Annotated in this window: 42 protein-coding genes, 2 tRNA genes and 1 pseudogene; 21 read left to right on the top strand and 24 right to left on the bottom strand. The window is 41.3% G+C overall.

Features of this window, described 5'->3' with window-relative positions; translation table 11 throughout:
• Window positions 1-285: 285 nt before the first annotated feature.
• Window positions 286-444 (bottom strand): annotated as a pseudogene (locus ABJL82_RS11885) (23S rRNA (pseudouridine(1915)-N(3))-methyltransferase RlmH); the annotation flags it as partial.
• Between the two features lie 638 nt (window positions 445-1,082).
• On the opposite strand from ABJL82_RS11885, the gene priA reads away from it, so the two are divergent.
• Window positions 1,083-3,371: a primosomal protein N' gene (gene priA / locus ABJL82_RS11880; RefSeq protein WP_347274903.1), complete on the top strand. Its 2,289-nt coding sequence runs from the start codon at window positions 1,083-1,085 to the stop codon at window positions 3,369-3,371.
• 221 nt (window positions 3,372-3,592) lie between these two features.
• On the opposite strand, the gene ABJL82_RS11875 is transcribed toward priA, so the two are convergent.
• The 4 genes from ABJL82_RS11875 to ABJL82_RS11860 form a co-directional block, all read right to left on the bottom strand.
• Complete coding sequence (locus tag ABJL82_RS11875) at window positions 3,593-4,156, bottom strand: LemA family protein (RefSeq protein ID WP_347274902.1); 564 nt, start codon at window positions 4,154-4,156, stop codon at window positions 3,593-3,595.
• A 171-nt stretch (window positions 4,157-4,327) separates the two neighbouring features.
• Window positions 4,328-5,116 carry a TPM domain-containing protein gene (locus ABJL82_RS11870; RefSeq protein ID WP_347274901.1) on the bottom strand — a complete coding sequence of 263 codons (789 nt, stop codon included), beginning with the start codon at window positions 5,114-5,116 and terminating at the stop codon, window positions 4,328-4,330.
• Complete coding sequence (locus ABJL82_RS11865; RefSeq protein ID WP_347274900.1) at window positions 5,091-5,846, bottom strand: hypothetical protein; 756 nt, start codon at window positions 5,844-5,846, stop codon at window positions 5,091-5,093. The genes ABJL82_RS11870 and ABJL82_RS11865 overlap by 26 nt, the downstream gene beginning before the upstream one ends.
• 42 nt (window positions 5,847-5,888) lie before the next feature.
• The gene (locus tag ABJL82_RS11860; protein ID WP_347274899.1) at window positions 5,889-6,140 is read right to left on the bottom strand and encodes a hypothetical protein; all 252 of its coding nucleotides are present in this window, start codon (window positions 6,138-6,140) and stop codon (window positions 5,889-5,891) included.
• Between the two features lie 371 nt (window positions 6,141-6,511).
• On the opposite strand from ABJL82_RS11860, the gene ABJL82_RS11855 reads away from it, so the two are divergent.
• The 3 genes from ABJL82_RS11855 to ahbB are packed head-to-tail and all read left to right on the top strand — an operon-like array spanning window position 6,512 to window position 8,327.
• Window positions 6,512-7,387, top strand: coding sequence for a 4Fe-4S binding protein (locus tag ABJL82_RS11855; RefSeq protein WP_347274898.1), 876 nt, complete (start codon window positions 6,512-6,514; stop codon window positions 7,385-7,387).
• Window positions 7,384-7,851 (top strand): AsnC family transcriptional regulator, encoded by a 468-nt coding sequence (locus ABJL82_RS11850; RefSeq protein ID WP_347274897.1) that lies wholly within the window; start codon window positions 7,384-7,386, stop codon window positions 7,849-7,851. The genes ABJL82_RS11855 and ABJL82_RS11850 overlap by 4 nt, the downstream gene beginning before the upstream one ends.
• Window positions 7,852-7,856: 5 nt before the next feature.
• Entirely contained in the window at window positions 7,857-8,327 is a 471-nt protein-coding gene (ahbB, locus tag ABJL82_RS11845) for a siroheme decarboxylase subunit beta (RefSeq protein WP_347274896.1), read from the top strand.
• 179 nt (window positions 8,328-8,506) lie between these two features.
• Here the strand turns inward: ahbB and ABJL82_RS11840 are convergent, their stop codons facing one another.
• From ABJL82_RS11840 to ABJL82_RS11800, 9 genes are all read right to left on the bottom strand, one after another.
• Window positions 8,507-9,544: a phospholipase D-like domain-containing protein gene (locus ABJL82_RS11840; RefSeq protein ID WP_347274895.1), complete on the bottom strand. Its 1,038-nt coding sequence runs from the start codon at window positions 9,542-9,544 to the stop codon at window positions 8,507-8,509.
• A complete protein-coding gene (locus ABJL82_RS11835) occupies window positions 9,541-10,413 on the bottom strand; it encodes an NAD(P)H-hydrate dehydratase (RefSeq protein WP_347274905.1) in 873 nt (290 codons plus the stop codon). The genes ABJL82_RS11840 and ABJL82_RS11835 overlap by 4 nt, the downstream gene beginning before the upstream one ends.
• A 267-nt stretch (window positions 10,414-10,680) precedes the next feature.
• Window positions 10,681-11,436 (bottom strand): nickel pincer cofactor biosynthesis protein LarB, encoded by a 756-nt coding sequence (gene larB, locus ABJL82_RS11830; protein WP_347274894.1) that lies wholly within the window; start codon window positions 11,434-11,436, stop codon window positions 10,681-10,683.
• Between the two features lie 130 nt (window positions 11,437-11,566).
• The gene (tsaD, locus tag ABJL82_RS11825) at window positions 11,567-12,577 is read right to left on the bottom strand and encodes a tRNA (adenosine(37)-N6)-threonylcarbamoyltransferase complex transferase subunit TsaD (protein ID WP_347274893.1); all 1,011 of its coding nucleotides are present in this window, start codon (window positions 12,575-12,577) and stop codon (window positions 11,567-11,569) included.
• Between the two features lie 355 nt (window positions 12,578-12,932).
• A complete protein-coding gene (locus ABJL82_RS11820; protein WP_347274892.1) occupies window positions 12,933-13,385 on the bottom strand; it encodes a PEGA domain-containing protein in 453 nt (150 codons plus the stop codon).
• Window positions 13,386-13,401: 16 nt separating this feature from the next.
• A complete protein-coding gene (locus ABJL82_RS11815) occupies window positions 13,402-13,887 on the bottom strand; it encodes a metallophosphoesterase (protein WP_347274891.1) in 486 nt (161 codons plus the stop codon).
• 261 nt (window positions 13,888-14,148) lie between these two features.
• Window positions 14,149-14,241: transfer RNA gene (locus tag ABJL82_RS11810), tRNA-Ser, on the bottom strand.
• A gap of 123 nt (window positions 14,242-14,364) precedes the next feature.
• Window positions 14,365-14,454 (bottom strand) — tRNA-Ser (locus ABJL82_RS11805).
• Window positions 14,455-14,457: 3 nt separating this feature from the next.
• Complete coding sequence (locus ABJL82_RS11800; protein ID WP_347274890.1) at window positions 14,458-14,865, bottom strand: bifunctional nuclease family protein; 408 nt, start codon at window positions 14,863-14,865, stop codon at window positions 14,458-14,460.
• Window positions 14,866-15,306: 441 nt separating this feature from the next.
• On the opposite strand from ABJL82_RS11800, the gene ABJL82_RS11795 reads away from it, so the two are divergent.
• The 8 genes from ABJL82_RS11795 (at window position 15,307) to ABJL82_RS11760 (ending at window position 22,945) form a co-directional block, all read left to right on the top strand.
• The gene (locus ABJL82_RS11795; protein WP_347274889.1) at window positions 15,307-16,146 is read left to right on the top strand and encodes an undecaprenyl-diphosphate phosphatase; all 840 of its coding nucleotides are present in this window, start codon (window positions 15,307-15,309) and stop codon (window positions 16,144-16,146) included.
• Entirely contained in the window at window positions 16,143-16,853 is a 711-nt protein-coding gene (locus tag ABJL82_RS11790; protein WP_347274888.1) for a CPBP family glutamic-type intramembrane protease, read from the top strand. The genes ABJL82_RS11795 and ABJL82_RS11790 overlap by 4 nt, the downstream gene beginning before the upstream one ends.
• 10 nt (window positions 16,854-16,863) lie before the next feature.
• On the top strand, window positions 16,864-17,469 hold the full coding sequence (locus tag ABJL82_RS11785; RefSeq protein ID WP_347274886.1) for a flavin prenyltransferase UbiX: 606 nt from the start codon (window positions 16,864-16,866) through the stop codon (window positions 17,467-17,469).
• A 39-nt stretch (window positions 17,470-17,508) separates the two neighbouring features.
• A complete protein-coding gene (locus ABJL82_RS11780) occupies window positions 17,509-17,799 on the top strand; it encodes a MazG nucleotide pyrophosphohydrolase domain-containing protein (protein ID WP_347274884.1) in 291 nt (96 codons plus the stop codon).
• Between the two features lie 6 nt (window positions 17,800-17,805).
• Window positions 17,806-18,894, top strand: coding sequence for a signal peptide peptidase SppA (sppA, locus tag ABJL82_RS11775; protein WP_347274883.1), 1,089 nt, complete (start codon window positions 17,806-17,808; stop codon window positions 18,892-18,894).
• 231 nt (window positions 18,895-19,125) lie between these two features.
• Window positions 19,126-20,619 carry a cysteine--tRNA ligase gene (cysS, locus tag ABJL82_RS11770; protein ID WP_347274882.1) on the top strand — a complete coding sequence of 498 codons (1,494 nt, stop codon included), beginning with the start codon at window positions 19,126-19,128 and terminating at the stop codon, window positions 20,617-20,619.
• 20 nt (window positions 20,620-20,639) lie between these two features.
• On the top strand, window positions 20,640-22,634 hold the full coding sequence (locus tag ABJL82_RS11765) for a bacteriohemerythrin (RefSeq protein ID WP_347274881.1): 1,995 nt from the start codon (window positions 20,640-20,642) through the stop codon (window positions 22,632-22,634).
• A gap of 56 nt (window positions 22,635-22,690) precedes the next feature.
• On the top strand, window positions 22,691-22,945 hold the full coding sequence (locus tag ABJL82_RS11760; protein ID WP_347274880.1) for a Smr/MutS family protein: 255 nt from the start codon (window positions 22,691-22,693) through the stop codon (window positions 22,943-22,945).
• 34 nt (window positions 22,946-22,979) lie between these two features.
• Here the strand turns inward: ABJL82_RS11760 and ABJL82_RS11755 are convergent, their stop codons facing one another.
• Window positions 22,980-23,606, bottom strand: coding sequence for a hypothetical protein (locus ABJL82_RS11755; RefSeq protein ID WP_347274879.1), 627 nt, complete (start codon window positions 23,604-23,606; stop codon window positions 22,980-22,982).
• Between the two features lie 525 nt (window positions 23,607-24,131).
• On the opposite strand from ABJL82_RS11755, the gene ABJL82_RS11750 reads away from it, so the two are divergent.
• The 4 genes from ABJL82_RS11750 to ABJL82_RS11735 all read left to right on the top strand — a co-directional run bounded on the left by ABJL82_RS11750 (window position 24,132) and on the right by ABJL82_RS11735 (window position 26,996).
• On the top strand, window positions 24,132-24,485 hold the full coding sequence (locus ABJL82_RS11750; protein ID WP_347274878.1) for a DMT family protein: 354 nt from the start codon (window positions 24,132-24,134) through the stop codon (window positions 24,483-24,485).
• 82 nt (window positions 24,486-24,567) lie between these two features.
• Complete coding sequence (locus ABJL82_RS11745) at window positions 24,568-25,830, top strand: glycosyl transferase (RefSeq protein ID WP_347274877.1); 1,263 nt, start codon at window positions 24,568-24,570, stop codon at window positions 25,828-25,830.
• A gap of 35 nt (window positions 25,831-25,865) precedes the next feature.
• A complete protein-coding gene (gene mobB / locus ABJL82_RS11740; protein WP_347274876.1) occupies window positions 25,866-26,417 on the top strand; it encodes a molybdopterin-guanine dinucleotide biosynthesis protein B in 552 nt (183 codons plus the stop codon).
• A gap of 69 nt (window positions 26,418-26,486) precedes the next feature.
• Complete coding sequence (locus ABJL82_RS11735; RefSeq protein ID WP_347274875.1) at window positions 26,487-26,996, top strand: cytochrome P460 family protein; 510 nt, start codon at window positions 26,487-26,489, stop codon at window positions 26,994-26,996.
• A gap of 295 nt (window positions 26,997-27,291) precedes the next feature.
• Here ABJL82_RS11735 and bshB1 read toward each other — a convergent pair whose 3' ends face one another.
• From bshB1 to ABJL82_RS11710, 5 genes are all read right to left on the bottom strand, one after another.
• Complete coding sequence (gene bshB1 / locus ABJL82_RS11730) at window positions 27,292-27,978, bottom strand: bacillithiol biosynthesis deacetylase BshB1 (protein ID WP_347274874.1); 687 nt, start codon at window positions 27,976-27,978, stop codon at window positions 27,292-27,294.
• 473 nt (window positions 27,979-28,451) lie between these two features.
• Complete coding sequence (locus ABJL82_RS11725; RefSeq protein ID WP_347274904.1) at window positions 28,452-29,765, bottom strand: 4Fe-4S binding protein; 1,314 nt, start codon at window positions 29,763-29,765, stop codon at window positions 28,452-28,454.
• Between the two features lie 202 nt (window positions 29,766-29,967).
• Window positions 29,968-30,405, bottom strand: a complete 438-nt coding sequence (locus ABJL82_RS11720) for a DUF296 domain-containing protein (RefSeq protein WP_347274873.1) — start codon at window positions 30,403-30,405, stop codon at window positions 29,968-29,970.
• Between the two features lie 450 nt (window positions 30,406-30,855).
• Entirely contained in the window at window positions 30,856-32,055 is a 1,200-nt protein-coding gene (locus tag ABJL82_RS11715) for a PatB family C-S lyase (RefSeq protein ID WP_347274872.1), read from the bottom strand.
• A gap of 117 nt (window positions 32,056-32,172) precedes the next feature.
• Window positions 32,173-33,222, bottom strand: a complete 1,050-nt coding sequence (locus tag ABJL82_RS11710) for a Glu/Leu/Phe/Val dehydrogenase dimerization domain-containing protein (RefSeq protein ID WP_347274871.1) — start codon at window positions 33,220-33,222, stop codon at window positions 32,173-32,175.
• A 371-nt stretch (window positions 33,223-33,593) separates the two neighbouring features.
• Here ABJL82_RS11710 and ABJL82_RS11705 point away from each other — a divergent pair, with 371 nt between their 5' ends.
• Complete coding sequence (locus ABJL82_RS11705; protein ID WP_347274870.1) at window positions 33,594-37,745, top strand: DEAD/DEAH box helicase; 4,152 nt, start codon at window positions 33,594-33,596, stop codon at window positions 37,743-37,745.
• A gap of 39 nt (window positions 37,746-37,784) precedes the next feature.
• On the opposite strand, the gene recQ is transcribed toward ABJL82_RS11705, so the two are convergent.
• A complete protein-coding gene (gene recQ / locus ABJL82_RS11700; protein ID WP_347274869.1) occupies window positions 37,785-39,950 on the bottom strand; it encodes a DNA helicase RecQ in 2,166 nt (721 codons plus the stop codon).
• A 317-nt stretch (window positions 39,951-40,267) separates the two neighbouring features.
• Complete coding sequence (locus ABJL82_RS11695) at window positions 40,268-42,268, bottom strand: tetratricopeptide repeat protein (RefSeq protein ID WP_347274868.1); 2,001 nt, start codon at window positions 42,266-42,268, stop codon at window positions 40,268-40,270.
• A gap of 334 nt (window positions 42,269-42,602) precedes the next feature.
• Between ABJL82_RS11695 and ABJL82_RS11690 the strand changes: the two genes are divergently transcribed.
• Window positions 42,603-43,709 carry a trypsin-like peptidase domain-containing protein gene (locus ABJL82_RS11690; protein ID WP_347274867.1) on the top strand — a complete coding sequence of 369 codons (1,107 nt, stop codon included), beginning with the start codon at window positions 42,603-42,605 and terminating at the stop codon, window positions 43,707-43,709.
• 15 nt (window positions 43,710-43,724) lie between these two features.
• On the opposite strand, the gene ABJL82_RS11685 is transcribed toward ABJL82_RS11690, so the two are convergent.
• Both ABJL82_RS11685 and ABJL82_RS11680 read right to left on the bottom strand, forming a co-directional pair.
• A complete protein-coding gene (locus tag ABJL82_RS11685; RefSeq protein WP_347274866.1) occupies window positions 43,725-45,002 on the bottom strand; it encodes an HD domain-containing phosphohydrolase in 1,278 nt (425 codons plus the stop codon).
• Window positions 45,003-45,025: 23 nt separating this feature from the next.
• Entirely contained in the window at window positions 45,026-46,768 is a 1,743-nt protein-coding gene (locus tag ABJL82_RS11680; protein WP_347274865.1) for a DUF1858 domain-containing protein, read from the bottom strand.
• Between the two features lie 648 nt (window positions 46,769-47,416).
• Here ABJL82_RS11680 and ABJL82_RS11675 point away from each other — a divergent pair.
• The 3 genes from ABJL82_RS11675 to ABJL82_RS11665 all read left to right on the top strand — a co-directional run.
• A complete protein-coding gene (locus ABJL82_RS11675) occupies window positions 47,417-47,791 on the top strand; it encodes a response regulator (RefSeq protein WP_347274864.1) in 375 nt (124 codons plus the stop codon).
• A 77-nt stretch (window positions 47,792-47,868) separates the two neighbouring features.
• Window positions 47,869-48,393, top strand: a complete 525-nt coding sequence (locus ABJL82_RS11670) for a chemotaxis protein CheX (RefSeq protein ID WP_347274863.1) — start codon at window positions 47,869-47,871, stop codon at window positions 48,391-48,393.
• A 30-nt stretch (window positions 48,394-48,423) separates the two neighbouring features.
• Window positions 48,424-48,977, top strand: a 554-nt coding sequence (locus tag ABJL82_RS11665) for a hypothetical protein (RefSeq protein ID WP_347274862.1), incomplete at its 3' end; no start/stop codon positions are given.

The raw sequence follows: 48,977 nt of genomic DNA, 5'->3' as shown, positions 1-48,977 counted from the left end.
AACCAATTTTCATGCCACTTTCTGATGTGTTTGATAATTTTTCTGACATTTATTTCTCCTCCTAAGAAATGTTATAATGCTGGTAAATTACGTTTAACTCGGCATTGATTATACCACCTAACTTATTCTTAATCAAGATGATATATAGTTTTTTTGCGATGCTTTTCTTAACTTAATGACATTGGGTTGCAAACCTGAACCCGCCAGGCGTCGTGTAATGGTTTACGCTGAATAGTTACTTAATTTATCTATGAGCTAACTTAATAACCATCTAATTATAGACGGTCATTCGTGGTGATATTTTTCATTCCTGATAATAGTCATTGCCCTGTAGAGTTGCTCTATGAAGAACAGGCGCACCATCTGGTGGGAAAACGTCATCCGTGATAATGATAATGTAAAATTCGTCCTTTTTCTTATTTACGCCGCAATGCCATATGGCCCCGCCGGAGGTAACTATTCAGCGTACTTTCAATATGAGGCCTGAAAGGCTGAAAGAATATAGCAGGGGGCATGAGCCCCTGTCATAAATAACAATAACAACAAGCCCCGGAGGGGCGAAAGGACTTTTTAGGGAAACAATTCCTTTCGCCCTTTCAGGGCTAATAACGGTATTCTCCATTTTCATGGGGCTTCACCCCCTGCTATACGCTTTTGCCCCTGTTATGTGGATGAAAGGCTAAATCTGATACATGAGCCTTCACCCCCTGCTATACGCTTTTGCCCCTTTGGGGCTATGTTCGGTAATATTCACCATTAGCTCGCTGAATAGTTACTATGATAGGCTTCATAAACAGTTTCCTTTTCTTGAAGCCTTTTATATCACAAAGGACAAACAGACGTCAGCTTTTCCCCCCTTTTTTTGCTATTAATTTTTCAAAGAACTAAAATGTTGCAATTTCTTTGCATTTTTTTGGCAAAATATTTAATTGTGAAATCCGAAATGCTCAATATACTAAAGAGGTTCACAATTTGTGATGTATCAAATTGATACAAGGCAATTATTCCGTAAGTGGCGGCACGGGCAAGCCTTGCTTGTCAGTGGTATAGTTAATTAACAATAAAACTCTCTTTCATCAGCGATGAGCATTGCCGATAAATCATCAAAACTTCAAGAGTCGCTAACCGGTCAGACGCCACAGCAATTATTTGCGGAAGTGGTTTTCAATATTCCGTTAAACAAGCTGTTTCACTACAACGTGCCTCCGGATTTAAGGGAACTCCTCACGCCTGGTATGCGTGTGAAAGCGCCTTTTGGCAATAAGGTAATTACAGGTTTTTGCGTAGGCCTTACCACCATACCTTCCGTATATAAGACCAAAGATCTCATGGGGATACTGGATGCGTTTCCTTTGGCGGACGAGACTATGCTCAGGATTACAAAATGGCTTTCTTCCTACTATTGCTGCGGATGGGGAGAGGCGATACATGCGGTGATACCGCCGGTGGTCAGGCGCGGCGCTAAGGAAAAGATTGACATTTTTGTTACCTGCGGCAAACCCCTTACCTCCCTTGAAAAAGAAACGGTTTTGCAATCAAAAAAACGAGCGATAAAACAGGTGAAGGTGCTGGAATTCCTTTTTAATCAGGCGCAAAATACAGAAATACGCGCAAAAGACCTGATGAAGGCTACCGGCGGCACTATGTCAATGCTCAGGCAGTTGGAGCGGGAAAACCTCCTGCGATTGGAAGAACGGCAGGCAGACGCCGTAAATGCCTTGAAGGGAGGCGGGGCATCCAGGCAACATTTAGCGCTTTCCGAAGAACAGGAGGCCGCCTTCACTTTGATCAAAGAGAAACTGGCGGAACCGTCTCAGGGAATCATCCTGCTTCATGGCATAACCGGCAGCGGGAAAACGGAACTGTACCTTCAGACAATAGCCAAACTATTGGAACAGGGGAAAAAAGCCCTCTTTCTTGTGCCGGAGATATCGCTTACCTCTCAAAGTATTCAGAGGATAAAGGAAAGATTCAATAACGTGGCGGTATTGCACAGCCATTTACAAGGCGCCTTTCACTATGCACAGTGGAAAGATATAAAGGAGGGCAGGGTGGACGTTGTTGTCGGCGCCAGGTCCTCTATTTTTGCTCCGCTGAAGGACGTGGGGTTGATCATTCTTGATGAAGAGCACGAGAATACGTATAAACAGGAAAACAGCCCCAGGTATAATGCGCGGGATATTGCCATTCTCAGGGCGACCTACGAAAATGCAATGGTTATATTGGGCACCGCTACGCCGTCGCTGGAAAGCTATTATGAGGCGGAAAAGGGGAATTATACAAAGATAGTCCTTTCCAAAAGGATCGGAACCCTTCAACTGCCGCAGGTTGAAATCGTGGATATGCTTGAAGAAGTACGCAAGAAAAGGGGATACCATGTTGTATCGCAACGGCTTGAATATTATATGAAACAGGCATTGTCACGGAGGGAGCAGGTAATTTTATTTTTAAACCGCAGGGGTTTTACCCCTTACATTCATTGTAAGAGGTGCGGATTTGTATTAAAATGCCACCGGTGTGATATCCCCCTTACCTTTCACAAAAAGTTAAACATCGTACTGTGCCATTACTGCCATGCGGAGGCAATCCCCCCGGAGTCGTGTCCGGATTGTATGGCAAATTATATTAATTACCGTGGTTTTGGCACTGAAAAAATAGAAGAGGTGATTGCTAAAAAATTTCCCGGATATAACATTCTCCGGATGGACAGCGATTCCATGCGGTCCCACGGCTCCCATGAAAAGGCATTGAAGGCATTCGAAGTGGGAGAATTCCAGATATTACTCGGCACACAAATGATTGCAAAGGGTCTGGACTTCCCAAATGTTACCCTGGTTGGCGTAATTTCTGCGGATACCATGCTGAATCTTCCGGATTTTCGTGCAGGTGAAAGGACATTCCAGTTAATATCTCAGGTTGCGGGACGTACGGGAAGAGGGCAAAAGGGGGGACGCGTGATAGTGCAGTCCTTTAATCCAAGACATTACAGCATTACCTATGCAGCAGCCCATGACTATGAAGGTTTCGCAAAAAAGGAATTGGAATATAGAAAACCATTGAACTATCCCCCGTTTGGCAGGATGGCAAGGATTATCTTTCGGGGCGCATCGGAAAAAAACACAGAGGAGAAGGCATCGGTGATTGCCGGTAAACTGAAAGAAGTCGCAAAAGAAAGCAATAATCAACTGCAAATACTGGGCCCGTCGCCCGCCCCGGTAATGAAAATTAATAATCTGTTCCGATGGCATCTTCTGATGAAAACAAAAGACCACCAGCGCATCCACGATGCATTGCTATGCGTTGCCGATACGCTGAAACCAACAAAAGGCGTCCAGTCGCTTGTTGATGTCGACCCCTATATGATGTTATAGTAACATTCTTGCAAAGACAGAAAAAGGGATATCGCAAGCAGATGAAGGGCAATGTATTTCTCAGGAGGAAACAAAAGAAAAGATGAAAAAATGGCACAGTCGGCAATCGTCAATCTACAGTCGGCAGATTGCCGATTGTAGATTGACGATTGCCGACTTTTATATGTCCGGCTACGCAATGAATATTTAATCTGATACTCTGGACGACATGGTTGTTTTTATTAAAATTTTACTTTAGGCACTTCCTTCTCTGCCTCTGATACTTCAAAATAACTTGCCTCTGTTACACCAACACGTGCTGCAAAGAATCTGCCAAAAAAACTTTTTATATAGGTGTTAAGTTCTTTTACTGAATCATTATAGCGTTTACGCTCCACGGAAATCCGGTTTTCAGAGCCCTCCAATGTATCCTGCAGCTTAAGAAATGATTCATTTGCCTTGAGATCCGGGTATGCTTCCCTGAATGCAAGCAGGCGGGAAAGAAAACTTTCGATCTGTGTTGCGGCCTTTGCCTTATCCGCAATTGTTCCTGCGCTGAAATATCCCTTGCGGGCCTCCGCAAGTTTTTCAAAAACTTCTCTTTCGTGCGATGCATAACCTTTTACGGTTTCTACCAGATTGGGAATGAGGTCATACCTCCGCTTAAGCTGTGTATCCACTTGTGACCATGAATTCTTGACATTTTCATTCAATTTTACCACTTTATTGTATCCTTTAACATACCAGGAAACAGCAATGATCCCTACAAAAACCAAAATAGCAATGACAGGTAATATCTTTCTCATAACCGCCTTCCAATAATATATTGTAAATTTAATTTAGTACTGTTTTAGGGACACAGAAGCATTTAATATGCCAGTAATTGTCATTACTTTGCTCAGTCCTCTATCTGCAATCTGCAATTTGCCGACTGCCGACTGCCGAGCACTACGGTATAATAGAAAAATCCAAGCCCCTTACCACCTGCCGGAGGCGCCGCCCCCGCCAAACGAACCGCCCATCCCGCCGCCAAAGCCTCCGAAACCACCGGAACCCCCCGATCCAAAACCCCTTGGGCCGCCGGAACCGCCCCAATAGTAAGGGGAGAACATCATCCTCCGCCGAAGCATGCCGCCGCCAAACAAGAAGGGCAATATGAAAAACATGAAGAACAACGACGACAACGGGCTACCGCGCCCTTCTGCTGTCCTGCGTATTTTTGCCATATCAGGCATGCCGGTTATTTTGACGCCTTTTTCTTCGGCAATTTTATCAACCATTACCAATGCAGCCAGAAAAATGCCTTCGCCAAACTGCCCCTTTTTGAAATTAGGCACAAAAAATGTCCTCCCGAGAGTACCACAAAAGCTGTCAGGCAATATACCCTCAAGCCCGTATCCTACTTCAAACCTGTATGCCCGGTCATTTTTTGCCACGACGATAAGCGCCCCGTTATCTTTCCCTTCCTGTCCCAATTTCCACTTAGTAGCAAGCTCGATAGCATACATCTCAATAGGTATATTGTCGGTGGTATCCACCGTAAGAACCACCATTTGCGCACCTGTTTTTTGTTCCAGTTCCTGCAAATATCCGTTCAGCCTGTTTTCTATCTGGGTTTCGATGATATTTGCCCTGTCTTCCACATAGCGTTTTGGCACGGGTAAATCTTGTCCATACGAAACAGCAGAAAAGAAAAAAATAAGCAGGAAAAAACAGATATGTGTAGAGAGAGAATTGTTTTTATACATTTTCCACCTTAAATTCATCAATTTTCCCGGCAAGGGTATCAATTTCATGGTACAATTCTTCAAAAATTTCTTTCAGTTCCTCTGCGGAAGGATTCACGTCCTTCGCCTTTATCGTAAGCAATCTGGTAAATGGGTCAATTTTGATATTACAGCAATCCCGTATTGCAGAGAGAATCGCATTTTTTTCTTTAGGGATTTTCTGACCGTACAAAAAGAGGACGCCGCAAAAAATAGGAAAGTAGCCGGAAATGGCGCCTTTGAACAAATCCCTTAGCACCGTCTTATTCCCCATAGCCCTTATAAATCCCTGGCAAATTTGCTGAAGCCTGCTTTTCAACTCGCGCTCGCATTGAAGCCTGATATCTTTTTTCTCAATCGTTATATTTTTCAGGATATCTTCTCCGTAAGCAAGCTGATTGTTATGCTTCATATCTAAAAACTCTAATGGGAATTCGGCTAAAGATCTTTCGATATAATTTTTTGTCATTACAAGAGGCGCATGTAGCTTTTTTTTGCCATATTGCTTCCCCAAAGAAGCAATAAAATCGAAAAAGGTGACCTTGATCTCCTTAACGACAATCAATGTGTTGATATCGGAATGTTTTACATCAAAATCTTTTGTTATGGCGCTGCCGGTGAGGTATATAGAAACGATATTTTCTTTGTGATGCGATAGAATATCGAGAAAGAACGATTCTACATTTCTTTTAATTTCAGCAGGTAAATAGGAAAGATTGAGATTTTCCATTGCCTCGTTCCTCCAATAGATGCTCCAGATGTTTTAAATTCACTAACTTCCCCGTTCTTCCAGCTTTTTCCGTAATGCGATATTTTCCTTTTTCGTAGTTTCCAGGTCAAATTGCAGATATTTTATGTTTAATCGCAAGGTGTCAAGGGTTTCCTGTAACATCTTAAATGATTTCAGGAGATCTTCACATTTTTCTCCCATTTCACTATACGTGGTTAACCCTTTTGATTCGGCCAGTTGTTTGATTTCTTCCAATAGTTTTATCAACCTGTTCTGAAAAACCTGATCATCCATGAAGTACACCTCCGTCAGTAATTTTTTTGCATTTTTTGGCAAAATATTTAATGGCTCCTTCCGCAGCCGGCAATCTACAGTCGGCAGTCGGCAAATTGCAGATTGAGGACTGAGGACTGAGGACTGAGGACTGAGGACTATTTTCGTGCTTGTTTGGTTCTGGTTGCATGATAAGTCACATGGTGTTAAATGTCAAGCCATAAGATGGTTAAGGATAGAGAGTGCTGTATTGACGGTAAAATTTAAATTTGACAATGCCGTTTTTTGCCCATATACTTTTAAGCATTAATATAAGAAAAAGGGTTTTTCGCTATTAAATTCTGAAATTTGCCTCAATTTTATTGTGGCAATTTTGTTTTAAGGAGTTATCGTTGGAGTGGGATGAATCAGCAACGCTGTTACTGGAGAAAGTGCCTCCATTTGTACAGAAAAAAGTGCGTGACAGGGTGGAGTCGCTCGCCCGTGAGCAGGGAAAAGACCTGATTACCTCAGTTGAAGTTATTGCGGCCAGAGAAGCTTTTGCCGTCAACCAAAATCTCCCCCCTCAAACAGTAACCAAAGAAACCGAAACCGGCAAACTCTCCGTACTCAGGAAATATCAAAAATACTTTGACGCACAGGGCAATCCTGTCTTATACCAGGCAAAAGCCTGCAGGGGAGCGGAGGTTAACTGTCCATTTCTGATCAAAGATTCCGAAGATTTAGCGGATAAACTCCGCGAGAAGTTAAAGGAATTGCATTTCACTGACAGATTGATAGAAAAAATTGAGGGCAGAATATTGCCTCACCACACCATGAAACTTGCTGTAGCCGGCTGTCCCAACAGTTGCTCTATGCCGCAAATTAAAGATTTTGGAGTTCATGCGGTTGAACCAGTTTTTGTTGACGCCGAATGCGAGTGCATTGAATGCATGAAATGCGTGGAAGCATGCCGTGAAGATGCCATAACGGTGAAGGATGCGCAGGTAACCATTGATAAGGAAAAATGCGTAGAATGCGGTATTTGCGCAAAGGTGTGTCCTGTTGGCACGATAAAGGCATCGGAAGTCAAATTCCGTGTAATGATCGGCGGAAAACTCGGGCGCCATCCCAGGTTTGCCCTGGAACTGTTCCCGAATACAGATGAATCTACGGTGCTAAAGGCATTGGAAGTGTGTGCGGAAATGATTATTTCAAGTAAGGAAGAACACCGGTTTCGAGTACTGGTGGAACAAAAGGGAATAGAGGAGATAAAAAACAAGATATGATATTGTGCGATACCGACAGAAAGATTCTTCATCGATTGCAGTCAAATTTGCCGCTGGTATCAAGGCCCTTTGAGGCATTGAGCAAAGAGCTGGGCATTGATGAAGACACGATTATTGAACGAATTAAATACATGATTGACAATAAATTTGTCAGACGCCTCGCCCCAATAATAAATACCCAGGCAATGGGAAGGGAAGCAACGCTCGCGGCAATAAAGGTTCCTGAGGAACGGATTGAAGAAGTAAGTGAAATTATCAATGGATATACCGGCGTATCTCACAATTATCTCCGCAAGGGAAAAAACAAAGATATACCATACAATATGTGGTTTACCATGTCCGCCAAAGATGACGAAGAATTGCGCAGCAATCTAAAGGAAATAGAGGATCGTACCGGGCTGGTTGTAAGAAGTTTGCCTACAACAAAGAAATTCAAGATAGGGGTTAAATTTAAAATTTATTAATAATTATGGTAGATAAAAAAGAAGATATAGACCTTAAACTCATAAAATATACACAGGAAGGCCTGCCGGTTACGAAGACGCCATATAAGGATATCGGCATTGCCATTGGGATATCAGAAGAAGAGGTAATCCAGCGGCTGAAAAATCTCTTGGAAACAGGAAAGATCCGGAGGCTTGCGGCGTCAATTGCCCATCGCAAGATAGGCATCAATGCAAATGCCATGTGCGTGTGGAAGGTTTCTGACGAACGGGTGGATGAGGTAGGTAAGATTATGGCAAAATTCGAAGAGGTAACCCACTGTTATGAACGCCCTACGTATTCAGATTGGGAATATAATGTTTTCACCATGATACATGGGTATACCGATGAAGAATGTGAAGCCGTAATCGCAGCGATAAAAAAACAGACAGGGTTAAACGATTGTGTTATTTTGTATAGCGAGAAGGAGTTTAAAAAAGTAGGGGTGCGAATATAGCAGATTCCACGTAAGCTGGCATAGCCAGAACCAAACAGGCACGAGATAAAAAATCCGAAATCCGAAATCCGAAGTACGAATTTCGGATTTCGCCATTAAATATTTTGCCGAAAAATGCAAATAAATTACTGCTAATATGCTAAATACCCGCCGTGTGTTGTTGTTCCTCTCCCTTTTATTTATTCTATTATCCCGTCCTGTATGCGGAACTGAGAATTAAGGCGCGGACGGGAAATGAGTTTTCCCGTGTAGGTAATGGTATCTCCCTGTGAAATATTCATAACTTTCTGATACATCTTCCATTGAAAAACTACAACAACGTCTGCCTTTTCTTCGCCACCTTGATGGCTGATTCCAACACGGTTCCAATCTACACGCCCTGCTCCTTTATGCACAACCGTGCCATTCCATCGAATGTACCTGCCATTGTATTCTTTCCATTGCGCCTTTTTTTCAGCACCTGAGAGGGCGCTTTCTTTACCAAATAATTTGTTTAATTCCCCGAAGGAGACGTCTATATATTTTTCATGGGTCAGGCTGTTCTCCATTTCAGTTGGTGGTGTAACGGAGATTTTTGTTTTTCCATCATGGCCGGAATCTTTTTGGGTGAGCCTTTCTCCATCTTTTGTTAATGAAGAGGGGAGGGAAATGGGAAGGATGTTTGCTTCCCCCTGTTCTTTCCGGACGATGAAATTTGCCGCATTGTCTCCTTCCGCAAATAATGTGTAAAACGTGTTTTTATAGCTAAGTGCTTTCTCTTTATTATAATGGAAGGAAACATAGTCGTGGATGTTTCTGTTCCGGTATGCCATCCAATTGTAAACGCCTGTAATCAATATCCTGTCGTCAAGTATAACAAAATCCCGGTGTATGCTGTTGCCGTGGTTTTTGTTTGGCGATTTTATCACGCGAACATCAAATCCCTTTTGTATTAATGCCGTTGCCAAAGGGCCTTTTGAAAGGTCATTCCCGTGCATGATGACAGCGACTCTTATACGAACACCTCTTGTTTTTGCGTTTACTAAAGATTCTTCAATGTCCAATGAGGCAAAATCATAGATACATATATCCACGCTGTGTTGTGTATAGTGCAGCGCATCTTTTACCCTGTCTCTGATGGTGTTACCTGTAATTTGAGTTGAATGTTCGGCATAGATAAATCCGGGCACACACCATTGTACAAAGATGGATAGTATGAATAACCGTAGTGCGTTCATTTGTTTTGTATGTGATTTAAAAATGCTTTTGGCAAATTATCCAGAATATCTGTAGCGGTCATAGATATTTCACCCACTGCCTGTTTTGCATAATCTCCGGCAGTGCCGTGTAAATACACTCCCAGTTGCGCCGCTTCAAAAGGCGGAAAGTTTTGTCCGAGCAATGCGGCTATCATACCGGTTAATATATCTCCTGAACCGGCGGTAGCCATTCCCGGATTCCCGGTGGTATTGATATAATATTTTTCGTTATTCATAACAATAGTGTTGTTGCCTTTTAAAACCAGTGTCACCATGTCTCTTGATTTCACGAATTTTTCGGCAATCTCTTTGCGTTTTGATTGTATTTCTTTGGTGGTAGATACCTTTAAAAGGCGTGCCATCTCTCCGGGGTGCGGGGTAAGTATAACGTGCTGTTTTATTTTATCCAGGGTTGCTGTATCTTCGGCAAGGGCATTAATACCGTCAGCGTCCAGTACGATAGGTCGTTCAATATTTTGCAGCAGCCACAGCACGAGCCTTTTTGTTTCCACATATTGCGACAACCCTGGTCCAATGGCAACTACATCAAAACGTTGTGAAAAGTCAAGGATATCCTGCCTTCCCATATCTGAAAGGGTTTTCAAATGGGTTTCAGGCAGCGGATGAGTCATAACGCAGGTTAACTTCGTTGCGACAATTCCATGCAGGCTTTCAGGTATCCCCAGAGTTACAAGGCCTGCGCCAGAGCGTAATGCCGCTTCGCTGCACAGGCATGCAGCCCCCGTCATACCATAAGAACCGGCAATGACTAACACCCGGCCAAAGTCCCCTTTGTGACTGTCAGGTTTTCTGGGAGGTATTTTTAATATACTGTGAATCTGTTGCATCATATGCTACGGTATAATAGAAAATTCCAAGTCCCTAAGCTGGTATAGTCAGAACCAAACAAGCACGAGATAAAAAATACGAAGCACGAAGCACGAAATACGAAACAAATTCCAAAATACAAAATCCCAATGAAAAAAACATGGTTTTGAACATTTGAAAATTAAAATTTAGGATTTGTCTCGTATTTCGTATTTAGCATTTCGGATTTTACCATTAAATATTTTGCCAAAAAGTGCAAAGAAATTACCGATAAGGTACTAATATCATTACTCTTTCCTTTTGCTGTTAATCAGCGAGGCGACACATGCAGCGCCAAAACCATTATCAATATTTACCACTGCAACGCCGGAGGCACAACTGTTCAACATTGATAAAAGAGGGGCAATGCCATTGAAACTTGCTCCATAGCCAATACTTGTGGGAACGCCAATGACAGGGCAATCTACAAGCCCTCCCACTACGCTTGCCAGGGCGCCTTCCATTCCTGCAACGACAATGATAACGTTGGCCTTTAGCAACTCTCCGTGGTTTTTCATTAGCCGGTGAATGCCAGCGACGCCGACGTCATATAGCGTTTGCACCCTATTGCCCATAAATTCTGCAGTAATTCTTGCTTCTTCCGCCACCGGAATATCGGAGGTGCCGGCGGAAACGACCATGATGAGTCCTTCGTTTGTATTTTCATGCGTTTTGCGTAGGGTAATTGTCTTTGCCTGTTCATGGTACACAACTTCAGGAAATTTTTTGGAGACAGCGTGATAAACCTCTGCATTTGCTCTCGTTGCCAGCATGTCTTGTCCGCTTTCGACAATATGCTCTACAATCTTTACCACCTGTTCAGGAGTTTTCCCCATGCAAAAGATTACTTCAGGATAACCACAACGAATTTTCCGGTGAATGTCTATCTTCGCAAAGCCAATGTCCTTGTAAGGAAGTTCTCTTATTTTATCAAGAACATCGGTTAAGGGTATTTTATCTTTTTTATAATTTTCCAGTAATTGCTGTATGTTGTCAATGTCCATATAAATATTCTCTTATCCCTTTGTTTAAGCTAGCCATTCCGGCGTAACTATGAAAGCACTTGCCAGAAGGTGCAATGAATTTCATAAATCTTTTTGTCTGTTGAATAAATGTATAAATGAAAACCGGGACTCACGAAGGATTTGCTTCCATGTGCAAGTCTGAAATATCGCCTTCTGAATATTTCCAATAGGCAAGTCCCGCCACCATAGCGGCGTTGTCGGTACAAAGTTCTCTGGAAGGACAATACACGGGTAAACGTATTTCGTGCGATATTTCCTGGAATTTTTCCCTTAACCGTGAATTTGCCGCAACCCCTCCGCCAATTAATATGCTCCGGGCGTGATGCATTTTTAACGCAGCCACTGTTTTATGAACAAGCACATCGATAACTGCTTCCTGAAAACTTGCTGATATGTCAGCAATATCCGTGATGTTTTTTAACGTTGATTGTGTCCGATTTCTGTCCTGTCCCTTAACATAATATAATACGGCAGTTTTCAGTCCGCTAAAACTAAAATCGAGGGAATCTTTTTCCAGATACGCCCTTGGAAATGGTATCGTCTTGCGGTTGCCTTGTTTTGCCAATTGGTCAATTACAGGCCCCCCTGGATACCCAAGACCCAAAATTTTAGCCACTTTATCAAACGCCTCTCCTGCGGCGTCGTCAATGGTTTCCCCCAATACGACATGCTGCGTTTCTCTTTCAGACAAAAACAATGTGGTATGCCCCCCTGAAACAACAAGGCTTACCGCAGGGTAGGGAATTGTATCATGCTCCAGATTGTTTGCGTATATGTGGGCGTGCAGATGATGAACGGCAATTAGAGGAATGTTGAACGCCATGCTTAACGTCTTTGCCGCAGTGACGCCAATTAACAGCGAGCCAATTAATCCCGGAGAATTTACCACGGCAATGGCATCTATATCGGTACATTTTATCTCTGCTTCCGTAATGGCACGGTCAATAATTCCGATAATGGATTCAAGATGCGCACGGCATGCAATTTCAGGTACTACGCCACCGAACGGACGGTGAAGTTTGTCCTGGGAGAAAATTACATTCGATACGATTTCCCTGCCATTTCTCACTATTGCAACAGACGTCTCGTCACACGAGGTTTCGATTCCAAGAATAAGCATTTTACAAAAAAAGCGTAACAGTTCAGATTTTTAAAAAAATCAGGAGACATAAAAAAACAATGCAGCCCCCGTCAGTGGTGATTTGTTTGTAGCCCAATAAAATTCCATGCTGTTATGACATTGTGTTATGCTGCAAAGTAGAACGAAGCGATTGCTTCGCTCTACATCAACGAAAAAGTAGCCGTAGGGCTAATTTAATGTTTAGGAATTTCAATATTTTAAGTTAAGCAATGAACAAACCCACCCCTCAATCCCCTCCCAAGAGGGGACTTATCAAATTCCCCATTGTGAGAGGGGTTAGGGGTGGATAAAATGAATGCCGTTGGGTTTTTGCCTTTTAAAAACCCAACCTAATTTAATGGGAGGTATGCTGAAATAACCGTTCTTTTAATTCTGCCGCATTCTTCAGGAGTTCCTCTTTGTGTTCTTCCACAGGTCTTTCTTCCACCGGTTCCAGTTGATAAAGGAAATAATGTGCATCTTCAAGTTTTATCGGAAGAATGAGTTCTGAGAAAAAATCCAGAGGTATATATTGATAATAGGGTGTTTTGATTTTTTCATAGACAGTGAGCCGTTTTGCCAGCAACCTGCCGTCTATGTCGGTTTTTTCCAGGGTAAATTTTCTGGTTCCGTAATAGGTGAATTTTGTGGTCACCGGAGTTTGCCCAATAGGTTCGTCGTCCAGATAAACCGTTGCTCCGGGAGGTTCTGAATCAATGGTGATCGTACGAAGTACACAGCCGCACAAAATTGAGCTGGCGGCTATGCAGGGCGCCATTGATTGAAAGATTATTTTGAAAAATTTCATATATTTTAAGTGGTTGTTAAGATACCGATGAAAGATCGACTATCTCCGCGTGGAACGTTTTAAGATTTAATAAAGCTACGGTACTTTTGCCGCTGACCCAACCACAGCATTCTCCAGGGTTTATATATAATGGTTTTCCCATGGAAATTTCCGGCGTATGTGTATGGGCGCTTATAATGATGTCAATATTTTCCATATTCACACTGCCGGTTAACATTTCAGGTATATGTGACACAAGGATTGTTTTCCCGTCTATGGTAATAGTATATGGCGGAATATGGATATCGTTGCAGACGCCAAGCAAGCCCTTTTGTTCACCATCATTATTGCCAAACACCCCAATAAACCGGGCTTTCACATGCATCAATTCTTTCAGGGAAAATGGGGCGACAAAATCGCCTGCATGAATGATGTATTCTAAATCCTGCGTATTAAAAAAACGAACAGCTTTTTTGATTGCTGGAATATTATCATGCGTGTCTGCAATAATTCCGATTTTCATACAGATAAGGAGGGAATGTTCATTCTGAAGGAACGCAGCATAACTGTGTTTTTCTTAATGCTAGGATTTCTGAGGAATGTTTTTCTTTTTAGAAAAAGCCGCAACCAAAAAGGCTTTAACCGCAAAGTACACAAAGAAAAACTTACAAATAAAAAAGGGTTTTACCGGGTAAACACTACATGTTGCGCCAAAGAACATGGCAATCACCTGCTAACAAGCCACACGTAAGGTAATACAGGAATTAACAAGATATATAATATATGGCGGAGAGGCCGGGATTCGAACCCGGGGTAGGGCTTTAGACCCTACAACGGTTTAGCAAACCGTCGCTTTCAGCCGCTCAGCCACCTCTCCATTAATAGTTATGTATTGAAATGGTTTAATAAAATAATAAACCGCTGGTTTCTTACTTGTTATCCGGAATAACGCCAGCGGTTGATATAAAAACTTTCATCAGTAAAGTTAAAACTGAAAAAATGGCGGAGGGAGTAGGATTCGAACCCACGGAAGGCTTACACCTCCTGCAGTTTTCAAGACTGCCGCCATAGTCCACTCGGCCATCCCTCCGTTTTAAAAACAGTCTTCTGTTTTGCAGACTTCTTCCAATACCTTGCTTGCAACAAAGATAGGTGTATTTTTCTGCATAGCCAGCGCTACTGCGTCGCTCGGCCTTGAATCAATTTCAACGATATTTCCGTCTTGTCTCAATACAATTTTTGCATAAAAAGTATTATTTCTCAGATCGCTGATGATTACCCGCTCTACGTCTGCATTAAGGCTTTCTATAATTTTTGTAATTAAATCATGCGTCAAAGGACGTGGGGTACTGATTCCCTTTACTGCGCGGTCAATTGCCCATGCTTCATTAAGGCCAATTATGATGGGAAAGCTTCTTTTCCCTTCCAGTTCTTTTAACACAATGACCTGATGATCACTTGTTTCAGTGATTACAATTTTTGAAAGTGATACGGGAATCATTGGCCACATCCTCAAGGTAAACTTCTGTTTAACCGTAAATTACTGCAATACGGTAAACCGCAATAGGCATTTCAAAAATTGTAGCACATCGACCCCTTTTGTCAAATAATTTTTAATTACAAGGAGTTTCAGGTAATAAAAGTGGGCAGGCAGGGCAAAAGAAACTACAGTTGGCAGTCTACAATCTACAGTCGGCTGTCGGCAAATTGCAGATTGAGGATTGAGGATTGAGGACTGAGGACTGAGGATTGTATTTGGGCGTTAAATGAAACGTTATTGACAGCTTTCCGGCTGGCTGATATACTGGCGAACCTTTATAGTATTACCCGGTAAAAGCTTTTTTTTATTTCCAGGTTTTTCTTTATGTTCTTTGTGGTTAAACCCTTTTTGGTCGCGGCTTTGCTGCGGTATGAATAATGGATATTAAAAGCGTGAAATTGTATGATTGAACATATTGTCCTTGGGATAATCCAGGGTTTAACGGAATTCCTGCCGGTAAGCAGCTCCGGTCATCTGGTTATCTTAAAAGATTATTTGCAGGTGAAAGAAACCAACGGCGTCCTTTTGGAGGTGATGCTGCATCTGGGCACATTACTTTCTATCTTTGCTGTTTTCTGGAAGGATATTCTGGAAATCTTTCGCGGGACAATTATTTCTACGCTGAAATTATGTTCCGGATGTCGTCCAAAGGAAATTTGGGCGGAGGATCAATACACACGGTTATTTATGTTAATTCTTATTGGAACTATACCTACCGGGATCATTGCGCTTTTATTTGAAGATATGTTTGAGTCATTATTTAATGAACCACTTCTTGCCGCGATTGCAATTCTTATCACAGGCCTGGTTCTGTGGTTGACAAAATTCATTGGAGTAAAAAACTCTGGCGGAAAGCCGTTAAATATATTCCATGTTTTGGTTATTGGTACCGTACAAGGGATTGCAATTACTCCTGGCATGTCCCGTTCCGGCCTGACAATCTCGGCGGCTTCCTACATGGGAGTTAGTCGTGAAACAGCAGTACGGTACTCATTTCTTCTCAGCATACCTGCGATTGTTGGCGCAGTGATTCTTCAGGCGCGAAAGATAGATGTTATGCATGATAAAAACCTTATCCCTCTGGCTGCCGGCGCCGGCACAGCCTTTGTCGTAGGATATCTTGCCTTGCAATTCCTTATAAAAATTGTACAAAGAGGCAGATTGTATATGTTTGCCTATTATTGCTGGGGTTTTGGGTTTGCAGCGACAATCTCTTTTTTCCTGAAATCTTTTTATCAATGAAGAGTTTGTATTTTTCCCGTTCGAAACGTCTTGCAAATAGTTTTGTATTTATCTTGCCCTTACTTATTCTCTATGAAGCGGGGATTGTATTTTACGGCGCAGCATTAAAAAACACCGCAGATACCATCACAAAAACACCATTAACACTATTTGGCAAAAGCGGATCGCTGATATTCAATTTACTGGTAATAGTGTTTCTTCTGGTAGCGGTATTTTATGTTGAAAAAGAACATAATCTTAATGTATTTCTGTTCTTCCCGATGTTAATTGAAAGTGTTATTTATGCCTTGTTCATTGGTTATGTGGCTGGTTTTGTAGTATATAAGGTGTTATTTCCGTATTTGCTTGCTATGCCCTTTCATTGGGAGGCAGGAGGAGGAATACTACTTTCAATAGGCGCCGGCGTTTATGAAGAAATAGTTTTCAGGCTGTTGCTTGTTTCTGCTTTCTATTTATTCATAACAAAAGTACTAAAGGCAAGCAAACCGCTTAGCGCCGTAGTGAGTATTATTTTCAGCGCGCTGATATTTACGATTATGCATTATATCGGAGGTTTGAGCGGCACGTTTACCTATACAAGTTTTATGTTTAGAATGCTGTCCGGTATAATATTGGCATGTATTTTTATGTTTAGAGGGCTTGGTATTGCCGTTTATACTCACGCAATATATAATGTATTTGCGGTGTTAAAATTATTTCAGGGATAAGGAATTGTGTGTGGAAAATATTGTCGTCGGAATTACAGGCGCAAGTGGTGTTGTGTATGCACAACGGCTTTTGCAGGTGTTAAGTAAAATGGATATTTCCCTTTATGTGTCAATTTCCGACGCCGCATTAAAAGTGATACACCATGAATTGGGCATTGATTTGCCTTGTGAAAAACCAAATTTTGAGGCATTCTTAGGGCGTTCAGCGAGTAATATAACGTATTACAATAACTCGAATATCAGCGCAACGATTGCCGGCAGTCAATTTCCTGTAAAAGCAATGGTTATTGTTCCGTGCAGTATGAATACACTATGTTCTATCGCATGTGGGATTGCGAGCAATCTCATTCAGCGTGTTGCAAACGTAACGATAAAAGAACGAAGAAAGCTGATAATGGTACCCCGTGAAACGCCTTTATCGTCGATTCATTTGGAGTCGATGCTGAAACTGTCTTCAGCAGGAACGTGTATTTTGCCGGCAATGCCGGGTTTCTATCACAATCCGGGGACAATAGCCGATCAGGTGGATTTTGTAGTTGCCAAAATACTGGATATGCTGGGGATAAAACATTCGCTCATACCAATATGGCAAGGCGAAAATGATGATGCGAAATGAATCAGGTAATTTTGGCAGTTTTTTTGGGGTATCTGATGTATGAATATTAGCAAATTTCAGAAGCTTATTGAAGAGACGTATCTGGAGAAAGATTCGAAGCGGGGTTTGGCAAAGACCTTTATGTGGTTTACCGAAGAGGTTGGAGAGCTTTCGCGCGCTTTGAGAGACAATAATAAAGAAGAACTGGAAAAGGAGTTTGCCGATGTACTTGCATGGCTTTTTTCCCTGGCAAGCATATCAGGCGTTAAAATGGAAGAGGCAATTGTTAAATATACTGCCGGTTGTCCCGTGTGTGGAAAAATTCCCTGTATGTGTGAAGAAATAAGGTAGGGTGAAATGTCCGAAATAAATAATACCGTTTTGCCAGATGGAATAACCGGGCCGTTTGTCTATATTAAAAAGAAAAGGGGCGCCGGTTTTTGGGTTGCCACCGGCCTTGCGGCATTCTTCTTTTTATGTGCACTTTTTTCGTTTTTGCTGTTTATTGGGTCGCTTATGATGGGCAAATCGATTATTGCGGGCGGTGCTATGGACAAAAAATATGTCACAGAAGAGATAATTGAAGGAAGTGGCGAGAATAAGATTGCTGTTATTTCTGTGAAGGGGATTTTGACAAATGAGGCTACTGGAAATCTTTTTATAGAAAAACCGAGTATTGTTGAAATCGTAAAGGAACAACTGGAACATGCGGCAAACGATGTTCAGGTCAAAGCGGTTTTGCTTGAAATAGAAAGTCCGGGCGGGGGCATCACGGCAAGTGATATTATGTATCATCAAATTATAAAGTTTAAGAAGCATACGCAGAAAAAAATAGTGGTATATATGGAAGATATTGCCGCTTCGGGCGGATATTATATTGCCTCTGCGGCAGATTTTATCGTTGCTCACCCTACGACCATTACAGGAAGCATTGGCGTAATCATGCCGTTAATAAATATTTCGGAATTTATTAACCGTCATGGTGTTGTCGATAATTCAATTGCATCCGGGGATATGAAGGAAATCGGGTCTCCTCTGAAACAGATGACGCAGGAAGAAACCGAAATACTGCAAAATATTATCAACGAAATGTACATGCAGTTTGTTGAGGTTGTTTCCACCGGGAGAAATCTGGACATAGAGGAGGTAAAAAAGATTGCTGACGGCAGAATTTATACAGGGAAACAGGCCCTTGAAGCCGGTTTGGTTGACAAGATCGGTTATTTGGAAGATGCGATTGGTATGGCAAAAAAGGCAGCGGGTATCGATGAAGCAACCATAGTAAGATACAAGAGACTATATGGGTTTGCAGAATTGTTTGGCTTGCTATGCACGAAACTCTCACAAAAAAACACCATCACACTAGATATTTCTCGTTTTCCGGAGCAGGGCCAGAGCATCACAAAACCAATGTACCTATGGAATGGTAGTTCGAGGGGTAATTGATTTTCAAACAACGCAAAGCCCCTTATACTCAGGAAGCTCCTGGCGTGGCCTTTGGCCGCAACCAAATTCGAAATACAAATATCGAAATACGAATCAAATTCAAATGAACAAAATTCAAAATGTTTTGAACATTCAAACTCACGGCGGGTTCAGGTTTGCAAACCTGAACCCGCGCCGGATTTTTAAAAAAACTAAAATATTCCCTTTTATGAAAACTGAGAAAAATAAATCATGACGCTGAAATTTTACAATTCAATTACAAAGAAAAAGGAAGTATTCAAACCATTGGTTGAGGGGCACGTAAATATGTATGTTTGCGGTCCTACGGTGTATGATCATCCTCATATCGGACACGCAAAGAGTTATGTGAGCTATGACGTCATAGTCAGGTATCTGAGATATCTTGGATATAAAGTGTGCTACGTCCAAAATATAACGGATGTGGGACACCTTACCGACAATGCAGACGCAGGAGACGACAAAATCCTGGCGCGTGCTCAAAGGGAACGTCTAGAGCCTGCAGCGCTTGTGGAAATATATACGCGCAGTTATTTTGAGGATATGGATGCGCTGAACAATCTAAGGCCGGATATTTCTCCAAGGGCTACAGCGCACATACCCGAACAAATAGAACTTATAGAAAAGTTGATCGGAAAGGGGTATGCGTATGTGTCCAATGGTTCCGTTTATTTTGAAGTAAACAAATTCAGGGAATACGGAAAACTCTCGGGACGAAAGCAGGAAGATCTGGAGGCGGGCGCAAGGATAGAAATTAACCCGGAGAAAAGGAATCCCAATGATTTTGCGCTTTGGAAAAAAGCGGAGACTGCGCATATTATGAGATGGAAAAGCCCGTGGGGAGAAGGATTTCCAGGATGGCATCTTGAATGTTCCGCAATGTCAATGAAATATCTTGGCGAATCGTTAGACATTCATGGCGGAGGCATTGAAAACATGTTCCCTCATCATGAATGCGAAATTGCGCAGAGCGAGGCGGCAAACGATATGACCTTTGTTCGTTATTGGATTCATAATAATATGGTTACCGTAAACGGGCAAAAAATGGGAAAATCCCTGGGAAATTTTGTAACCCTCAAGGATGCGTTTAAAAAATACCATCCGTTAACAATACGATTCTTTATTCTATCAACCCACTACCGAAACCCGCTCGATTTTAGCAATGAGGCGCTGGACGCTGCGGATAAAGGTTTGAAACGTTTGTTTAATACGATAAAGAGGGTACGGCTACAAATAGATGAAGCTGCTAATGGAAAGACGCCTGCTCTTGTTTATGAAAAACTTGAAGAGCATAAAAAGGCGTTTCTTAGCGCCATGGATGAGGATATCAATACATCAGGTGCTATTGCAGTCCTTTTTGATTTGTCTAAAGAGGTGAATGCTTTATTGGATTCCAACGAAGAAGTGGGCAAAAAATGCCTGGAAGATATAAATTCACTCTATCAGGAACTTGGTGGGGGCATACTTGGCATTGTCCCTGTGCGCAAAGAATTGAAGGCTGAAAAATGGCAGGGTATTGAGGATGATTTCAGTGAAGGCGATAAAAGCGCATTGAAAGAAGTCATGGAAGTTCTTATTGATACCCGAAACCAACTCCGGAAGGAGAAACTATTTAAATTGTCAGATTTTATCAGAGACAAACTCGCAGAAATAGGAATAATACTTAAAGATACACCAGATGTCACTCTGTGGAAAAAGATAAGGTAATTCGAAAAAAAGGGAAAAAAATGAAATTTCAATGGAGCGATGATTTATCTACCGGAATTTTTTCGGTTGACGATCAGCACAAAGAAATTTTTAAAAGGGTGAATACTTTTCTCGATGAGATTGAAACGGGCAAAGGCGGGAAGGCCGCAATAGACATGCTGGAATATTTGTTATGGTATGTAGTGAAACATTTCCGGGATGAAGAACTTTTAATGGTGCGTGAGCAATATGATGATCTGAGAAGGCACAAGAACGAACACCTGCAGTTTAAAAAAGATATTCTTGCCCTGGAAAAGGAAATAAATGAGAACGCTACGAATCAACACTTGTCGGAACAAGTGCGGCGCTGTGTATGCGAATGGCTAATAAACCATATTTCCGGCGAAGATAAAAAAATTGCCGTATTTTTACGAAACAAAAATAAAAACTATACGGATGACTTAAAAAGACAGATAACGAAACTTGCTGATATTGGACGGGCGCTTTCCGGAGAGCGGAATCTGGATAAACTGCTTGAGATGATTGTTGATGAAGCCCGCAGATTTACGAATGCCGACGCAGGTACTCTTTATATTAAGGAAGGCGAATATCTGAAATTTAAAATACTGCAAAATGTTTCTATGAACGTCAGAATGGGGGGATGCTCAGGCAAAGAAATAACATTTCCGCCGGTTGAATTGAAGGAGTCTAATGTTTCAGCTTATGCGGCAATTAAAGATGTCAGTGTTAATATTCCTGATGTTTATGACTCTGAATTATTTGACTTTACCGGGCCTAAAAAATTTGACGCCACTACCAAGTACCGGACAAAATCCATGCTTGTCGTCCCCATGAAGAATCATGAGAATGACGTTATCGGCGTTCTTCAGCTTATTAACGCGCAGGAGAGGCGAACGGGAGAAGTGATTCCTTTTTCCGCTGATTTTGAAAATCTTGTACATTCGCTTGCCTCACAGGCTGCAGTTGCATTTACGAATGCAAAGTTGATTAAAGATATGGAAGAATTGTTTAGCGCGTTTGTAAAAGTAATGGCTACTGCGATTGACGAAAAATCACCCGTTACCGGCGGACACATCCAGCGTGTTGCTGAGTTAACCATGATGATGGCGAAAGCAATGAACGCACAAAAAGCAGGACCTTTTGCGCATGTTTATTTTAATGAAGATCAGATGTGCGAATTGCGAACTGCCGCCTGGATGCATGATATAGGAAAAGTCACTACTCCGGTAAATGTCGTTGAAAAAGGAAACAAACTTGAGGCGATTTTTGACCGTATTCACTATGTGGAATTGCGTTTTGATTATTTAATCCAACAGGCAGAAAAAGTGTACTTTCAGAAAAAGACAGAGTTGCTGGAAAAGCAGGCTGAAAAAAATGAGCTTGAGAAATTGGAGGAAGAAATGCTCAGAGAGGTCTGTACATTGAAGGAAATGAAAGAATTTGTGCTCCAATGCAACAGGCCGGGAGAGTTTCTGGAAAATGAAAAAATAGAACGATTGAAAAACATAAGCAAATTAACCTACATAGATGCAAACTGGCATGAACAAAATTATTTGAGTGAAGATGAATTGAAAAATCTTTCCATCCGTAAAGGAAGTATAACGGAAGAGGAACGGAAAATTATGCAGAATCACGCTGCCGTAACGTTGAAAATGCTTAGGCAGATCCCTTTTACAAAAAAACTTAAAAACGTGCCCTACTTTGCCGGGGCGCACCATGAGCATATTAATGGGAAAGGATACCCACTTGGGATGAAAGGTGATAATATACCGATTGAAGGCCGCCTGATTGCCGTTGCAGATATTACAGAAGCCCTTACGGCTGCTGACCGTCCATACAAAAAAGCCATGCCCTTGGAAAAGGTATATGAAATATTGGCGTCTATGGCAAAAAATGAAGAGCTGGACAAAGATCTGGTGGAGTTTCTGATAAAAGAGAAAATTTACGAACGCTATTTGGAAGAAAAGAAGGAAAAAGAGGAAAAAGAAAAGGACGTGCCGCCGGTTGGGATTTAAGTCGTAAATCGTAAATTCCCCTAAAGCCGTTTTTTTGGGGAGGCATTAGTGAATGTATGGCAAAATTGAAATTGGATTTACACGATATCTGTAAAAATGGTTCTTTGATTGAAAAAGAATTGAACCGGGCAATAAATGAAGCGGTTGAGAAAAGGATTGCGCTTGTGGAAATTATTCCGGGAAAAGGAAGCGGGCAGTTGAAGAAGGCCGTCCTGAGATTCCTCAACCGTCCTGAAATAAAAAAATTGTATCACCGAATTGACAAAGACCGTGATAATTTTGGAAGGCTTTTTGTACGGTTTAAACATTGAGTGAATGGCAGTTGTTTTCGCAACTATACCGCGATTATTGACAATACTCTTTGTATCCGGCCATATAGTCAATGATCTTCTTTTTTGCCTCTGGGCGTAAATCCTGTTTTAAGTCTTCATTCATTAAAACCTTTTCTACACTCTTCCATACTTCACACAAATCCATGTTGAGAAATAATTGCGATTTAACAAGGGCAAAAATCATTGAAACGGTGAAACTGTTGTTTAGTGTTTTATATGCTTCTTCCAGTATTGGCAAGGCATCTTCCGGATGGGGAAAATTATCCATTGCCATGAGATAAGCAAGGCAAAATATTTCGTCAGCGTTGAGGAAGTCTGTATCCAATTGAACAAATGGCACATGGTAGCGCAACGCCAGATAGTACATATAAAATTCAGCATTGTTGTTCCCTTCAAATTTCCATGACAGGGCGTTTATTACGGCGGCTTTTTCGTCTATGGGATTCTCCGGAGAAGAAAGAAATTCCGCAATTTCAAACCCCAGCACATTTTGTAAATGTGCACGTTGAACCATTTTAACATCCATGTAAGCTTCATAAAATTCAGTGGACGTAATAGGTGAATCTGCCGAAGCAATTGTGTGGGACAAAAAAAGCGTATTTATGATAAGGACGAATACGAATACAACTATTTTTTTCATATCAAATCATTCTCATTTTTAAAGTGGAGGGAAATAGTTTTACGTAACTATGTATTTTTTTGTTTAATATCTTGTTTTAAGATTGTATGCAATAAACATCTCTTCTATCGGAGCAACAGCAATAAATAATATACTACATTATAAATCCGGATATTACTAATGGAATTAACAGGAATGCTGATTTAACAGGTGAAAAGTTTGTAGAGGGGTTTTAATGCGCATCATCATCCCTAAGCTGGACAAGATACGAAAGGGAAACCACAGATTACACAGATTAAAAAAAATCGTAGGAAAACACAGAGAGCGTGTTTCTATAATGACCAATGACTATTAAAATTAAATCTGGAAATGAGTATTATCCATTTGCATGTAATGGAGTAAAAAGCAAAAATGTATTGGATATAGGGGAAGTTGCATGTATTGTAACACTTTAGTTTTTTGAAAAACGTATTACCGATAAGCGCCGTAGGAGCAACCTGTTTGTTGCAAGAAATGATATTGATCCGTTATTTCGGATAAAATAATATGCGAAACTATCTCATTACCATACTGTTGCTTTGTTGCAGCAATGTTTTTATGACATTTGCATGGTATGGACATCTTAAAAATTTGTCTCATAAAACGTGGATTATTGCAGCCCTTGTGAGCTGGGGCATTGCCTTATTTGAATATCTGCTTCAAGTGCCCGCAAACCGTATTGGGCATCAGGTGATGGGTCTCGGGCAACTGAAAATACTTCAGGAGGTAATCACTCTCATGGTGTTTGTGCCATTTTCCGTAATTTACATGAAAGAAAAGATCCATTTTGATTATTTGTGGGCCGGTATATGTTTATTCGGGGCAGTCTATTTTATTTTTCGTCCTAAACTTCTTCCATAGCAGTTTCCGCCAAGGCGGTTAGCGCCTCTGCGTATCTTACGGCGGCAAATATATTATTAAACAAAAAAGAGGAGTATATTTTATGGCTGATTTTCATCAGGAAGGAACGATTACCACGTTACATGATATATACAGGGTCTTTGATCCAAATGAGTATTTAAAAAGTTTGGAGGAAAAGCTCGAGGATTATGCACGCCAGGTAAGAATTTGTCTTTTGCTGCCCTGCCTTTACAGTGAACTTGAAAATACGGAAGTCATGGAACGTATTGTTGGTGAAATTAAAAAAGTACGTTATTTGCGTAATGTTGTTATTGCCCTTGGAGGCGCTCCGGATGAAGAGAAGTTTCGGGAAGCAAAAAAATACTTTGGAAGGCTTCGTACAACAAAACGCGATGTTAAAATTGTTTGGGTTGAAGGGCCGCGCATTCAGGAGGTATTTCAGCGCATCCGGGAACGTGAGATTCAGACAGGTATTCAGGGAAAAGGCCAATCGGTGTGGATTGCCCTTGGTTATATACTTTCAAGGGGCAATGTGGACGTCATAGCGCTTCATGATTGCGACATTGTAACCTATGACCGCATATTTTTAGGGAGGCTTATTGAGCCTGCCGCAAATCCGAATAACGAGTATGAGTTTTGTAAAGGGTATTATGCCCGTGTTTCACTTACGGACAGATCAATCAAAGGCAGGGTGACAAGACTGTTTGTAGTTCCTTTTGTCGATTCAATGATGAGAATTATGAATACGCATGGACATAAAGAGCTAGAGCGTTTTTTCGGATATCATCGTATATTCAAATATCCGCTGGCTGGCGAGTTCAGCCTGAGCGCCCGATTGGCAAGGGGTATTAATATAGCTTATGATTGGGGTCTTGAGGTGGCTACGCTATCCGAGGTGTACCACAATACAATGAACAGAAAAATCGCACAGGTGGATCTTTCCAAGAACTATGAGCATAAACATCAAGATCTTTCTGCAGACGATTCAAGCAAGGGATTACACAGAATGGCAGTGGATATTGCTACCTTCTTTCTCCATTATATGCGTTCTCACGGAGTGCCACTGGACGATGCCTTTGTTGATATGATGCTTCATACCTATTACGATAATGCCCTGAAATTTATTAAGTATTATAGCGATGATGCTGAAATGAACAATCTGATTTTAAATCGTCATGAGGAGGAACTTGCCGTGCGGCATTTTCGCGGCGTTTTGTGGACGGCATGGGAGCAAAGCAGAGGACCTAGAGAGGCAACCCTTATTCCTTCATGGAACAGGGTTACGTATAGCCTTCCTGATATATATACGAATCTCTATGAAGCTGTAGAAAAGGATAATGAATAGTATGGTTTGATAATGTGCGATTTGAGATTTAAATCGTGAATGAGGTATATTATAGAAACAGGGATAATGCTATGTATGCAAAAACACCGATTGTGTCTTTTGTAGGAAAATCGAACAGCGGAAAAACAACGCTTATTGTAAAGGTCATTAAAGAATTAAAATTAAGGGGGCTCAGGGTTGCTACCATAAAACATACCCATCATAATGTTGATATGGATACTAAAGGCAAAGATAGCTGGAAACATTCACAGGCAGGAGCAGATGCTGTCATCATTGTCTCTGAAAACAAGATGGGTCTTTTTCGGACGACGCAAAAAAGGGTTCTATTAAAGGAAATGGTGGAAACCTATCTCGGGGATTTCGATATAATAATACTTGAAGGATATAAGACAGAACCCATTCCCAAAATAGAAGTCTTTAGGACAGAGAACAGTGATCAGATGGTGTGCCGGGATGATGAACATTTAATTGCTGTAATAGGCGACAAAGATCCAATAATGAATGTGCCTTATTTACATATTGATGCGGATGTTCGAAAGATTGTGGATTTTATTATGTCATATCTGAAAATAAATGTATCTGTGTAAAACCCTGTAACAGTCTGCATAAATTGCCCACGTGAGGTTCAGAGAGAGAGCGGAAGGACAAAAATCAATATGAACAAAAGCAAAACAATCGGGTTTCTTATTGTGATAATAGCGGTTGTTTGTTTCACGTTGCAAAAAAGGGGAACGGCTGAAATACCCGGCATAAATGAAAAAATAAATGCGCAAAGATTATGGGAGTATATGACAAAAGAAAATCCCTACCAATGCTATCCGGCATGGCCAGGTAAAGAGGGCATTTATGAGAGTACTATGCCTCCCGGCGATATTCTGCGGTTGTATATAAATGACCTTGCCCTGGATACCGTTGTCAAAAAAAAGGGAATATTCCCCAACGGTTCTCTCCTGATAAAAGAAATCTATACAGAAGAAAATAAAGTGTCTTTGCTTACCGTGATGTATAAAGAAAAGGGGTTTGATCCGCAAGGAAATGACTGGTACTGGGTAAAATACGGTCATGATGGGGAAGTTAAATTGGAAGGAAGGGTCGGGTTATGTATAGAATGCCATGTGGGCGTTGCAGATAATGATTATGTATTCACGGGAAGTATAAAGAAATAAAAAGCGTGAATGGTAACGTTAATATTAATCAAACCAATGAAATAAGGCATTCTCGATCTTTGAACAAAACTCGTTGGTTAGTAAGAATTAGAACTAAACCACATAGTACCCTTTAATTCAGGATTTGTAACACTTTAGTATTTTGAAACTGGAAATAGTCATATGTAGTGCGACGAGGTTCGTCACATTGTTTTAAGTAGACTCTATTCATTATCGCACAACTTTTTTTTAGTGCGACGAACCTTGTCGCACTACATTATTTGAATTTTTCAAAAAACTAACGTGTTACCTGTTTTTAAAGGATATCGCGTATATCCTTCAGGCCTATTGGTTCGTGGCTCGCAAATGGTTCTCCATAGTCAACGTGAATAAGACCTCCATAATAACCGTTCCTCTCCTTAATCATCGTGCTGATGTATTTCCACCTGGCAGCATCGTACACAAACTGTGATTGATACACGCGCATACTATCGAGTTTTCGTTCAAATTCATTGCTTATATCTAAAATAAACGATGGATTGATAGTTACATTTAAGTGATAGCAGAAATAATAAAAGATGTGTGATGGATAGAATGGTTCTCCCGGAATTTCTGACTTGGTGAACTTTGCATAAAAACGGGATGCCTCTCCGATTTTAGATGTTTGAACGTGGTCAGGATGGGCGTCAACCCAGTAAGGCAAAAATACAATCTCCGGACGTATTTTACGGATCACCCCTGCAACTTCTTTGCGAACTTCTATGCCGTCCATGAGATAACGGTTGGGGAACTCTAATACCGTTCTGCTCTTTATTCCCAGCAGATTTGAGGAACGCTCCCACTCTTCTTTCCGTGTTTCAATGCTGCCGTATGGGGTAGGCTCGCCATTTGTCAGATCAACAATGTGAACGTCGTAACCAAGCGAAACAAATTTAAGAATACTTCCGCCCATACCTATTTCCACATCATCAGGATGTGGTCCAATGGCAAGAATCGTAGACATATTATGGCCCTTTAAAAATTATCGGTGGAGAAACAGATGCAGAGAGAACAATAGTACCTTAAAAGTTATTTATTTGCATTATTTGGCAAAATATTTAATGGTGAAACCCAATAATGGTGAAATCCGAAGCGCGAAATACGAAATACGAAACAAATTCTAATGACAAAATGATTTGAAATACTAAACAAGTGCATCTTTCGCATTTCGTGCTTGCTAAAAAACGCTCGTTCACAAGTAGCGGCAAGGCATGCCTTGCCGCTACTTGTGAACGAGCGTTTTTTTCATTGGGATTTTGTATTTTTGAATTTGTTTCGTATTTCGCGCTTCGTGCTTCGTATTTTTTATCTCGTGTTTGTTTGGTTCTGGCTATGCCCGCTTAGGGTACGGCAATTTTCGGGAAAATACTGCCACTTCTGTTAAGTCATAACCACCACTCAATTCCATACCTTGGAAAATAGGGGCGGGAAGGGCTATTATTCCGTTTCGAATTTCCCTTCTTTATGGGTATATTTCGGGTGGTCGAGTTCTGCTGCCCTGAGAATAAATTCGGCGTCTGAAATTTTAGTGTACCAATGCCCGGTTACCCTTGCAGTATTTGTCAGGATAAGAAAGAAACCGACCAGCATCGCTGCATACAACCAATAGTTAATCTTTTTCCTTTTTCCTGCAAGTTTCATATCCAATGCGCCGTTTACCGGGCAGGCATTGACACAATCATAACAGGCAAGACATTCATGAGTGAGAACGTGGTCCTTCTTTTCAACGACAATATATGACGGGCACGCCTTCGTGCATTTTCCGCAATCAATACATTTTTCTTTGTCCCTGGTTATTGTAAAAGGGCTTATGTATGCAAGGATGCCGAGAATGGCGCCATACGGACAAAAAAATCTGCACCAAAAATTCTTGCTTACTACCGATAGCATCAAAAAAACAAGCACCACAACAAGGCCAATACCTGACAGATTAACAAAAAACTTTAACATCTTTATATCGGCGACCCGCATAAAAGGCGCACGTTCGTATAAAACTTCCAGTTGCTCAACAGGCATTTTTATAACAACCATTTGTAGGAAAAAGGCGAGGATTGAATATTTCCATGCCCTTGCAATGCAGTCGTTTACTTTATCAGACCAATATTTTCGCGGAACGGCGAAAGGCAGGATCATTGCAACAATAAAGGCAGGGGTCAGTTTCCGGAAGAGAGGGGATTTAAAAAATTCCATAGTGATGACTTCCAGGAGCATTAAAATGATAATGGGGGTAAAAACCAGACTCAGCCCTGCCGTAAAACGGGTAGGGATATTACGTATTAAGGAGCTGACCCGCCTGGGGAGTTTGTTCAAAAATAAATCGCCAAGCTTCCACTCCCATTCAGAAATAGTGCCAACGGGACACATCCAACTGCAAAAACCCCTTCTAAAAAAAACGGCCATCAACAACAACGTTCCAAAAATAACAAACCCTGCAGGGTGGATGTAATTAATTTTGCCTGTTCCGAAAAAGTACTTTGTCCCCATAAGAGCGCTTATCGGCAGGAATGATTCAACTCCTGGCGGCCTTGGCAGATAAAATCCTTTCCCGCCTGCCTCACAATATGCAACAAAGGTATAAAATTGCCAGCCAATGACAATAACTAAAATTAAAAATGCTATCTGGACAGACCAGCGCAGCTTTTGAGAAGTGAATTTTTTGCGCTTTCGCTGCCCCCTTTTTGTAGTATCAAAACGAATTTCAGCGTTCTTCGTTACTTTTATCGTTTCGGTTGTTGAATACCGTTGTTTCACCTCTTCCAAGCAGCAAGCCTCCCTTAATTGTGATCTTTTTAATATAAAAATAAAGTAGGGGGGCGAAGCATTTGCCCGTTTGGGTATGAACGCATTTATGACAATTTACAGCAAATGCTTCGCCCCTACACTACAAAATTATGATAATCGAAATTAACCTTTATCTGCAAGTATTTTGATTTTGTATACTGCAGTAAGGAGATTAACAAATCTTCAGCAGGGACATTCCCAGCGCCGGGTCAAATTCCCGTACCGCATCTATTCCACAAAGTTCGAGAATAACAACTTCAAGCACAAGGAATGTTTCCGTTTTTTCCCTGAGACAACCAACTTTTACCTCATCACCCTTTCCAAATGCGCCATGCAAATGAACCTTTGGTTCATCTCCCTGATAAAATACTGTGCCAAAACCTACCACTTCATGGCTTTCTCCCAGTTCTCTCCACATGGGAACCGGCGGGAGAGCATCGCTTTCAGCACCGACGACAAATTTACCTTCACGCATACCGCCAACTAAATAAAGGACTGCCGCCAGAATTTTTTCCTTTTTTATTATGTGGATCACATTTTTCAACACATCTTCACCATCCTCAAATTTAGCGACAACAACTTTTCCTATATTGCCAACATGGTATTTCATACAAACATTTTCCTCCTTACATTAAAAATGCGTCAAGTTTTGTAAAATTACAAAAAGCAATGATAAAAATCTAAATTAATCTGTGGATTCTGGATAGTCCAAAATCCGGTGAAATCTGTAGTTTCAGATATTTTGTAACACTTTAGTCTTTTAAAAAAGCAAAAACGTTCATTTCCAAGCCGGGAGCTGGGGAGCGAGAGCGAAAATCCGGGTCAGATGGAAGGTATATTGGGTCATGTCCGGGGAAGTGTGGCAGGAAAGAGGGTGTTTTTTGTAATAGAAAAAAAGTTAAAATGTTAAATCATATCTTGAGTATACATCCCTTTTGGTCTTATGTTTAACATATTCCAGGCCGCTGGCCCTGGAGGATGAAAATAATAGAGGAAAATAATAAATGATTTACAAAGGATTTAATGCATTTATCCTGTTCATCCCTGTTTCTGTTTCCTTCTATAAATTCCTCACCGCATTTTCTATCCTTCGGAGCGCTTCGGACAAAACAAAGCGGGGACATGCAATATTCATCCTCATAAAACCCTCTCCGCCTGGCCCGAACAGATATCCCTCATCAAGGCCTACCTTCGCTTCTTTTACCATGAAATTCCTGAGATACACCGGGTCGAACCCTAATTCCCTGCAATCAAGCCAGATCAGGTACGTGCCTTCCGGTGGTATTACCTTTATTTTTGGTATCTTTTTCTCAAAGTAATCAAACAGAAACTCATAATTTTTGTGTAAATATACAAGAAACTGCCCCAGCCACTCATCCCCATACCTGTATGCTGCTTCCATGGCAACAAACCCGAACACGTTAACACCCGGCAGAATTCCCTTTCTCGCCTCCTGAAATTGTTTGCGTAATCCGGCATCGGGAATGATGATTACGGAGGCCTCAAGCCCTGCAAGGTTAAACGTCTTGCTGGGGGAGATACACGTTATGGAATTTTGTTCAAATTCTTCTGATAATGCAGCGAATGGCGTATGGGTAACGTCGGGGAAAAGCAGCTCGCCGTGTACTTCGTCCGAAACTATTATTGCGTTATGCCGGATGACTATTTCCCCCGTTCTGATTAATTCCTCTTTAGTCCATACCCTTCCGACAGGATTATGAGGGCTGCACAGGAGCATCAATCTTATGCGATGCGGGATTGGCGGCCTGCCGTGCCTTATGGCAAAACATGCGTCAAGCCCTTCAAAATCCATTCCATACCGTCCGCTCTGTAAAACAAGTTTGTTATTCACCACATGGCAACCATTGTTCTTAACTGCATTCCAGAAAGGATGATAAACGGGGTCTTGAAGAATGACTTCATCTCCAGGATGAGTGTATGCCTTTACTGCTGCATATAATGCAGGCACAATGCCCGGAGTAAAAACAATCCATTCCGGATTTACCTTCCATCCGCAGCGTTTTTGCATTCTGTCTATAACCGCATCCACTACTGATGCAGGACGGGGAAGTGAATATCCATAGATCTCGTGGTCAGCCCTTTTTTGAATGGCGTCGGTAATGGGTTTTGCTATGGGAATATCCATATCCGCAACCCACATGGGAATAACCTCCGGGCTGCCAAAAAGCGACAAAGCCCCGTCCCATTTCGCACAATCGGTATTCTTCCGCGATATAGAATGGTCAAAATCGTATTTCATGATATTTAACACAGAAGCATTGAGTCAAAATGCTTCCAAAAAATAAAAAGGAACTACAAAAAACTAAAGCGTTACCAAAGAACACTGAAACCATCGATTGCACAGCTAAAACAGATATTATTTCTTCTTTGACGCCCTTTTCGCGGCGATTATCTGTCGGGCAAGGTCATCGGCAACTGCAGAGGTAGGCTTCCCCTCTTGCTGTGCTGTTTCGAAAATCCGTAAAGCCGCATCGTACAATCCTGATAGTCGCTTCATTACCTGGTTTGCATCATATTGGCCAAAAATATCACCCGAGGCATTGAGCATACCACCCGCATTAATCACATAGTCTGGCGCATAGAGGATGCCTCTGTCGCAGAGCATTTTGCCATGACGCGCTTCTGCCAGTTGATTGTTGGCGGCGCCGGCTACAATGCTTGCTTTGAGCTGGGGGATAGTGTCATCGTTTAGTATGCCTCCCCTGGCACACGGGGAAAAAATATCAACATCCTGTGAGTAGATTTCTTCCGGGGCAACTACCTTTGCCCCAACTTTTTCGGATACATGAACAGCGGCTTCCGGATTCACATCGGTAATGATGAGTTTCGCGCCGGCTTCATGCAGATTTTTACAAAGGTGACGGCCTACACTGCCGACTCCCTGCACGGATACGGCAAGCCCATGAAGGCTGTCGCGGCCAAGTTTGTGTTTTACCGCCGCCCTCATGCCATGAAAACAACCAAGGGCGGTAAAGGGAGAAGGGTCGCCTGTTGTCGCTAAACCAAAGGCATAGTCACACTCCCTGGAAAACAGCTCAACATCTTTGATGCCAATGCCGATGTCTTCTGCAGTGTAGTACTGTCCGCCTAACCGTTGTACAAATCCGGCAAAGGACGCGAGGAGTTTATCATTCTTCTCCTTGAACGGGTAGCCAATGATAACTGCCTTTCCTCCTCCAAGGGGCAAACCGGCAAGTGCGTTCTTGTAAGTCATTGCACGGGAAAGACGAAGCACATCCGACAATGCCTCTTCCACAGAGGCATATGGCCACATTCTGCATCCTCCGGCAGCAGGCCCTAAAGTTGTGTCATGAATAGCAATAATAGCAAACAGACCAGACTCTATATCGTGGCAAAATAAAACTTGTTCATGATTATCATATTCACTATTATCAAATACCGGCATATAAATCGTTCTCCTCTCTTAGTCCCCTGGCAGTAATTTCTTTTGCATTTTTTGGCAAAATATTAAATGATGAAATACGAAACACAAAATTCGAAATTTCAAAAATATAAGCCCTATATGACCCATATTTTGGAATTTCGTATTTTTTACTTCGTGTTTGTTTGGTTCTATCCATGTTTTAACACGACAAAACTAAGTAAGAATGCCAAATGTGTTTGATATAAGTCAAGGCAAATATTATTGTGTGAATCATATTGGCGGATTGAGAAAACGGTAGAAACGTGATACCCTGAAAGGTATAATTATACTTTGCATTTTAGCTTTTGAATCGGTGTATATTTTTCAATTAATTAAAAAGACAAAAGGCAGTTATGAGTCAAAAGTTACCGCAGAATTTCTCTGACATTTACGAACAACTTAATTTGACTGAGCAGTCTTTGTTACAGATTCTTGCCATTAATTATGCGCCAATGACACAGGGGAATCTTTATTCAGTAGCGAGGAGGACAAAGGGACTGCCAATTATTAATAAAGGCCTTTTTAATATGCGGGATTTTAAATATGCTTTAGACAGGCTCGCAAAGTTTGACTTAATCGGGCCTGCGAGAACAGGTGTGGTGCAATGCAAATCAGTTTTGGTTGATGAGATTTTGGCTCGTATCTCGAAAAACGATTATTTCAGAGAATTAGTTGACGTTGTGCAGTGGTGCGTGCCAGTACCGCCATACGTCTATATTGATAGCCAGCTTATTGTCCGTGAAATTCGCATTGGGCTATATACCGGCAATGCTGATATTGTCCTGGAAAATCTGAATCGTAGTGCAAATTATTATGGAGAAAGATTTGATGCGAAAAAAGTGGTGGTGGAAGTCTGTACCAACCCGCTTTTCGACGCAGAACTGTTTGATTCGTTACACCCGGCCATAAAAAAAATTGTTTTTCAAAATATGGTGGATCATGCCATCCTGAGCTATCGCCCGCTTTCTGAAGAGCAATGTGCATCCTTGGCAAAGTATGGTACGGTTGATGAACGTGAATATGTTTTCATAAGAAATATTTACGCGCTGTTTCTCATATTCCGAGGCAATCTGACGGAGGCTGAGAACATTGTTCAAAAAGACTTTGGATATATGGATTTAATACTTGCACAAGGGTGTGTGGCATTTTTAAAAGGGGAAAACAGCAAATCTCTGGCAATATATGATCAGGCATTAAAAACTTTCCAAAAAAATACAGTGAAGAAAAAAGGGTTTTTCACACAAACATTAGGATTGTTTTATTTATTTGCACTTGCGAAATCAGGGCAGCCGGAAGACCTGCGCCTGGCAAAGGAATTACTGGTGCAGGGAACAAGGAATGAACCCGATAATTTAACAAATATGTGTAAACGATGTATCTACGCCGCAATTATTGCCCAAAATAATTTAATTTCCGAAGCAAAGGAAATACTTTCCGGGATTTCTTTCCATTTCCATAAGAACAGCGTATTTGCTTTATTTTATGAATTGGCAATATACTGGATTGACGAAGAGATGGCAAAGTTACACGCGAAAACAAACAAAAGCCGTTTTGAGACCGCTAATAAGAACGGCTTTTTTCTACCCGCCCTTGTTCATGGCCGTCTTTTTTTAAAAAGTAAGAAAAACGCATTAATTCAACGAACCTGCGACCAATTGGCGGAGTCCACAGGCATTCAGGATATTACAGATAGTATTCATCGAAAAGAAGACTGGGAAAAAATGTTGAATGCGTTAATCGATTTATCTTTAAAAGAGAAAACCAACGCTTCTTCCAGGGAATGCAGGCTGGTCTGGATGGTTTCCCTGGACAAAAAATATATTCAGATAATCCCTAAAGAGCAGAGACTCAATAAAAACGGCAAGTGGAGCGCCGGCAAAAAAGTAGCACATAAAAACCTCCTGGAAGGGCTGGACTATATGACCTCGCAAGATCGTAAAGTAGTGCAGGTTTTTATTGAAGCGCCGAAATCACACCTGGGCTACTATAACCATTATTACAGCGAAAATTATGAAAAAGCCCTTCTTGCCCTTGTTGGGCACCCATTGGTATTTCTGGAGGATTCGCCGCATATTGCCGTTGATCTGGTAAAAGGAGAGCCGGAACTTATTGTCGGGCATACAAAGCAGGGATACAGCCTGCAGTTTTCGGAAACATTTGAAAGCACGGGTATTGAAGTCGTTAAAGAATCGCCGACACGGTATAAGATTGTTGAGATAAAGGATGAACATGTCAGTATAGCAAAGTTTATGGGCAAGCGGGAAATTTCGGTTCCCGCTAAGGCAAAAGAAGATTTGATAAAGGCAGTGAGCGGTATTTCTTCAATTATAACCGTTCATTCTTTCATTGAAGGTACGGATGAAACTATTCCAACAATCGAGGCAAGCGCAAATACATATATCCACTTACTTCCGGTGGGGCATGGTTTTAAGCTTGAAATATTTGTAAAGCCATTCGTAACATCCCCGCCTTATTTTAATCCTGGAGCGGGGGGAAAACATGTTTTTGCTGAAATTAACCGGCAACGTGTGCAAACCAGCCGTGATCTTTCCCTTGAGAAGGTCAATGCGGAAAATATAATACATGCGTGCTCGTCGCTACAGCAATCAGGCGATACCCAATGGGCATGGCTCTTTGATAACAACGAAGATTGTTTGCAGATTTTGTCAGAACTGCATGAGGTTAAAGACCGGGTTACCCTGGAGTGGCCGGAAGGGGAAAAATTAAAAATACGTGCTGTCGCCTCATTTCCGCAGTTTAGTATGAATATCCGCCATGAAAATGACTGGTTTTCCGCTTCAGGAGAATTAAAAATTGACGACAATTTAATCATCAAAATGAGTGATTTGCTGGACTTGCTCGATAATGGCTCCACCCGGTTTATTCAACTGAAGGACGGCGAATTTCTGGCGCTTACAGAACAATTTCGCAAACGTCTTGAAGAAATCAATGCGTATGCGGAGAGAGGCAAAGACGAAATAAGATTCCATCCATTGGCCACAGTGGCTCTGGAAGATACATTGGAAGAAATCAAACAATTGAAGGTCGATAAAGCGTGGAACGATAATATTGCCCGTTTAAAAAAAGTACGGGAAAGAATTCCCGCAGTGCCCACCACCCTGCAGACGGATTTACGAAATTATCAGGTGGAAGGATTTCAATGGTTGTCGCGTCTGTCTGACTGGCGGGTCGGCGCATGCCTTTCAGATGATATGGGGTTGGGTAAAACCATTCAAGCCTTAACGGTAATCCTTGAACATGCAAAGGACGGCCCGTCGTTGGTTATTGCCCCGGCCTCCGTTTGTATGAACTGGATATCTGAGGCCAGCCGGTTTGCCCCTACGCTGAATGTATCTCTTTTCGGGGAAGAAAAAGATAGAAAAGAGGCCATTAAAAAACAGGGGCCTTTTGACCTGCTTGTTTGCAGTTATGGCTTGCTGCAGCAGGAAGAAAAATTGCTCTCCGACAAAAAGTGGAAGATTATCATACTGGATGAAGGCCAGGCGATTAAGAATGCCAATACCAAGCGGTCAAAGGCGGCGATGGCGCTGAAAGGGGATTTTAAAATTATTACTACCGGTACGCCAATTGAAAACCATCTGGGAGAACTGTGGAATCTGTTTCAATTTATTAATCCGGGTCTGCTGGGGAGCATAAAAAGATTCAACGAAAAATATGCAATTCCCATAGAACGGGACAGAAATCACCAGGCAAGACTGCGGCTAAAGAAACTTATCCAGCCGTTCATTTTAAGGAGAACAAAGGCACAGGTATTGGAAGAACTTCCTCCTAAAACGGAAATCACCCTTTCGGTGGAGATGACGCCTGAAGAATCCGCTTTCTATGAAGCATTGCGGCAAAAAGCAGTAGACCGCATCAACTCGGTTGATCTCGGGAAAGGAGAAGGGCATTTGCGGGTACTGGCGGAAATTATGAAACTTCGCCGCGCATGCTGCCATTTCGGGCTTGTTGTTCCCGGCCATTCTTCTGAAAGCTCAAAACTCAGATTGTTTGGAGAGGTTGTGCAGGAACTTATGGAAAACAATCACAAGGCGCTGGTATTCAGCCAGTTTGTCGATTATTTGACGATTATCAGAGAATATGTGGAAGGTCTTAATATTTCTTATCAATACCTAGACGGCAGCACGCTGATGAAAGAACGCAAAAGAAGTGTAGATGCGTTTCAGTCGGGAGAGGGAGAATTATTCCTGATTAGCCTAAAGGCCGGAGGGCTTGGTCTGAATCTGACGGCTGCTGATTATGTGATTCATATGGATCCGTGGTGGAACCCGGCAGTGGAAGATCAGGCGTCAGACCGGGCGCACCGGATAGGGCAACAGCGGCCGGTTACGATTTACCGTCTGGTAACAAAGGGAACTATAGAAGAAAAAATAGTCAACCTTCATCAGCACAAACGGGAACTGGCAGACAGCCTTCTTGAGGGAAGCGATATGAGCGGCAAAATTACTACGCAACAATTATTACAACTGATTCGCGGGCAATAAGTGTTTGGCAATAATGTATTTTTTTAAAAATAGTATCTATCAATCCCCTTTTTCCATAGAATATCGCATCTTTGCCCTGACTAATTTTATTTCATCGTAGGAATACCCTTCTCCTAATTTTTCTTTAACAGGGGTTAACGCCTCCATACCCAGTTCTTCCAGTACCGTGCGGATGTGTCGCTGTTTTGCCGGAGCAACAAATTTGTCTATGGAAACATCTTCTCCCGCGATGATAAGCGTTTCAAGATGCGTGGCGATTGTAGATGTTGCTAGGCCTCTTTTCCCGGCTATTTCCCGAAGTGAGAGATTGTTTTTATAGAGTTCCAGCGTTGTGTAAACGGTAAGAGATTTCATTTGTTTCTTCAAGGTTCCCTGCCGTCTGGAATCCGCCTCTTTTGGCGTTATCTGGTGTTGTTTGCAATAATCGCATATTTCCTTTAAGAAAAGGTCTCCGTATTTTTTTAATTTCAGTTCTCCCATACCGCTGATCTTTTTTAAATCAGAAGCTGTTTGCGGATACCGCATCGACATTTCCTTTAAACTTGTGTCATGGAAAATAACATACGGAGGTATAGACTCATGGTCTGCAAGCGTTTTCCTTAACGTCCTCAAACGTTCAAACAACGCCTGATCATAATTCTTATCTTCTCCGGACACGGTCAACGAAGCGATTTCCTCTGGTTTTACCAAAAGAACCTTTTTCCTGCCTTGCAATACTTCGCGGCTCTGGCTGGTCAGTTTTAAGACGGGGTATCTGTCGCCTTCCTGAGCCAGATAGCCCAACTGGATCAATTCACGGGAAAATGTTAGCCATTGAGATTTTGAATATTCCTTTCCTATGCCGAATGTTGTAAGAGCCGTATGGCCATTTTGCAGTATTTTCTGGTTTTGCGAGCCTAGCAGGACGTCGATAACGTGATGCATGCCAAAAGATTCGCCCACTCTATAGACACACGACAACAGTTTTTGCGCAGCAACTGTTCCGTCAAATTGTTCCTTTGGGTTAAGACAGATATCACAATTTTCACAATTGTGCGTATTAAATTTTTCTCCGAAATAATCGAGCAATATCTTTCTCCGGCAAACGTTGCCTTCGCAATATGACACGAGCGCCTTTAATTGTTGATATGCCGCCTGTTTTTCATTTTCATCCTCTTTTTGGCGTATAAAATATTCTATCTTAATCTTATCCGCATAACTGAAGAGAAGGATGCAGTCGCTTTTTAGCCCGTCTCTGCCGGCGCGTCCTGTTTCCTGATAATATCCTTCAATGCTTTTCGGCAAATCATAGTGAATCACGTAACGTACATTCGGTTTATCGATGCCCATGCCAAACGCAATGGTTGCCACAATAATCTCTATGTCTTCACGAATAAAACGTTCCTGATTTTCTGTTCTCATTTCAGCGGACAATCCGGCGTGGTAGGGAAGGGCGCGATACCCTTCTCCTTGTAAACTCCCTGCCAGACTTTCAACTGTTTTACGACCCTGGCAATAGATGATGCCCGACTCCTTCTTTCGTTCTTTTAAAACACAAAGAATCTGGTGGTATGGATTGTCTTTGGGTATGATCTGATAAAAAAGGTTTTTTCTGTTGAAGCTGGCGGTAAAGACTTTGTAGTCGGTCAATCTTAATTGCGTTACAATATCTTTCTGCACGGAAGGCGTGGCGGTGGCCGTCAATGCCATGAACGGCGTCTTTGGGAATTTTTCCCTCAACATCTTTAATTGGCGGTATTCCGGCCTGAAGTCATGTCCCCATTCAGAAATACAATGCGATTCGTCTATCGCGAAAAGGGAAACCTTCAATTCCTGCAGGAACTGAAGGAATTCACGCATGGCAAGCCTTTCAGGGGCGATATAAAGAATCTTGATTTTACCCTCCAAAAGGTCCCTTTTTCTTGCCGCAACCTCTCGGGCATGCACGGAGCTGTTAATGAACGTTGCGGAAATGCCGTTTTCCGTTAATCCATCCACCTGATCTTTCATCAAGGCAATTAAAGGAGATATAACAACCGTTATTCCATCGAAAAGCAGTGCAGGCAATTGATAACACAAAGACTTGCCGCCCCCTGTAGGCATGAGGACAAAGAGGTCTTTTTGTTCCAGCACCCACCGGATAATATCTTCCTGAAGCGGATAGAACTTTGAATAGCCAAAATATTTTTGTAACGCCGAATAAATACGGTCTTTCATTTTATCCATACATCCTAAACTGGCATAGCCAGAATCAAACAAGCACGAGATAAAAAATACGAAATTCGAAGTACGAAATACGAAACAAATTCGAATAACAAAGCATAAAATTCAAAACATACAACAAAAAGAAATTACTGCTAAGGCACTAATCAATTGCAAGATGAATCTTTATGGCGTCTCCCACCTTCGAGTCCATCACCAGGAGTGTCTTCCCATTCCTTGTATAATTCATAATCTTCATTAACTGCCTCTTTATATGCAGCCTCTAATTTATTTCTGAGCCTTTTCTTTTCTTCATGCAATTTCTTTTTCCCTCCAACGCATTATTTATTCGTTTTCTGCCCGGCTTGAATCTTTTCGATAATTCTCCGTATTTCCGCTGCTTCATCACCGTCGGGATTCCGCTTCAGAAATTCATGGAAATATGCTATCGACCTTTGTATATCTTTTTTATAAGTGAGATAAACCATGCCGAGGTTTTTATAGGCGGTTATATAGTCTGGTTGCAGACGTAATGTTTCATTATATGCCCTGATAGATTCTTCAATCATACCGGCATTTGCGTATGCCGTTCCAAGGCAGCTATGCACTTCGGGATGATCCGGTTCGTATTTCACCGCAAGCCTGAATTCCTCTATTGATTCATTCAAAATTCCTTTCCTGAATAAAGCAAGCCCTAAATTAAAATGGGCGTCATAATAATGCGGTTTTAGCCTGATTGCCTCTTTAAATTTCATTATTCCTTCATCGATATTTCCCGAACCAATAAATATATTGCCCATATTATTGTGCGTGAGGGCGGAATCGGGATTTGCCCTGAGAACAAGTAAATATTCCTGCATCGCCTCTTGCAGCATGCCTTTACGCTGATACGCCATGCCCAGGTTGTGGCGATATTCAGGGTCTGCTTCCAGCGAAACCGATGTTTGAAATTCATGGAGAGCAGGATCAATATCTCCTTTCCCGAAATAGATCATTCCAAGATTATTATGTGCCCGTGCACTGTAGGGGGAGTCCTGTACGGTGGTTGACCAAAAGATGAACTGATCCCGCCAGCACCTGTTTCTCTGCATTGTTGTAACTGAATAGGGGATTACCGGGATTGCTATCAATAAAACAATCATAATGGTTTGGGGAAGGTTTTTTTGTTTCACCATGGCTTCTTTGCTTCCGGAAAGGAGTGAATACCCTTCTGTTGTTTTCCGCCCGGCAGCACTTTTTTTAAAAAATAGTAATGCACCGCCTTTTTCCCATACGCTGTGTATTGTTAATGCTAAAATTATGCAAAAGCCCACAGAAGGAAGATAAAGATAACGTTCCGCCATTATATTGGCAATAGGAAGGATGTTCATTGCCGGTGTAAGGGTGACGAAAAACCATACCGTAAAGTAAAAGAACGGCTTCGAATATAAATAAAACCGGCAGGTGATGATTCCCGCAACACATAAAAAAACCATACTGCAAAGAAAGGCGGGGGCAAGGGGAGTTGTTGCAGGGGCAATCATATATTCAGCGTTGAAATGTACCGGGATGAACAATAGTTTTATGTATGAGGCAACTACCTTTGGCATGGTGAGCATATTAACAAAAAAACTACCTTCCGGATAGGCCAACTGTCCCTCCGCAGGATTATGCAACAACACAAACCTTATAAGAAGATAAAAAATACTTACCACCAGGAAACCAATGTAATAGCGAACGGCATTCTTTTTAATTTGTGTGCGATCCCCCAATATCCAATCGAAGAGGAAAACCATCAACGGCAAAGTAATTGCCATTTCCTTCGAACATAATGCTAAAAGGTATAAAAAGAGCGATGCCGGATACAGCAGGATGTATCTGTGGAAATTTTTGGTTGAATAAATGAAAAACAAAAGGGCGCCAAGAAAAAATACCGTAGTAAGGAGGTCTTCCCTATAACTGATTGCGTTTACTGTTTCAGTCAGGATTGGGTGCATGCTGAAAAACATTCCAGCCATAAATGAAACAGTTTTTTTCCGAATAACGGCAGACGTTATAAAATAAACAAGTATGGAGGCAACGGTATGAAATAGAAGATTTGACAGATGATACCCAAGTGGATTGAGTTTCCCTATTGAATAATCGATGAAATATGAAATGGTTACAAGAGGACGATACGTCGCTTCCCCTGAATGTTTAAAATATTCAGACGTAAATAAATCCCGGAAATTTCCCCAATCCCTGATGAAATAATTATCGATGACCGTAAATACGTCGTCATAGACAAAGTCATTGTTGAGAGAATTGAGGAAGGCAATAAAAGGCAGGACAATGAGTATGGTTAATGGTAAAATTCGTAACATGTTATTGGTCATTGGTCAGTTTGTGATGAATTTCTTAATCGGTGTAATCGTTCGACTGAGCTCACGAAGAAGTCTGTGTAATCTGTGGTTTCTCTTTCGTATTTCGTCCTTCGTCCTTGTTTGGTTCTGGTTACGCGAGCTTTGGAAATAGGAGTTTATTTGTTATTCAGATATGATCATTTTTAGTATTGTACACTGAAGCGGTGTGTTTTTTTAGTAGAAAAAAATACAGCTTCTTTGCAATTGTTACAAAACCCATGCTTGACAACGCATCATACAATTATAAATAATTAAATCGTAAAGGAATTTTTCATCTACCTTGAAAGGATACGATATGAACAAGAAATACACAAAATTTCTACCCTACTTTTTTTTAATTATAGCGGGATTATTTTTTTACCACTCAACAGGGAGTTTATCACGCGATAAAGTAGAGTTCCGTCCTGTAACACCGTCTCCAGGTGAATTTAGCAAAGAGGAGCAGGCTACCATAGACATTTTCAAGAAGACCTCTTCTTCCGTGATATATATTACAAACAAACAGGTGCGAAGGGATTTGTTCTCGCTGGATGTTTTCAAGATTCCGCAGGGCGCCGGTTCTGGTTTTATCTGGGATGAAAACGGTCATATCGTAACTAATTTTCACGTAATCTATAATGCGAATGAAATAGATGTGACGTTGAACGACGGTTCCGTGTGGGACGCCCGCCTTGTGGGCGTTGACCCAGACCATGACATTGCGGTGCTTAGAATCAATGCGCCAAAAACAAAACTGATGCCTGTACTCATTGGTACTTCTTCCGATCTGCAGGTAGGCCAGAAAGTACTGGCGCTCGGCAATCCATTCGGTCTGGATCTGACTCTTACAACAGGGATTATTAGTGCGCTTGGAAGAACGATTGAGGCGATGACGGGGAGAACCATTTTTGACGTTATTCAGACGGACGCCGCCATTAATCCTGGAAATTCAGGAGGTCCCTTACTGGATTCCTTTGGAAGAGTTATAGGAATGAACACATCAATTATAAGTCCCAGCGGTGCGAGCACAGGTATTGGATTTGCGGTTCCCATTGATACAATAAACCGTAATGTTTCTCAATTAATTGCAATGGGAAAAGTAGAACGTCCGGGCTTGGGCATTACCCTTGTTCCCAATAACATTGCAAAACGGCTTGAAATACAGGGGACATGTATTCTTGAAGTCATTCCAAACGGGGCGGCAGACAGGGCCGGTTTACAGGGAACAAAAAGAAACAGCACGGGCAGCATACTTTTGGGGGATGTAATTATAGAGGTAGAGGGAAACAAGGTGAATAATTCTGAGGATCTCATCAAGGAGTTGTCCCGCTACAAAGTGGGAGATAGTGTTACATTAAAGATTTTGCGGGATAAAAATATAATGGAAAAAAGAATCAAACTGCAACCCATTGATAGTAAATAGCACTACAGCGGCATTTTATTGTTCGAAGTGCAGGAGTATGCATTCAGTTTTAAGGTATTTTTCTTTCGCTTCATCCTGTGCGGCAATACGCGCAGAATTTATTTCATTAAAATGCAAGAGTAGCGCTGAAACAATATTGGGATCGAGTTTAGATTCTTCTCCCAATTTTTTAAGCTCTTCGTGTATTGTTTCGTCGGAAAATTTATTCCGGTATGGTCTGATTTCTGTGAGGGAGGTAAATACATTGGCAACTGCCAGGATTCGCGCTCCCAACGGGAGATTATCCTCTTTAACATGGAAAGGATAGCCTGTCCCTGATAACGTTTCGTGGTGATACGACGCCCACGAAACAATATCCTTGAAAGCCGCGATGCTTTTAAGGATAAGATGCGTATAGAAGGGATGCTTGTGGATAATGCCAAACTCTTCTTCCGTCAACGGTTCCTCTTTTTCCAATAGCTCTATTGGCACTACAAGCATTCCGATATCGTGTACATAACCGGCTATTTTCATCCATTGGCATTCTTGTTTTGAAAAACCGGCAAATTGGGCCAATTTTTCAGCCGTAGCCGCAACGCCGGCAGAATGCGTGGCAAAAAAAGCGCTTCTGAAATCTACAATTCTTGAAAATACCTTAGAAAAGGAAACAAGGTGCTCCATGTCCAGTGAAATAGAAGGCATTTTTACCCTGCCGGAGAGAATTACATAGAGCAGTGAAGAAGTGGCTTCAAGCCAGAAATACTCTTTTTCTGCTAATTTCACAAAGGCATCTACCAGTTCCGGCATGAACATTTTTCCGGATTGTGCCGTTATCTTTTCACAAATACTGTCTACCTGCCCGAGTATTTCTTCCTGCTTATTTATTAAAATGGAAACCCTGTCCGCAATATGTAATATATAGCTGCCATATGGCACCTTTTTTCCCGATTTCTGTATTTTATTTTTTTCATCCCAGCGGACGTGATGAAATCGTATAAGATTTGCGATGGAACTAAATGGTTTAAATTCATTAAGGAAGAGGTATCCTAATTCTTCATGTTCGTGAGGAAGTTCGCTCTCAAATTTGAGAAGGTCCATCTTTTCTGCACGGCAATAACATCCAATATCATGCAATGCCCCCGCTAACACGAGATCGCTTTTTTCTTCCATGGATAACCCCAGTTCTTCGCTGAGGCTAAAAGCGATATAAGCAACTTGCATATGATGATTTACCCATGCGGGATTAACCAAATCAACGGTTTCTGATAAACCCGTGGTTAAATCGAATAAGGATATTCGGGATTCTTTTGCCATGGTTTGAAAAGGGGGGAATGGGATTATTTTCTGCCTGCGATTTTATCGTTAAGGGTCTGGATGAATTTTTCCCTATCTATATTATGCATTTTTGTAGCCATATCGATGGTTGCCACTCTTCCCATAGTATTCCTCATAACAGGATTCGCCATTTGGCTGAATCCATAATCAAGAAAGATTTGCAATGTTTCAGGATATTGGTCCACAATATCAAATACCTTCGTATCCTTGTCAATCACCGTTATTTTTTTAATTTCAGAAGGCTTAGGTTCTTCCTTAGTGTTCATGGTTTTCCATAAGTTGTATCCAAACAATCCTATTGCGGCCAGCTCAAACCATCCCGATGTTCCCACGATGCCGTAAAAAACAGGGTTTCCTCCGCTTATGCCGACGGACATCTGAGAAAACACCCGAATAAAACATCCTGTGTTTAAAAGTATGAAAGTAATATTTGAGAGTTTAATACTGTGCATATTGATACCGGTAAACGTTGGAACCATCTTTGAAGCATAACCAATCATCATCATCGTGATAAAACCTACGGTGACTGCATGATTAAACGAACCATGAAATTGCTTTAATATTTCTGCTTTATGATGCAAAAGAGGCATGGTAATGAGTATTAGCATACTGACGATAAGCCATATGTAAGCGGCGCGTATCGTTTTTGTATAACTCCTGTCCATTACAACATCACGAAGTTCTTTTGTAGACCTCTCAAAGACGCGCAAACCATAAATGAATGAAAAAACGGCGAACGCCATGAAGAATACCACCAATTGTGAAAACCGCAGCGCAATAACACTTTTACCGGCAAATACGCATGCAATAAAATAAACGGGTATAGATGCGTTAATGATCCAAAAACACAGGTTAATCGCTTTTTCCCGGACAGGTTTAATGTCAAGAAATGCATATACTGTCCTTATATTGACAGCAAAAATAAACATAAAAACAAAACCAAAGAGGTACAAATGTACATAAGGGCTAAAAACTGTTTTGGGTATCTCCTGAAGTGATTTATTATATAAATAAATAACCATACCCAAATTCACCAACGAGGAAATTACTAACCACAGTAACCCTGCCTTGAAAAATTTGTCGAATATGCCAACCTTTTCCTGACTGGCAGATATCGTACGAAAAAGAATAAAGGAAAACAACAGGACGGCGCCAATCTCAAACATTGCGGATGCGGGAAGCAGGAATCTGACAGAACTATACGGGACAGGCTGCACAACGGCCCTTAAAACAATGCCGATAATAATGAATCCAAAGCATACATTTACCAGATTTTTATGCCGCAGTTCTGTATTTTTTACTCTCGGTATGATATATAAGGCAAACCCCATAATAAAAAGCCCTACCCACCCCACTAGCTGGGCATAACCATGCGCCTGAATGAGGGCATAATACGTTGCGCTGAAATCTAATTTAATTGCAATATAACTAAGGATAATAGCACCAAATGTTACTCCTGCGGTAAGGGTAAATAAAATCGCAGCCTTTGCAAACTTTTCATATACTTTATCTACCTCTAACAAAGGAAGTTCAACATGCTCCCCTCCGCCTTTTTCAATAGCTTCATTTAATTCTTTCACCAACGTGTCATAATCTACCTCATGTGCCTTAGCAAAAAAAGCTATTGGTTCATTAGGCCCCCGTACACCGCCGGCAATAACCAGGTTATACTTTTTGAATACAGCAAGTGTTTCCGGATGCGCCTCTATGAGGTCTTTAATTACGGTATTTTTATTGATTTCCATAAGCGTTAATAAAACAAATTTTTATAAACCTTTCAAGAAAATTAAAAATAAACCGTTATATTTTATAATACTGCCGTATCTTTTGAAGGAATGGGTTGGAAAACACGCAGCTCTTTCGTGCCGTACATTATATCGGAGGGAGGATAATTACATCTGCCATTTCCGGTTTGTTGCAGAGTGTTCAAAAATTGCAAAATGCTTCGCCACTACGGTTTCAAAAAACCAAAGTGTTACCAAATTATTCTTTTATGAAAGCATAAAACATCATGTCAAAAATAGTATCACGATTTTCGTAAGCGCTGGAATTTCCTAAATTTTATTTAAAATCTTTACCTTAATTCTGTATAATACGACATTTGATTTGAGTAGGGGTAAAGCATTTGCATGTTTGGGCATGAACCCGATTTCGTTCTCCAAGCTCCGGCTTTGGAACTGGCGTTTTTACTTTTTCAAAAAACTAAATTGTTATGGAATGTATTTTTTGTCATTTGAAATGTTTCCATTTAATTGGATGTACTCAAAAACTTACAAAAAAAGAGGTTTTTACAGAGTAACACTATAATATTGCGGTGATATCTTGCCGTAATTTACTGTTTATGATAAGAAATACATTCATTTTAATCTTTAACAGAAGGAGATAATAGTTTTATGCCAAAAGTATTAATAATTGATGATTCATCAGTAATGCGCAAAATGATTCAGAGAAACATTCAACAGTCCGGTTTGATAGTTGATTCATTTGTGGAAGCAGGGGACGGAAAAGAAGCTCTGGCTAAAATTGCCGCAGATAGTAGCATTGACCTGATTCTTTGTGATTGGAACATGCCCAATATGACAGGTATTGAATTTGTGAAGGCGCTAAGAGGCAGCGGAAACCAGACTCCTATCGTAATGTGTACCACTGAAGGCAGCGACGCAAAAGTAGTAGAGGCTACAGGCAGCGGTGCTAATGGTTATATCACAAAACCATTCACGCCTGACCAATTAAAAACCAAATTAGGCGCTTTTTTACAAATTAAATAGAAAAGTACCTTCTTAATAGCCAGTTGTGCCCGGGCAATTTAAAAAAACCGAAAAAGAAATCAAAAGGAGCTTACACAATGGATCTTAAGGGGATCATGGATGGAATTACATTAGATATTAAGGAAACAACGAAAACATTATTTGAAACAATGATTATGCTGGATTTAAACTATGGCGATGCTTCGCTCGTTGACGAAACACAGATTAAAACTGATGTTATTGGCATGGTAAGCTTTACAGGCCAGTATCACGGCGTCGTTGGCATATTTTGTTCAAAAAAATTTGCGCTGAAAGTAGCCTCCAGCATGTTAATGATGGAACTGGAGGAATTCAACAACGACGTGAAAGATGCCGTCGGGGAAGTATCTAATATGATTGCCGGAAATATTAAGACCAAAATGTCAGAAAAATATGGCGAAATGCACCTTTCTATCCCCATCGTAATAGCGGGGGAAGGCCTTTCCATTACAGCGGTCGGCAACGTGCCTACCGTATCAGACACCGCCTTGTCATGCTTTAGCAAGGATCCATGGTTGATGACGTATTTTATCTCAGAAAAAGAAAAATTTGGCGTAGGTTTGCTGTTGAAAGAGTCAAAATAATAATTTATTTTTCCTTTACTATACTATCTTATGGAAAAACCTGCCGAAAAATCAGAGAAAAAGGTTCCATCTTCTCAGTTCGAGAAAACGTGGGTTAGTACATTTCCGCGCATTTGCGAAGGATGCAGCCAATTAACAAACAAGCAATTTTTTCTCATCGACCCGATTTTAAAAATTACCACCCTGGGAACTTTCATTAAAAATGCCAATGCAAAGTTTGTGTTATCAAAAATAATTGTCGAGGATTTTTATGAGGGCGAAATATATTTACTTTTATCTTTAAAACTTGCCATAACAATTGGTGACATTCTCTTGCTCCTCGAAGATGAAGCAATAAAGGAAAATGCTAATAAGGAAAATTTCGACGCCGATTGCGCGGACGGTTTCAAAGAGTTTTCGAATCAGGTATGCGGTATTTTAGATAATGACCTGCGCCTGAAATTACCCAAACCGATTCACCTGAAATTATTATCGGTAGAGCCAATAAACAAAGAGAATATGACTACCGTATTAAAAGACGACATCCTTAACGAAGAATGCCTTTTCCTCTCCACTTCTTTAAGAATAATGGGTTTTGACGATGA

It is taken from the genome of Candidatus Kuenenia sp. (genome assembly GCF_039794105.1).
Taxonomy (GTDB): Bacteria; Planctomycetota; Brocadiia; order Brocadiales; family Brocadiaceae; genus Kuenenia.
The sequence above is the reverse complement of the archived record's forward strand: the minus strand, read 5'-3'. Positions and strand labels throughout refer to the sequence as shown.

What these genes read in the sequence shown, in the direction of transcription:
- priA (WP_347274903.1), top strand. Translation starts at nt 1,083, where the DNA reads ATGAGCATTGCCGATAAATCATCAAAACTTCAAGAGTCGCTAACCGGT.
- ABJL82_RS11875 (WP_347274902.1), bottom strand. Translation starts at nt 4,156, where the DNA reads ATGAGAAAGATATTACCTGTCATTGCTATTTTGGTTTTTGTAGGGATC.
- ABJL82_RS11870 (WP_347274901.1), bottom strand. Translation starts at nt 5,116, where the DNA reads ATGAATTTAAGGTGGAAAATGTATAAAAACAATTCTCTCTCTACACAT.
- ABJL82_RS11865 (WP_347274900.1), bottom strand. Translation starts at nt 5,846, where the DNA reads ATGGAAAATCTCAATCTTTCCTATTTACCTGCTGAAATTAAAAGAAAT.
- ABJL82_RS11860 (WP_347274899.1), bottom strand. Translation starts at nt 6,140, where the DNA reads ATGGATGATCAGGTTTTTCAGAACAGGTTGATAAAACTATTGGAAGAA.
- ABJL82_RS11850 (WP_347274897.1), top strand. Translation starts at nt 7,384, where the DNA reads ATGATATTGTGCGATACCGACAGAAAGATTCTTCATCGATTGCAGTCA.
- ahbB (WP_347274896.1), top strand. Translation starts at nt 7,857, where the DNA reads ATGGTAGATAAAAAAGAAGATATAGACCTTAAACTCATAAAATATACA.
- ABJL82_RS11840 (WP_347274895.1), bottom strand. Translation starts at nt 9,544, where the DNA reads ATGAACGCACTACGGTTATTCATACTATCCATCTTTGTACAATGGTGT.
- ABJL82_RS11835 (WP_347274905.1), bottom strand. Translation starts at nt 10,413, where the DNA reads ATGCAACAGATTCACAGTATATTAAAAATACCTCCCAGAAAACCTGAC.
- larB (WP_347274894.1), bottom strand. Translation starts at nt 11,436, where the DNA reads ATGGACATTGACAACATACAGCAATTACTGGAAAATTATAAAAAAGAT.
- tsaD (WP_347274893.1), bottom strand. Translation starts at nt 12,577, where the DNA reads ATGCTTATTCTTGGAATCGAAACCTCGTGTGACGAGACGTCTGTTGCA.
- ABJL82_RS11820 (WP_347274892.1), bottom strand. Translation starts at nt 13,385, where the DNA reads ATGAAATTTTTCAAAATAATCTTTCAATCAATGGCGCCCTGCATAGCC.
- ABJL82_RS11815 (WP_347274891.1), bottom strand. Translation starts at nt 13,887, where the DNA reads ATGAAAATCGGAATTATTGCAGACACGCATGATAATATTCCAGCAATC.
- ABJL82_RS11800 (WP_347274890.1), bottom strand. Translation starts at nt 14,865, where the DNA reads ATGATTCCCGTATCACTTTCAAAAATTGTAATCACTGAAACAAGTGAT.
- ABJL82_RS11795 (WP_347274889.1), top strand. Translation starts at nt 15,307, where the DNA reads ATGATTGAACATATTGTCCTTGGGATAATCCAGGGTTTAACGGAATTC.
- ABJL82_RS11790 (WP_347274888.1), top strand. Translation starts at nt 16,143, where the DNA reads ATGAAGAGTTTGTATTTTTCCCGTTCGAAACGTCTTGCAAATAGTTTT.
- ABJL82_RS11780 (WP_347274884.1), top strand. Translation starts at nt 17,509, where the DNA reads ATGAATATTAGCAAATTTCAGAAGCTTATTGAAGAGACGTATCTGGAG.
- sppA (WP_347274883.1), top strand. Translation starts at nt 17,806, where the DNA reads ATGTCCGAAATAAATAATACCGTTTTGCCAGATGGAATAACCGGGCCG.
- cysS (WP_347274882.1), top strand. Translation starts at nt 19,126, where the DNA reads ATGACGCTGAAATTTTACAATTCAATTACAAAGAAAAAGGAAGTATTC.
- ABJL82_RS11765 (WP_347274881.1), top strand. Translation starts at nt 20,640, where the DNA reads ATGAAATTTCAATGGAGCGATGATTTATCTACCGGAATTTTTTCGGTT.
- ABJL82_RS11760 (WP_347274880.1), top strand. Translation starts at nt 22,691, where the DNA reads ATGGCAAAATTGAAATTGGATTTACACGATATCTGTAAAAATGGTTCT.
- ABJL82_RS11755 (WP_347274879.1), bottom strand. Translation starts at nt 23,606, where the DNA reads ATGAAAAAAATAGTTGTATTCGTATTCGTCCTTATCATAAATACGCTT.
- ABJL82_RS11750 (WP_347274878.1), top strand. Translation starts at nt 24,132, where the DNA reads ATGCGAAACTATCTCATTACCATACTGTTGCTTTGTTGCAGCAATGTT.
- ABJL82_RS11745 (WP_347274877.1), top strand. Translation starts at nt 24,568, where the DNA reads ATGGCTGATTTTCATCAGGAAGGAACGATTACCACGTTACATGATATA.
- ABJL82_RS11735 (WP_347274875.1), top strand. Translation starts at nt 26,487, where the DNA reads ATGAACAAAAGCAAAACAATCGGGTTTCTTATTGTGATAATAGCGGTT.
- bshB1 (WP_347274874.1), bottom strand. Translation starts at nt 27,978, where the DNA reads ATGTCTACGATTCTTGCCATTGGACCACATCCTGATGATGTGGAAATA.
- ABJL82_RS11720 (WP_347274873.1), bottom strand. Translation starts at nt 30,405, where the DNA reads ATGAAATACCATGTTGGCAATATAGGAAAAGTTGTTGTCGCTAAATTT.
- ABJL82_RS11715 (WP_347274872.1), bottom strand. Translation starts at nt 32,055, where the DNA reads ATGAAATACGATTTTGACCATTCTATATCGCGGAAGAATACCGATTGT.
- ABJL82_RS11710 (WP_347274871.1), bottom strand. Translation starts at nt 33,222, where the DNA reads ATGCCGGTATTTGATAATAGTGAATATGATAATCATGAACAAGTTTTA.
- ABJL82_RS11705 (WP_347274870.1), top strand. Translation starts at nt 33,594, where the DNA reads ATGAGTCAAAAGTTACCGCAGAATTTCTCTGACATTTACGAACAACTT.
- recQ (WP_347274869.1), bottom strand. Translation starts at nt 39,950, where the DNA reads ATGGATAAAATGAAAGACCGTATTTATTCGGCGTTACAAAAATATTTT.
- ABJL82_RS11695 (WP_347274868.1), bottom strand. Translation starts at nt 42,268, where the DNA reads ATGTTACGAATTTTACCATTAACCATACTCATTGTCCTGCCTTTTATT.
- ABJL82_RS11690 (WP_347274867.1), top strand. Translation starts at nt 42,603, where the DNA reads ATGAACAAGAAATACACAAAATTTCTACCCTACTTTTTTTTAATTATA.
- ABJL82_RS11685 (WP_347274866.1), bottom strand. Translation starts at nt 45,002, where the DNA reads ATGGCAAAAGAATCCCGAATATCCTTATTCGATTTAACCACGGGTTTA.
- ABJL82_RS11680 (WP_347274865.1), bottom strand. Translation starts at nt 46,768, where the DNA reads ATGGAAATCAATAAAAATACCGTAATTAAAGACCTCATAGAGGCGCAT.
- ABJL82_RS11675 (WP_347274864.1), top strand. Translation starts at nt 47,417, where the DNA reads ATGCCAAAAGTATTAATAATTGATGATTCATCAGTAATGCGCAAAATG.
- ABJL82_RS11670 (WP_347274863.1), top strand. Translation starts at nt 47,869, where the DNA reads ATGGATCTTAAGGGGATCATGGATGGAATTACATTAGATATTAAGGAA.